This is a genomic window from Microbacterium sp. bgisy189 (assembly GCF_965345345.1).
Classification (GTDB): domain Bacteria; phylum Actinomycetota; class Actinomycetes; order Actinomycetales; family Microbacteriaceae; genus Microbacterium.
On record NZ_CBDRMZ010000001.1, the window covers coordinates 508,778 to 565,637 of the forward strand.

Annotated in this window: 54 protein-coding genes, 1 tRNA gene and 2 riboswitches (2 of these 57 cut by a window edge); of the genes, 29 read left to right on the plus strand and 26 right to left on the minus strand. The window is 69.0% G+C overall.

The genetic code is table 11. The features are described from left to right. The 6 genes from ACSF8R_RS02430 to ACSF8R_RS02455 form a co-directional block, all read left to right on the plus strand. On the plus strand, positions 1-287 hold the 3' end of the coding sequence (locus ACSF8R_RS02430) for an NAD(P)/FAD-dependent oxidoreductase (protein WP_434810384.1). Its footprint begins 1,186 nt before the window's first position; the window shows 287 of its 1,473 coding nt (coding positions 1,187-1,473); the start codon falls outside the window, past its left edge; the stop codon is at positions 285-287. Positions 288-312: 25 nt separating this feature from the next. Then, positions 313-385: transfer RNA gene (locus tag ACSF8R_RS02435), tRNA-Leu, on the plus strand. 26 nt (positions 386-411) lie between these two features. Next, positions 412-1,638, plus strand: coding sequence for an alanine racemase (locus tag ACSF8R_RS02440; RefSeq protein ID WP_434810240.1), 1,227 nt, complete (start codon positions 412-414; stop codon positions 1,636-1,638). Continuing rightward, a complete protein-coding gene (locus ACSF8R_RS02445) occupies positions 1,635-2,948 on the plus strand; it encodes a D-arabinono-1,4-lactone oxidase (RefSeq protein WP_434810241.1) in 1,314 nt (437 codons plus the stop codon). Before ACSF8R_RS02440 ends, ACSF8R_RS02445 begins: the two co-directional genes overlap by 4 nt. 77 nt (positions 2,949-3,025) lie before the next feature. Further along, positions 3,026-3,592 (plus strand): LemA family protein, encoded by a 567-nt coding sequence (locus ACSF8R_RS02450; RefSeq protein ID WP_434810242.1) that lies wholly within the window; start codon positions 3,026-3,028, stop codon positions 3,590-3,592. Between the two features lie 35 nt (positions 3,593-3,627). Next, complete coding sequence (locus ACSF8R_RS02455) at positions 3,628-4,713, plus strand: DNA glycosylase AlkZ-like family protein (RefSeq protein WP_434810243.1); 1,086 nt, start codon at positions 3,628-3,630, stop codon at positions 4,711-4,713. 1 nt (position 4,714) lies between these two features. Here the strand turns inward: ACSF8R_RS02455 and ACSF8R_RS02460 are convergent, their stop codons facing one another. After that, positions 4,715-5,947, minus strand: coding sequence for a winged helix-turn-helix domain-containing protein (locus ACSF8R_RS02460; RefSeq protein WP_434810244.1), 1,233 nt, complete (start codon positions 5,945-5,947; stop codon positions 4,715-4,717). A 70-nt stretch (positions 5,948-6,017) separates the two neighbouring features. Between ACSF8R_RS02460 and ACSF8R_RS02465 the strand changes: the two genes are divergently transcribed. Together ACSF8R_RS02465 and ilvA are read left to right on the plus strand one after the other, a co-directional pair. Further along, positions 6,018-7,205 (plus strand): AI-2E family transporter, encoded by a 1,188-nt coding sequence (locus tag ACSF8R_RS02465; RefSeq protein WP_434810245.1) that lies wholly within the window; start codon positions 6,018-6,020, stop codon positions 7,203-7,205. Further along, positions 7,202-8,428: a threonine ammonia-lyase gene (ilvA, locus tag ACSF8R_RS02470; protein ID WP_434810246.1), complete on the plus strand. Its 1,227-nt coding sequence runs from the start codon at positions 7,202-7,204 to the stop codon at positions 8,426-8,428. Before ACSF8R_RS02465 ends, ilvA begins: the two co-directional genes overlap by 4 nt. Positions 8,429-8,435: 7 nt before the next feature. On the opposite strand, the gene greA is transcribed toward ilvA, so the two are convergent. Both greA and ACSF8R_RS02480 read right to left on the minus strand, forming a co-directional pair. Next, entirely contained in the window at positions 8,436-8,924 is a 489-nt protein-coding gene (gene greA, locus ACSF8R_RS02475; RefSeq protein WP_434810247.1) for a transcription elongation factor GreA, read from the minus strand. A gap of 77 nt (positions 8,925-9,001) precedes the next feature. Continuing rightward, positions 9,002-9,409, minus strand: a complete 408-nt coding sequence (locus tag ACSF8R_RS02480) for a DUF4307 domain-containing protein (protein WP_434810248.1) — start codon at positions 9,407-9,409, stop codon at positions 9,002-9,004. Positions 9,410-9,476: 67 nt separating this feature from the next. Here ACSF8R_RS02480 and ACSF8R_RS02485 point away from each other — a divergent pair, with 67 nt between their 5' ends. After that, positions 9,477-9,770, plus strand: coding sequence for a hypothetical protein (locus ACSF8R_RS02485; RefSeq protein ID WP_434810249.1), 294 nt, complete (start codon positions 9,477-9,479; stop codon positions 9,768-9,770). Here ACSF8R_RS02485 and trhA read toward each other — a convergent pair. Continuing rightward, entirely contained in the window at positions 9,742-10,446 is a 705-nt protein-coding gene (gene trhA, locus ACSF8R_RS02490) for a PAQR family membrane homeostasis protein TrhA (protein WP_434810385.1), read from the minus strand. The two genes, ACSF8R_RS02485 and trhA, sit on opposite strands and share 29 nt — an antisense overlap. Before the next feature lie 125 nt (positions 10,447-10,571). Here trhA and ACSF8R_RS02495 point away from each other — a divergent pair, with 125 nt between their 5' ends. The 3 genes from ACSF8R_RS02495 (at position 10,572) to ACSF8R_RS02505 (ending at position 14,060) form a co-directional block, all read left to right on the plus strand. After that, the gene (locus tag ACSF8R_RS02495) at positions 10,572-11,357 is read left to right on the plus strand and encodes an isoprenyl transferase (RefSeq protein ID WP_434810250.1); all 786 of its coding nucleotides are present in this window, start codon (positions 10,572-10,574) and stop codon (positions 11,355-11,357) included. Positions 11,358-11,395: 38 nt separating this feature from the next. Beyond that, on the plus strand, positions 11,396-12,538 hold the full coding sequence (locus ACSF8R_RS02500; RefSeq protein WP_434810251.1) for an aminotransferase class V-fold PLP-dependent enzyme: 1,143 nt from the start codon (positions 11,396-11,398) through the stop codon (positions 12,536-12,538). Between the two features lie 163 nt (positions 12,539-12,701). After that, positions 12,702-14,060 carry a PhoH family protein gene (locus tag ACSF8R_RS02505; protein WP_434810252.1) on the plus strand — a complete coding sequence of 453 codons (1,359 nt, stop codon included), beginning with the start codon at positions 12,702-12,704 and terminating at the stop codon, positions 14,058-14,060. A gap of 48 nt (positions 14,061-14,108) precedes the next feature. Here the strand turns inward: ACSF8R_RS02505 and ACSF8R_RS02510 are convergent, their stop codons facing one another. The 7 genes from ACSF8R_RS02510 to xseA are packed head-to-tail and all read right to left on the minus strand — an operon-like array spanning position 14,109 to position 20,008. After that, a complete protein-coding gene (locus ACSF8R_RS02510; protein WP_434810253.1) occupies positions 14,109-14,765 on the minus strand; it encodes a response regulator transcription factor in 657 nt (218 codons plus the stop codon). Beyond that, the gene (locus tag ACSF8R_RS02515; RefSeq protein WP_434810254.1) at positions 14,762-15,730 is read right to left on the minus strand and encodes a sensor histidine kinase; all 969 of its coding nucleotides are present in this window, start codon (positions 15,728-15,730) and stop codon (positions 14,762-14,764) included. Before ACSF8R_RS02515 ends, ACSF8R_RS02510 begins: the two co-directional genes overlap by 4 nt. Positions 15,731-15,740: 10 nt before the next feature. Next, positions 15,741-17,135: a class II fumarate hydratase gene (locus tag ACSF8R_RS02520; RefSeq protein WP_434810386.1), complete on the minus strand. Its 1,395-nt coding sequence runs from the start codon at positions 17,133-17,135 to the stop codon at positions 15,741-15,743. A 52-nt stretch (positions 17,136-17,187) separates the two neighbouring features. Continuing rightward, positions 17,188-17,841: a carbonic anhydrase gene (locus tag ACSF8R_RS02525; RefSeq protein ID WP_434810255.1), complete on the minus strand. Its 654-nt coding sequence runs from the start codon at positions 17,839-17,841 to the stop codon at positions 17,188-17,190. Beyond that, positions 17,838-18,461 (minus strand): DUF4245 family protein, encoded by a 624-nt coding sequence (locus tag ACSF8R_RS02530; RefSeq protein WP_434810256.1) that lies wholly within the window; start codon positions 18,459-18,461, stop codon positions 17,838-17,840. Before ACSF8R_RS02530 ends, ACSF8R_RS02525 begins: the two co-directional genes overlap by 4 nt. Beyond that, positions 18,461-18,697, minus strand: coding sequence for an exodeoxyribonuclease VII small subunit (locus ACSF8R_RS02535; protein ID WP_434810257.1), 237 nt, complete (start codon positions 18,695-18,697; stop codon positions 18,461-18,463). Before ACSF8R_RS02535 ends, ACSF8R_RS02530 begins: the two co-directional genes overlap by 1 nt. A gap of 9 nt (positions 18,698-18,706) precedes the next feature. Continuing rightward, positions 18,707-20,008, minus strand: coding sequence for an exodeoxyribonuclease VII large subunit (gene xseA / locus ACSF8R_RS02540; RefSeq protein WP_434810258.1), 1,302 nt, complete (start codon positions 20,006-20,008; stop codon positions 18,707-18,709). Positions 20,009-20,159: 151 nt separating this feature from the next. Between xseA and ACSF8R_RS02545 the strand changes: the two genes are divergently transcribed. Together ACSF8R_RS02545 and ACSF8R_RS02550 are read left to right on the plus strand one after the other, a co-directional pair. Beyond that, positions 20,160-21,128 (plus strand): 4-hydroxy-3-methylbut-2-enyl diphosphate reductase, encoded by a 969-nt coding sequence (locus tag ACSF8R_RS02545; protein WP_434810259.1) that lies wholly within the window; start codon positions 20,160-20,162, stop codon positions 21,126-21,128. Continuing rightward, positions 21,125-21,661, plus strand: coding sequence for a DUF6264 family protein (locus ACSF8R_RS02550; RefSeq protein ID WP_434810260.1), 537 nt, complete (start codon positions 21,125-21,127; stop codon positions 21,659-21,661). The genes ACSF8R_RS02545 and ACSF8R_RS02550 overlap by 4 nt, the downstream gene beginning before the upstream one ends. A gap of 207 nt (positions 21,662-21,868) precedes the next feature. Here the strand turns inward: ACSF8R_RS02550 and fbaA are convergent, their stop codons facing one another. Next, entirely contained in the window at positions 21,869-22,897 is a 1,029-nt protein-coding gene (fbaA, locus tag ACSF8R_RS02555) for a class II fructose-bisphosphate aldolase (protein WP_434810261.1), read from the minus strand. Between the two features lie 202 nt (positions 22,898-23,099). Between fbaA and glpX the strand changes: the two genes are divergently transcribed. Both glpX and ACSF8R_RS02565 read left to right on the plus strand, forming a co-directional pair. Further along, a complete protein-coding gene (gene glpX / locus ACSF8R_RS02560; protein ID WP_434810262.1) occupies positions 23,100-24,089 on the plus strand; it encodes a class II fructose-bisphosphatase in 990 nt (329 codons plus the stop codon). A gap of 115 nt (positions 24,090-24,204) precedes the next feature. Then, complete coding sequence (locus ACSF8R_RS02565) at positions 24,205-24,396, plus strand: UDP-N-acetylmuramyl pentapeptide phosphotransferase (RefSeq protein ID WP_434810263.1); 192 nt, start codon at positions 24,205-24,207, stop codon at positions 24,394-24,396. Here the strand turns inward: ACSF8R_RS02565 and rmuC are convergent. Both rmuC and ACSF8R_RS02575 read right to left on the minus strand, forming a co-directional pair. Beyond that, positions 24,371-25,702 (minus strand): DNA recombination protein RmuC, encoded by a 1,332-nt coding sequence (gene rmuC, locus ACSF8R_RS02570; protein ID WP_434810264.1) that lies wholly within the window; start codon positions 25,700-25,702, stop codon positions 24,371-24,373. The genes ACSF8R_RS02565 and rmuC overlap by 26 nt on opposite strands. A 40-nt stretch (positions 25,703-25,742) precedes the next feature. Next, the gene (locus ACSF8R_RS02575) at positions 25,743-26,354 is read right to left on the minus strand and encodes an exonuclease domain-containing protein (RefSeq protein ID WP_434810265.1); all 612 of its coding nucleotides are present in this window, start codon (positions 26,352-26,354) and stop codon (positions 25,743-25,745) included. Positions 26,355-26,413: 59 nt separating this feature from the next. On the opposite strand from ACSF8R_RS02575, the gene ACSF8R_RS02580 reads away from it, so the two are divergent. Further along, positions 26,414-27,163 (plus strand): class I SAM-dependent methyltransferase, encoded by a 750-nt coding sequence (locus ACSF8R_RS02580; RefSeq protein ID WP_434810266.1) that lies wholly within the window; start codon positions 26,414-26,416, stop codon positions 27,161-27,163. Here ACSF8R_RS02580 and ACSF8R_RS02585 read toward each other — a convergent pair. Then, positions 27,142-27,852 (minus strand): hypothetical protein, encoded by a 711-nt coding sequence (locus ACSF8R_RS02585; protein ID WP_434810267.1) that lies wholly within the window; start codon positions 27,850-27,852, stop codon positions 27,142-27,144. The genes ACSF8R_RS02580 and ACSF8R_RS02585 overlap by 22 nt on opposite strands. Before the next feature lie 97 nt (positions 27,853-27,949). Further along, the gene (adhP, locus tag ACSF8R_RS02590) at positions 27,950-28,960 is read right to left on the minus strand and encodes an alcohol dehydrogenase AdhP (protein ID WP_434810387.1); all 1,011 of its coding nucleotides are present in this window, start codon (positions 28,958-28,960) and stop codon (positions 27,950-27,952) included. A gap of 169 nt (positions 28,961-29,129) precedes the next feature. On the opposite strand from adhP, the gene ychF reads away from it, so the two are divergent. After that, positions 29,130-30,203 carry a redox-regulated ATPase YchF gene (gene ychF / locus ACSF8R_RS02595; RefSeq protein WP_434810268.1) on the plus strand — a complete coding sequence of 358 codons (1,074 nt, stop codon included), beginning with the start codon at positions 29,130-29,132 and terminating at the stop codon, positions 30,201-30,203. Between the two features lie 358 nt (positions 30,204-30,561). Further along, positions 30,562-30,936: a VOC family protein gene (locus tag ACSF8R_RS02600; RefSeq protein ID WP_434810269.1), complete on the plus strand. Its 375-nt coding sequence runs from the start codon at positions 30,562-30,564 to the stop codon at positions 30,934-30,936. Positions 30,937-30,950: 14 nt separating this feature from the next. On the opposite strand, the gene ACSF8R_RS02605 is transcribed toward ACSF8R_RS02600, so the two are convergent. After that, complete coding sequence (locus ACSF8R_RS02605; protein ID WP_434810270.1) at positions 30,951-31,478, minus strand: hypothetical protein; 528 nt, start codon at positions 31,476-31,478, stop codon at positions 30,951-30,953. Further along, positions 31,478-31,789 carry a hypothetical protein gene (locus ACSF8R_RS02610; protein WP_434810271.1) on the minus strand — a complete coding sequence of 104 codons (312 nt, stop codon included), beginning with the start codon at positions 31,787-31,789 and terminating at the stop codon, positions 31,478-31,480. Before ACSF8R_RS02610 ends, ACSF8R_RS02605 begins: the two co-directional genes overlap by 1 nt. Before the next feature lie 300 nt (positions 31,790-32,089). Between ACSF8R_RS02610 and ACSF8R_RS02615 the strand changes: the two genes are divergently transcribed. Continuing rightward, positions 32,090-33,484 (plus strand): CotH kinase family protein, encoded by a 1,395-nt coding sequence (locus tag ACSF8R_RS02615; RefSeq protein WP_434810272.1) that lies wholly within the window; start codon positions 32,090-32,092, stop codon positions 33,482-33,484. A 3-nt stretch (positions 33,485-33,487) separates the two neighbouring features. Here ACSF8R_RS02615 and ACSF8R_RS02620 read toward each other — a convergent pair whose 3' ends face one another. Then, positions 33,488-34,975: a DHA2 family efflux MFS transporter permease subunit gene (locus ACSF8R_RS02620; RefSeq protein WP_434810274.1), complete on the minus strand. Its 1,488-nt coding sequence runs from the start codon at positions 34,973-34,975 to the stop codon at positions 33,488-33,490. A 154-nt stretch (positions 34,976-35,129) separates the two neighbouring features. On the opposite strand from ACSF8R_RS02620, the gene ACSF8R_RS02625 reads away from it, so the two are divergent. Together ACSF8R_RS02625 and ACSF8R_RS02630 are read left to right on the plus strand one after the other, a co-directional pair. Further along, positions 35,130-37,088 (plus strand): ABC transporter ATP-binding protein, encoded by a 1,959-nt coding sequence (locus ACSF8R_RS02625; protein WP_434810275.1) that lies wholly within the window; start codon positions 35,130-35,132, stop codon positions 37,086-37,088. 78 nt (positions 37,089-37,166) lie between these two features. Further along, on the plus strand, positions 37,167-38,885 hold the full coding sequence (locus ACSF8R_RS02630) for a bifunctional metallophosphatase/5'-nucleotidase (RefSeq protein WP_434810276.1): 1,719 nt from the start codon (positions 37,167-37,169) through the stop codon (positions 38,883-38,885). A gap of 3 nt (positions 38,886-38,888) precedes the next feature. On the opposite strand, the gene ACSF8R_RS02635 is transcribed toward ACSF8R_RS02630, so the two are convergent. Genes ACSF8R_RS02635 through ACSF8R_RS02660 form a run of 6 tightly spaced genes read right to left on the minus strand, consistent with a single transcriptional unit; the run spans position 38,889 to position 45,568 of the window. Further along, the gene (locus ACSF8R_RS02635) at positions 38,889-39,851 is read right to left on the minus strand and encodes a glycosyltransferase family 2 protein (RefSeq protein ID WP_434810277.1); all 963 of its coding nucleotides are present in this window, start codon (positions 39,849-39,851) and stop codon (positions 38,889-38,891) included. Continuing rightward, positions 39,848-40,990 (minus strand): cysteine desulfurase family protein, encoded by a 1,143-nt coding sequence (locus ACSF8R_RS02640; protein WP_434810278.1) that lies wholly within the window; start codon positions 40,988-40,990, stop codon positions 39,848-39,850. The genes ACSF8R_RS02635 and ACSF8R_RS02640 overlap by 4 nt, the downstream gene beginning before the upstream one ends. Continuing rightward, positions 40,990-41,856 carry a carboxylating nicotinate-nucleotide diphosphorylase gene (gene nadC / locus ACSF8R_RS02645; protein WP_434810279.1) on the minus strand — a complete coding sequence of 289 codons (867 nt, stop codon included), beginning with the start codon at positions 41,854-41,856 and terminating at the stop codon, positions 40,990-40,992. The genes ACSF8R_RS02640 and nadC overlap by 1 nt, the downstream gene beginning before the upstream one ends. After that, complete coding sequence (nadB, locus tag ACSF8R_RS02650) at positions 41,853-43,475, minus strand: L-aspartate oxidase (protein ID WP_434810280.1); 1,623 nt, start codon at positions 43,473-43,475, stop codon at positions 41,853-41,855. The genes nadC and nadB overlap by 4 nt, the downstream gene beginning before the upstream one ends. Beyond that, complete coding sequence (gene nadA, locus ACSF8R_RS02655) at positions 43,472-44,797, minus strand: quinolinate synthase NadA (protein WP_434810281.1); 1,326 nt, start codon at positions 44,795-44,797, stop codon at positions 43,472-43,474. Before nadA ends, nadB begins: the two co-directional genes overlap by 4 nt. Positions 44,798-44,854: 57 nt before the next feature. Next, entirely contained in the window at positions 44,855-45,568 is a 714-nt protein-coding gene (locus ACSF8R_RS02660; RefSeq protein WP_434810282.1) for an NUDIX hydrolase, read from the minus strand. A 202-nt stretch (positions 45,569-45,770) separates the two neighbouring features. On the opposite strand from ACSF8R_RS02660, the gene ACSF8R_RS02665 reads away from it, so the two are divergent. The 4 genes from ACSF8R_RS02665 to gcvP all read left to right on the plus strand — a co-directional run bounded on the left by ACSF8R_RS02665 (position 45,771) and on the right by gcvP (position 51,627). After that, on the plus strand, positions 45,771-46,943 hold the full coding sequence (locus ACSF8R_RS02665) for a MarP family serine protease (RefSeq protein WP_434810283.1): 1,173 nt from the start codon (positions 45,771-45,773) through the stop codon (positions 46,941-46,943). A gap of 61 nt (positions 46,944-47,004) precedes the next feature. Continuing rightward, positions 47,005-47,100: riboswitch (glycine riboswitch) on the plus strand. Position 47,101: 1 nt separating this feature from the next. Further along, a riboswitch (glycine riboswitch) is annotated at positions 47,102-47,211 on the plus strand. A 50-nt stretch (positions 47,212-47,261) separates the two neighbouring features. After that, positions 47,262-48,368, plus strand: a complete 1,107-nt coding sequence (gcvT, locus tag ACSF8R_RS02670; RefSeq protein WP_434810284.1) for a glycine cleavage system aminomethyltransferase GcvT — start codon at positions 47,262-47,264, stop codon at positions 48,366-48,368. Continuing rightward, positions 48,365-48,745 (plus strand): glycine cleavage system protein GcvH, encoded by a 381-nt coding sequence (gene gcvH, locus ACSF8R_RS02675; RefSeq protein WP_434810285.1) that lies wholly within the window; start codon positions 48,365-48,367, stop codon positions 48,743-48,745. The genes gcvT and gcvH overlap by 4 nt, the downstream gene beginning before the upstream one ends. A 53-nt stretch (positions 48,746-48,798) precedes the next feature. Next, positions 48,799-51,627: an aminomethyl-transferring glycine dehydrogenase gene (gcvP, locus tag ACSF8R_RS02680; RefSeq protein WP_434810388.1), complete on the plus strand. Its 2,829-nt coding sequence runs from the start codon at positions 48,799-48,801 to the stop codon at positions 51,625-51,627. A gap of 357 nt (positions 51,628-51,984) precedes the next feature. Here gcvP and ACSF8R_RS02685 read toward each other — a convergent pair whose 3' ends face one another. After that, positions 51,985-52,794 (minus strand): CPBP family intramembrane glutamic endopeptidase, encoded by an 810-nt coding sequence (locus ACSF8R_RS02685; RefSeq protein WP_434810286.1) that lies wholly within the window; start codon positions 52,792-52,794, stop codon positions 51,985-51,987. A gap of 156 nt (positions 52,795-52,950) precedes the next feature. Between ACSF8R_RS02685 and ACSF8R_RS02690 the strand changes: the two genes are divergently transcribed. From ACSF8R_RS02690 to ACSF8R_RS02700, 3 genes are all read left to right on the plus strand, one after another. Beyond that, entirely contained in the window at positions 52,951-54,816 is a 1,866-nt protein-coding gene (locus tag ACSF8R_RS02690) for an ABC transporter family substrate-binding protein (RefSeq protein WP_434810288.1), read from the plus strand. A 200-nt stretch (positions 54,817-55,016) separates the two neighbouring features. Beyond that, complete coding sequence (locus tag ACSF8R_RS02695) at positions 55,017-56,552, plus strand: ABC transporter permease (protein ID WP_434810289.1); 1,536 nt, start codon at positions 55,017-55,019, stop codon at positions 56,550-56,552. A gap of 1 nt (position 56,553) precedes the next feature. Beyond that, positions 56,554-56,860 carry the 5' portion of an ABC transporter permease gene (locus ACSF8R_RS02700; protein ID WP_434810290.1) on the plus strand. 869 nt of this gene lie beyond the right edge of the window, so 307 of the gene's 1,176 nt are visible here — the first part of the coding sequence; it begins with the start codon at positions 56,554-56,556; the stop codon falls past the right edge of the window.

The following is a 56,860-nucleotide window of genomic DNA, read 5'->3' on the forward strand; positions in this document are numbered from 1 at the left end:
CGTCGTGGGAGCGCAAGTGGCGCGTCATCGGCGACTGGTGGCAGAACTTCTGGCTCGGCCGCGACAACGTGACCCTGCAGACGGTGCAGAACCCTCGATACGTGTTCGAAGAGTTCGCGGCCCGTCCGCGTCCGGCCGCCGGCGCGGCAGCCCCTGCGGCGAAGCCCGCCCCCGCGGCAGAGGCACCGAAGGATGCTGCGCCTGCAGCAGACAAGCCCGCCGCAGACAAGCCCGCAACCAAGAAGCCGGCGGCGAAGAAGGCAGCGAGCACGTCCAAGGCGGGCTGAGTCTGCCGGGCTAGGGTGGGCTCAGGCCCCCGTAGCCCAATGGCAGAGGCAGGCGACTTAAAATCGCTTCAGTCTGGGTTCGAGTCCCAGCGGGGGTACCGACACCCTGCGAAGGAGCGAACCGATGAGCCTCGACCTGCTGGCCGACGTTGCGGCTTCGCCGTCAGCCGATCTCGCGCAGCGATGGGCTGACCGCACCGCGGCCGTCTCCGGGTTGTCGGGGCCGGTCGCGACGATCGATGTCGATGCGCTGCGGTACAACGCGCCCGATCTGGTGGTCCGCTCCGGCGGCGTGCCGATCCGTGTGGCCAGCAAGTCGATCCGGGTGCGGCAGATTGTCGACGCGACACTCGCCCTCCCGGGGTATGCCGGCATCCTCGCCTTCACGCTGCCCGAGGCGCTGTGGCTCGCGGCCGACCACGACGACATCGTGCTCGGTTACCCCACGGTCGACCGGGCGGCGTTGGCGCAACTCGTCGGCGACGCCGATGCGTGCCGGCGGATCACGCTCATGGTCGACGACCCGGCGCAGCTGGATCTCATCGACGCCGTCGCTCGGCCCGGCTCGCGGCCAGAGGTGCGGGTCGCGATCGACGCCGATGCCTCGTGGCGTTCGCCCGTCCTCGGCCACGTCGGGGTGCGGCGATCGCCGCTGCACGACGCGGCGCAGGTCGCCCGATTCGCGCACACCATCGCCGACCGAGACGGCTTCAGGCTCGTCGGCCTCATGATGTACGAGGCGCAGATCGCGGGGCAGCCGGACGACACCGGCCCGGAGGCGCCGATCATCCGCTGGATGCAGCGGCGCAGTGCCGCCGAGCTCGTCGACCGGCGCGCGGCGATCGTCTCCGCCGTGCGCCAGAGTGCCGAGCTCGAGTTCGTCAACGGCGGGGGTACGGGATCGCTCGAATCGACGGCGGCCGACGAATCGGTCACCGAGACGACGGCGGGCAGCGGTCTGCTCGCCGGGCACCTGTTCGACCGATATCGGGCGTTCGATCCGGCGCCTGCCGCGGCCTTCGGACTCGAGGTCGTCCGCAAGCCCCTCGATGACATCGCAACGGTGCTGGGTGGCGGCTGGATCGCGTCGGGGCCTCCGCTCGCGTCCAGACAGCCGCTGCCGGTGTGGCCGATCGGCCTGTCGATGCTGCCCAGAGAGGGCGCCGGCGAGGTGCAGACCCCGCTGCAGGGCGCGTCGGCGCGCGGGCTGCGGGTGGGCGACCGGGTGTGGTTCCGGCATGCCAAGAGCGGTGAGCTCGCTGAGCGGGTCGACCGTTACCACCTCGTGCGTGGCGCCGAGGTGGTCGGTGAGAGTCGGACCTACCGGGGCGAAGGCAAGAGCTTCCTGTGACGCGACCGGGCGGCGAGTGGCAGAACTGGGGTCGCAGCGAACGAGTACGGCCGCAGCGCGTGGAGTTTCCGCCGACCGTCGCGGCCGTGCGACGGGCGGTGCGGGCTTCGGCGTCGCGTGGCATTCCGGTCAAGGCGATCGGCGCCGGGCACAGCTTCTCGGGCATCGCCGTCGCGCCGGGAACACTGCTGGACCTGTCCGACCTGTCCGGTCTGATCGACGTCGATCGGGAGCGCTCACGCGTCCGTCTGCTCGCCGGTACCCGTCTGCATCGCATCCCCGCGCTCCTTGCTCCCTATGGCCTCGCGATGGAGAATCTCGGCGATATCGACAGGCAGTCGATCTCGGGGGCGATCTCGACGGGCACCCACGGCACGGGCACGACGTTCGGCGGCATCGCGACGCAGATCGTCGGTGCGACGCTGGTCACGGCAGACGGCGAGCTGCTCACGGTCTCGGACGAGGAGCATCCTGAACTGCTGCCGGCGGTTGCGCTCGGCCTCGGGGCCCTCGGCGTGCTCGTCGACGTCACCGTCCAATGCGTGCCCGCGTTCACGTTGCACGCGATCGAGCGTCCCGAACCGCTCGCAGACGTCGTGTCCCATGTGGATGCGCGCATGGGCGGTGCCGATCACTTCGAGTTCTATTGGTTTCCGCACACCGACGTCGCCTTGACGAAGACGAACACACGCCGTTCAGCCGACACCCCGATCTCGCCGCAGCCGCCGCTCGCGAAGTGGGTCGATGACGTGTTCATCGGCGGCATCGCGCATCAGGCGGTGTGCTCGACCGGGAGAGCGATCCCCGCCCTCGTTCCCCGGATCAACCGACTCTCGGCGAAGGTGTGGGGCGACCGCACGTTCTCGAACGCATCGCACCGAGTCTTCGCCACAGCCCGCGGCGTCCGGTTCCGCGAGATGGAGTACGCGGTGCCGCTGTCCCGCCTCAGGGAGGCCTTCACCGCCGTGCAGCGCCTGATCGGCGAGCGAGGGTGGCGCATCGAGTTTCCCATCGAGGTGCGCGCGGCGGCAGCCGACGATCGCTGGATGTCGACCGCCCACGGTCGTGACACCGGGTACATCGCCGTGCACAGGTTCTGGCGGACCGATCCCTCCGAATACTTCGGCGCGGTCGAGGAGGCGCTGCTCGCGCACGACGGCCGCCCGCACTGGGGCAAGATGCACACGCTCGGGGCGGCGGCCCTGCAGGAGCGGTACCCGAGGTTCGACGAGTTCGTCGCGCTGCGCGACCGTCTCGACCCGTCGCGGGTCTTCCGCAACGCGTACCTCGACCGCGTCCTGGGTGGGTAACGGCTGGGAGTGGGCGTGCACCGGTGAGCGGTGTCCGGCTCGGCCGATAGCATGAAGGCAATACGAAGGGGAGTGCTATGGAGTGGCTGGTCCCGGTTCTGATCATCGTCGGTCTCGCGGTGATCGTCGGAATCTACCTGTGGGCGACGTACAACTCGCTCGTTTCGCTGAACGTGCGCGTCGATGAGGCATGGAGCGACATCACGGTGCAGCTCAAACGGCGTGCCGACCTGCTCCCCAACCTGATCGAGGCCGTCAAGGGCTACGCAGCGCACGAGAAGGCCGTCTTCGAGAACGTCACCCGTGCCCGCGCGGAGACCTTGTCCGCGTCGTCGCCGGGCGAGGCCGGAGTCGCCGAGGGACACATGCAGCAGGCGCTGAAGTCGCTGTTCGCCGTCGCTGAGGCCTACCCGCAGCTGCAGGCGAGCCAGAACTTCCTCCAGTTGCAGCACGCGGTCGTCGACACCGAAGACAAGATCCAGGCGTCGCGCCGGTTCTACAACGGCGGCGTTCGCGAACTGAACACGAAGATCAAGGTCTTCCCCAACAACCTGTTCGCGCGCAACCTCGGCTTCTCGGAGCGCGAGTTCTTCGAGGTCATCGACGGCGCAGCAATCGCCGAGCCCCCACGCATTCAATTCTGATGCGTGGCGGGGCGGCCTAGACGCAGCTCCCGATCGTGATCACGCTCAGTAAGCAGGAGGCGCGCCGCATCGCGGTGCGTGCCCAGCTGCTCGATGCGCACCGGCCGGACGGCATCGTCGAGACGGTGGCGGCGCTCAGCGCAGTGCAGATCGAACCGACGGCTGCGATCGCACCGAGCGCGCCGCTGATCCTCTGGAGCCGGATCGGCGGGCCGTTCGCGGCCGATGACCTGCGCCGCGCCGAAGAGGTCCAGCGCGACCTGTTCGAATGGGGCGGCTTCTATCGCGCAATGAGCGACCTGCCCCTGCTGCGGCACGAGATGGCCACGCGCCCGCGATACCGGGAGCCGCGCGAGTGGCTCGCGGCGAACGAGTCGTTCCGCCGTGACGTCCTCGATGCGCTCCGCGATCGGGGACCCCTCCATGCCGCCGAGATCGCAGACACGGCGCAGGTTTCGTGGCGCTCATCCGGCTGGACGAACAGTCGCAATGCGGGGCAGATGCTCGAGATCCTGGCGGCGATGGGGCAGGTCGCCATCGCCGACCGCGACCGGAAGGGGCGCCGCTTCGATCTCGCCGAGCGCGTGTACCCCGCCGATCTGCCCGACGTCGACGCCGAGACCGCGGCGTTCGAACGTGCCGACCGTCGGCTCGGCTCGCTCGGCATCGCGCGGGCCAAAGGGGTCGCGCAGCCGGGCGAGCCCGTCGATGTCGGCGAGATCGGTCTCGAGGCGACGGTCGAGGGCACACAGGGACGGTGGCGCGTCGATGCAGACACGCTGGCAGCGGTCGGCTCGTTCGCACCGCGCACCGCCCTGCTCTCGCCGTTCGACCGCCTGGTGTTCGATCGCGATCGACTGCTCGAGCTGTTCGATTTCGAGTACATCCTCGAGATGTACAAGCCGGCGGCCAAGCGCAGATGGGGCTTCTTCACCCTGCCGATCCTCCACGGCGATCGGTTCGTCGGAAAGCTCGACGCGAAGCGCGACGCGAAGGCCGGTGTGCTGCGCGTGCACGCCGTGCACGAAGATGTCCCGTTCGACGATGCGATGCAGGCTGACGTCGACGCGGAGATCTCAGCGCTGGGCGAGTGGCTCGGTGTCGAGGTCGCCGCAGGCTGACTCACACGCGGCGTTCGTGCCTCGGTGCTCCGAGCGCAGCGGCGAGGTCGTCCGCAGCGTCACCCCATCTGCCGACTGAGATCGACTCCAACCCTTGCCACGCGGCCGCGTCGCGAAGATGCGCGGCCAGCCGTCCGGGCGCATCGTCGAGCCTCGGCCCGGGTTCCCACCATGCGGACTGCACGAGCAGCGTGCGTGGGGAGCGGTCGGCCTTCAGATCGACGCGCCCGACGATGCGGTCGTCCATCAGGACCGGCAGTGAGTAATACCCGTACTGTCGCCTTGCCGCGGGCGTGTAGATCTCGATCCGGTAGTCGAGGTCGAACAGCCGCAGTGCCCGATCGCGGAACCAGACCACCGGGTCGAACGGGGTCAGGATCGTGGTGGCCGAGATGCGTCTGGGGCGCACCGCCTCGCGATGGCGCCACGCGGGCGCGGGCCGTCCCGCCACCGCCCAGCCATCGACGAGTACCGGTTCGAGTTCACCCGCGTCGACGAGGTCTCCGACGGCGCGCAGCATCGACTTGCGATCACGGATGCGCCAGTAGTCCGCGATGTCGGCGGCTGTGCCGACGCCGAGTGCGCGCGTCGCGCGGGACACCAGCGCACGCATCGCATCGTCTTCGGGCACCGGCGCTCGTTCGGCGTCGGTGAGCATCTGGTCTGCCAGGGCGTAGACGCGCTCGAACCCCCGCCGTCCCGCGATGGCGACCTCACCGAACATCCAGACGTGTTCGAGGGTGTTCTTCACGACGTCCCAGTCCCACCACGACCCCTTGGCGCGTCGTCGCAGGTCGTGGTCGAACTGCGCCGGACGCAGTGGCCCGCGCTCGGTCAGCTCCGCGCGCACCCACGCGGCGATGTCGGCGTGCCGGCCCAGAAACCCGTCGGGACCGCCGTAGCGTGCCCGCATCCGCCGCATCCTGAAGTCGAACAGACCCCAGTCCGCGCGCGGGATGAACGCGGCAACATGCGGGATGTACTCGACGTACGGCGAGCGCCGACGGAACAGCATCCGGTCGAGCAGCGCGGGGTCGTAGACGCCGAGACGTGAGAACAGGGGCACGTAATGCGACCGGGCGTACACGTTGACGGAATCGATCTGCAGCGTCTGCATCGTCGCCATCGCGACGCCGAGCTGTCGGGTGCCGGCCGAAGTCGGCGGCGTCTTCGCGAAGCCCTGCGCGGCCAGCGCGAGGTGGCGGGCGTCGGCCGAAGAGAGCGTGGTGGGCACGTCTTCACGGTAGCGGCGACCGCGGACACGCATGCCGATACGGGCACACCGCCGCGCCTAGACTGGCGAGGTGACAGGCTCCGACGAGACGCCGCGCGAGGGATTCTTCGGCGCGCTGCGTCGCCGCACGGTCTCGACCGACATCGGCGACGCCGTCCCGAAGGGCCTCCGCGTCGCGACCGCCTATTCGTGGCGACTGCTCGTCGTCGCGGCGGCCATCGGCGTCGGCATCTGGCTCGTCATCCAGCTCAAGCTGCTCATCATCCCGCTCCTGGTCGCGATCCTCGTCACGGCGCTCGTCTGGCCCGCGTTCACCTTCCTGCTGCGCCACCGAGTGCCGCGGTGGCTCGCCATCGTGATCTCGGTCATCGGCACCATCGCCGTCATCGCCGGCTTGCTGTGGCTCGCTGTCTGGCAGATCAGCCGGGAGTGGCCCAAAGTGCAGGCGAGCACCGTGACGGCGGTGAACGAGCTTCGGCAGTACCTCATCGACGGCCCGTTGCACCTCACGACGCAGCAGATCGATGACCTGCTCGCACAGGGGCTCTCCCTCCTGCAGCAGCAGGTCGAGCTGCTGTGGTCGGGTGCACTCGCCATCGGCAGCACCGTCGGTCACGTCGCGACGGGCACCCTGCTCGCGATCTTCATTCTGCTGTGCACGCTCGCCGACGGCGCCGGCATCTGGCGCTGGACGGTGCGACTGTTTCCGCAGCGCGCACGGCCCGCGGTCGACGGTGCGGGGCGCACGGGGTGGGTCACCGTCGTCAACTACGCCCGGACGCAACTGCTGGTCGCCACGATCGATGCCATCGGGATCGGACTCGGGGCGTTCCTGCTCGGCGTGCCCCTCGCGATCCCCGTCGGTGTGCTCGTGTTCCTGGGCGCGTTCATCCCCTTCGTCGGCGCCGTCGTCACCGGTGCCCTCGCCGTCTTCCTCGCCCTCGTCTACAACGGCCCGTGGATCGCGTTCTGGATGCTCATCGTCGTCCTCGGCGTGCAGCAGCTCGAAGGGCACGTGCTCCAGCCGCTGCTCATGGGCTCGGCGGTCAAGGTGCACCCGCTCGCGGTCGTGCTGGTCGTCGCCGGCGGCGCGATGATCGCCGGCATCCCCGGCGCACTGTTCGCGGTGCCGCTGGCCGCTTTCGTCAACGTCGTCTGGATCTACCTGTCCCGCAGAGGATGGGAGACCGGAGCGAGACCTCGACCCGAAGAGGTCATCTGGAGCACCGTTCCACGCAGCAGGAGGATCACCGCGTGAGCAATCCCACCCTGGCGGAGTTCGAGCAGGCCGCAGCCTTCCTCGCCGACGTCATCACGGCGACCCCGATCGACGAATCCGAGCACCTCACGGGTGTGCTCGGCCAACCGGTCTACCTGAAGCTCGAGAACATGCAACGCACCGGCTCGTTCAAGATCCGCGGTGCCGCCTACCGACTCTCGCAGCTCACGGCCGAGGAACGCGCCCGCGGTGTGGTCGCCGCATCCGCGGGTAACCACGCCCAGGGCGTGGCGCGCGCGGCCCACCAGCTCGGCATTCCCGCGACGATCTTCATGCCGCTCGGGGTGCCGGTGCCGAAGCTCCTCGCGACCCGCAGCTACGGCGCCGACGTCGTGCTGGAGGGCCCGACCGTCGAGACGCCGCTGCGGCTCGCCGCGGAGTTCGCGGAGCGCACCGGCGCCGTGCTCATCCACCCGTACGACCACCGCGACGTCATCATCGGGCAGGGCACCCTCGGACTCGAAGTGTTCGACGCCGTCCCCGACGTCGAGACGGTGCTCGTCGGGATCGGCGGCGGCGGACTCATCGCCGGCGTCGCGGCAGCCGTCAAGGCGCGGGCAGCGGCCGCCGGACGCGTCGTGCGCGTCATCGGTGTGCAGGCGGAGAACTCCGCGGCCTACCCGTCGTCGCTGCGGGCGGGCGAGCCCGTCACCGTTGAGACCACGCCGACGATCGCCGACGGCATCGCGGTCGCGCGCCCCGGTGATGTTCCGTTCGATGTGATCCGCGACCTCGTCGACGAGGTCGTCACCGTCACCGACGACGACATCGCGCGCGCGATCGTGGTGCTGCTCGAGCGGGCCAAGCAGGTCGTCGAGCCGGCCGGTGCCGTCGGCGTGGCGGCGATCCTGGCTGGCAAAGTGCACGCTTCAGGCCCGACCGTCACGGTGGTCTCCGGGGGCAACATCGATCCCCTGCTGCTGCAGCGCGTCGTCTCGCACGGTCTCGCGGCATCCGGGCGCTACATGACGCTGCAGATTCCGCTGCCCGATCGTCCGGGGCAGCTCGCGCGTGTCTCCGAACTGCTCGCGATCGCGGGCGCGAACGTCATCGAAGTGCTGCACACCCGGCACGGGCAAGGCCTGCAGATCAGCGAGGTGATCCTGCAGCTGAGCGTCGAGACGCGCGGCGAGGAGCACCGCGCGCGCACCATCGAGATCCTCGAAGAGGCCGGCTTCGCGCCGAGGGTGATGCCCGACTGAGTCGTGCTCAGCCGGTGTAGGTCTCGACCTTGACGACCTCGACGGCGATCTCACGCCCGTTGGGGGCCGTGTACGAGCCCTTGTCGCCCTCCTTGAGGCCGAGGATGGCAGCGCCCAGGGGAGAGGCTTCGCTGTAGACGTCGAGGTCGGTGCCCGACGCGATCTCGCGGTTGCCGAGCAGGAACACCTCTTCGTCGCCGGCGATGAGGGCCGTCACGACCGTGCCGGGCTCCACGATGCCGGTCGAGGTTGGGGCATCGCCGACCTTGGCGTGCTTGAGCAGGTGCTGAAGGGTGCGGATGCGCGCCTCCTGCTTGCCCTGCTCGTCCTTGGCGGCGTGGTAGCCGCCGTTCTCCTTGAGGTCGCCTTCTTCGCGCGCCGCCTCGATGCGCTTCGCGATCTCCTCGCGTCCCGTCGTCGACAGCTCCTCGAGCTCCGCGACGAGGCGGTCGTAAGCGTCCTGGGTGAGGAAGGTCACCTGTGCGTCGTTCGACACGTCGTCTCCTTCAAGCGTGATCGGTGCGTAAATCGAACGCCCCGGCACCAGGCCGGGGCGTGCAGTTCCCGGTCAGTTTAGGGGATCCAGCAGGAGGTGACCAAACCGGTCGTCGCCTCGGAGACGGTCGGGATGGTCTCCGAGAAGCGGCGGGTGTGGGCGTCGGTCGCGCCGTATTCGACGACGCGCCAGCCCACGACGCCGTGCTCCGCATCCTGCGCCTCGATCGCGCACGCGTAGGCGGTGCCCGGGTTCGCAACCACCTGGAACTCGACCGTCACCGCATGCTCGTCGAGATCGTGGAACCCAAGGGTGTCGTAGTCGACCGACCGCATGGCGTTGCTGACGGTCGACCAGGCCACCCAGCCCACCACGGCGGCGACGAGCACCGCGACGACCACCCACACGGCTCGGCGTGCACCGGAGACGGGGCCGCGCCCGTACCGGTCGGCGAGGCGCTCTGCGGTGGTCTGTGCGGTGCTCATCGGCATCCCCCGGGGAGATTAGGCTGGTGATACCAGGCTAGGCGTTCGGAAAGCGGGTCGAAGACACATGGGAACACTGATCGCGTTGGTGGCGGCCACCCCGACTCCGACGCCGACTCCCACGATCGATCCCGACCAGGTCACCCCCGGTGTCGCAGGCTTCATCGGCATCGCCGTGATCGCCGCCGCGGTCGTGTTCCTGCTGATCGACATGTTGCGTCGTGTGCGCCGCGCGGGCTACCGCATCGATGTGCGTGAGGAACTCGACGCGGAGGAGGCCGCACGCACGGAGGCTGACGGTGACGCCTCGGCGACGGGCGACGCGGGCGGCGTCAGCCCGGAATCCCCAGCGAAGGACTGAGCGGCGCGAGCCCGATCAGCAGGCACGCGGTCCAGTGGCACAGGAACGCGAGCACGGTGCACACGTGGAAGATCTCGTGGAAGCCGAAGTGCCCCGGCCACGGGTTCGGGCGCTTGAGCGCGTACACGATCGCGCCCCCCGTGTAGAGCAGGCCGCCGACGATCACGAGCACCATCATGGGGACACTCGCCTGCAGCAGGTCGACGAGGTACATCACCGCGGCCCAACCGAGCAGCAGGTACAGCGCGACGTACAGCCAGCGGGGCGCGTGGATCCAGAAGACGCGGAACAGGATGCCGAGAAGGGCTCCCGACCACACCAGGATCAGCAGCAGCAGTCCCTTGTCGGGCGTGAGCGCGAGCACCGCCAGCGGCGTGTACGTGCCGGCGATCAGCAGCAGGATGTTGGCGTGGTCGATGCGCTTGAGGATGACCTTCGTCTTCGGACCCCAGTCGAAACGGTGGTAGAGGGCGGAGTTGCCGAACAGGAGGAGCGAGGTCGCCATGAAGACGGCCGCAGCCCACTTGCCGGGCGTGCCCTCTGTCAACACGATCAGCACGATGCCCGCAGCGATCGCGATGGGGAACGTGGCCGCGTGGATCCAGCCGCGCCAGGTCGGTTTCAGCTCGACCTGCGAACTCGCGGCGGCAGCATCGATCAGCGGAAGTTGGGGCATCTCGACGCCGTCGGGCGTGTCGTGTCGTGTCACCCTCCGAGCCTACGCGCGAGCGTATGCCGGCGGATACATGCCAGCGCCGCGGCGGGTGCCCTGCGCGGGTGCAGCGCGATAGCGTAGGGCGGGTGAGCATCGAGCCATCCGGACGCGGCAAGGGCCTGCTGTACCGCCTGTACGGGTCGCGTCTGCGCCGATCGCTCACCCCCGAGACGGTGCCGCACCACGTCGCGATGATGATCGACGGCAATCGCAGGTGGGCACGGCAGGCGGGGTATGCGACCGTCTCCCACGGGCACCGTGCCGGGGCTGCGAAGATGCACGAATTCCTGCGCTGGTGCGACGACCTCGGCATCCGCGTCGTCTCGCTGTATCTGCTCTCGAACGACAACCTGCGCAAGCGCGATTCGGCCGAATTATCGGACCTGATCGAGATCATCGCAGAACTCGCCGATGAGCTCTCGCAGGAGCCCGGATGGCGCGTCCGGCACGTCGGTCGCGTCGAGGGACTTCCGGCCGATCTGGCGCGGGTCCTGGCACAGGCGGAGGAGCGCACCGCGGGCAACACGGGACTGCACGTGAATCTGGCGGTCGGCTACGGTGGCCGTGGCGAGATCGTCGATGCCGTCCGCAGCATCATCGCCAACCACGACAAGAGCGGCGGTTCGCTCGAGGAATTGGCCGCGAGTCTCACCCCCGAGCAGATCGGCGAGCATCTCTACACGGGTGGGCTGCCCGACCCCGACCTCGTGATCCGCACGTCGGGGGAGCAGCGGCTGAGCGACTTCCTGCTGTGGCAGTCCGCGCACAGCGAGTTCTACTTCGTCGAGGCGCTCGGCCCAGATCTCCGCGAGGTGGATTTCTTGCGTGCCATCCGCGACTTCGCGACGCGGGATCGCCGGTACGGCGGCTGACGTGCCGGTGCGAACACCCGCGTGCCAGAATCGAAATCGTGTCTGATCTCGAGACATACCTGGCATCGTTCGATGCCGAGCCCGGCTACCTGAACTGGGCGGCCTTCGGTCCGCTCTCACCCGCGGTGCGCGCGGAGGCCCATGCCGACGCCGAGCTGCTGGGCACGGGGCGGCGTTCGGGCATCGAGCTCGTCTCCGCACGGGCGGCCGAAGCGAGGGGGCTGCTCGCCGACCAGCTGGGTGTGGATGCCGACGATGTCACGCTGCAGCCGTCGACGTCGACGGGACTCCAGCACGCGTTCGCGGGGCTGGAGGGCACCGTGCTGCTCTCGCCGCGGGAGTTCCCCTCGGTGACGGTCGGCGCCCGCCGGGCACAGGACATGCGCGGGCGCCTTCGCGTGGCCCCGATCGACGCGCCCGACGGGTTCGTCACAGCGGATGCGGTGCGCGAGGCGCTCACCGACGACGTGACCGCCGTCGCCGTCAGCGCCGTCGACTATCGCACCGGGTACCTCGTCGACCTGCCCGCCCTGCGTGAGGTCGTCGGTGACCGACTGCTTATCGTGGACGCCGTCCAGGCGTTCGGTGTCGTCGACGCCGACTGGGCCGCAGCCGACGTCGTCTGCGGCAACGGCTACAAGTGGCTTCGCGCGGGCCGCGGGACCGGCTTCGCCTCGTTCTCAGCACGTGCGCGCGAGCGGATCGAGCCCGTCCTGTCGGGGTTCGCCGGCATGGACGGCGACCTCTCCGACACGGAGGTGCAGCCGCCGTTGCCCGGTGCAGCCGCCTATGTCGTCTCGCCGCCCGACCCACTCGCCGCCGCGAGGCTCGCGACTGCCGTCCGCGAGATCGCGGGCGTCGGCGTCGATGCGATCGCAGTCGAGCTGCGCCGGCGCGCTGACGACGTGTTCGCACTCGCTGACCGGTACGGCGTGCCCGTCCTCACCCCGCGTGACCGCCACGCCGGCATCGTCACGCTCGTGCCAGGCCCGCAGAACGCCGCACCGCTGGGCGCGGCCCTCGCGAACCACGGCGTGACCGCGACGGCCCGCGGTGGCACCATCCGCATCTCGTCGCACGCGGGGACCGGTGCAGACGCGTTGCGCCTCCTCGGCGACGCCCTCGCCGAGGTGTCGGCCGCGCGTGCGCACACCGCCGTGGTCGCCCCGACGGATCGTTAACCTGCCTGTCATCGAATCGCCGCGTGTCGGACGCGCGTCCGATCGCACCGGCACCGTACGGTCATCACATCGGGCAAGGAGCCCGTTCGAGTCGGCCATTCACGACTCGTGACCCTGGTCGACTCGTGACAGCCGGGTGATCCACCCGGGGCGGGAGTGGGTTGTGACCACACGAGCAGAGAACCAGCGCCGCGTCATCGAACGTGCAGGGGAGCGCGACCATCTCGACCAGGATCTGCGGACCTACGTGCTCGACACGTCGGTGCTGCTGAGCGATCCGCGAGCGTTCTTCCGCTTCGCCGAGCATTCGGTCGTCGTCCCGGTTGTCGTCGTCTCCGAACTCGAGGGCAAACGACACGACCCCGAGATCGGCTACTTCGCCCGCCAGGCGCTCCGTCACCTCGACGAGTTGCGCGTCGAGCACGGCCGCCTCGACTTCCCGGTGCCGGTCGGCGACGGTGGGACGCTCCGTGTCGAGCTCACGAACACCGATCCCACCGTGCTGCCGGCCGGCATGCGGCTGGGCGACAACGACACCCGCATCCTCGCCGTTGCGATGCACCTCAGCCAAGACGGCCAGGAAGTCACGGTCGTCTCGAAGGACCTGCCGATGCGCGTGAAGGCCGCCTCCCTCGGCATCCACGCGGAGGAGTACCTCGCCGAGCAGGCCGTCGATTCGGGGTGGACCGGCATCGCCGAACTCAACATCTCGGGCGACGAGGTCAGCGACCTCTATGAAAGCGAAGTCGCCATCAGCGAGGAGGTGCGCGGCCTTCCGGTGAACACCGGGCTGATCGTCCACTCCGAGCGCGGCTCGGCGCTCGGCCGCGTCACCGGCGACGGCACCTTCCGACTGGTCCGGGGTGACCGCGACGTGTTCGGCCTGCACGGTCGCTCGGCCGAGCAGCGCATCGCGATCGATCTGCTGCTCGACCCCGAGGTCGGCATCGTGTCCCTCGGCGGCCGCGCCGGCACGGGAAAGTCGGCGCTCGCATTGTGCGCGGGGCTGGAAGCCGTGCTGGAGCGTCAGGAGCAGAAGCGGATCATCGTGTTCCGGCCGCTGTTCGCCGTCGGCGGGCAGGAGCTCGGCTACCTGCCGGGAGACCAGTCCGAGAAGATGAACCCCTGGGGGCAGGCCGTCTTCGACACGCTCGGGTCGGTCGTCTCGGGCAATGTGCTCGAAGAGGTCACCGCGCGCGGCATGCTCGAAGTGCTGCCGCTCACCCACATCCGCGGCCGGTCACTGCACGACGCGTTCGTGATCGTGGATGAGGCGCAGTCGCTCGAGCGCAATGTGCTGCTGACCGTCCTCAGCCGCATCGGGCAGAACTCCCGCGTGGTGCTCACCCACGATGTCGGGCAACGCGACAACCTGCGTGTCGGCCGTCACGACGGCATCGCGTCGGTCATCGAGACGCTCAAGGGCCACGGCCTGTTCGGACACGTGACCCTGGTGCGCTCGGAGCGTTCGGCGATCGCGGCCCTCGTGACCGACCTGCTGGAGCAGGGCGAGCTCAGCTGACCTCACCTGACAGCGGCCCTCGGCGAACGCGCCGGGGGCCGCTTCACGTCACTCCCAGCGGTATCCCTCGCCGCGGACGGTCACGATGTGGTCCGAGCCGAGTTTGGCGCGCAAGTACCGCACGTAGACGTCGACGACGTTCGAGCCCGGGTCGAAGTCGAGCCCCCACACGCGGCTGAGCAGCACTTCGCGGGTCATGACTTCACCCGCGTGGCGCAGGAATTGCTCCGCCAGCGCGAACTCGCGTGCCGACAGATCGACCTCCTTGCCGGCGACTGTGGCGCGGCGGGCGAGGATGTCGAGTGTCACTTCGCCGCGACTGACCACCACCGGGGCTGCAGCGCTGCGCTCGCGCAGACGCGATCGCACCCGGGCCAGCAGTTCGGCGACCGCGAACGGCTTCGGCATGTAGTCGCTCGCCCCCGCATCCAGGCCTTCGATCGTGTCGTCGGTGCCGCTGCGTGCGGTCAGCATGATGACGGGCACACTGCTGCCGGCGGTCCGCAGGTTGCGCAGCACCTCGAAGCCGTCCATCCCCGGCAGTCCCACGTCGAGGATGATGAGGTCGACGTCCTCACCGAGCGCGATGGCGAGCGCATCGGTGCCGTCCTCGGCCACGAGGGTGTCGTAGCCTTCGCCACGCAGGCCGCGGGTGACGAGCGAGACGATATGGGGTTCGTCATCGACGACGAGGATGCGTGTCATTCCGTGGACTCCCGCTGGAGAAGGACATCGCCCGCCCGCACCGGTGCGGGCAGTGCCGCCTCGGTGCCGATGGGGATCTCAAGGGTGAAGGTGGCTCCGCCACCGGGGGTGTCGGCGATGGCGCAGTGGCCGCCGTGTGCCTTGGCGATCGCATCGACGATCGCCAAACCCAATCCTGACCCGCCGACGGTGCGTTTGCCACCACCGCGATCGAATCGTCGGAAGATGCGGTGCCGCATCGCCGGGGGAATGCCCGGCCCGTGGTCGCGAACCCACAGTTGCGCACCGCTCGCATGCAGAGCGCTGCCGATGCGGATCGTCGTCCCCTCGGGGGTGTACTTCGCGGCGTTGTCGGCGAGTGCGAGCCACGCCTGCAGCAGTCGGTCTCGATCGCCGCGCACGGCGCCCTCGGCTGTCTGCTCGACGGCCCAGGAGTGGCCGGGGATGACGGTGACCATCTCGGACAGGCGCTGGGTCAGCGCCGCAAGGTCCACCGTGCCGAACGAGAAGCGGTCGGTCTCGACGGCCGCGAGCAGGTCGATGTCGCCGATGAGACGTGTCATGCGGTCCAGTTCGGCGATGCCGATCGCACGGATGGCCGCCACGTCGTCGCTGTCGGCGGCATCCATCACCTCGAGGTGGCCGCGCACGATCGTGATGGGGGTCTTCAATTCGTGCCGCACATCGTCGAGCAGCCGACGCTGCGCCGCGAACGAACTGTCCGCGTGGTCGACGCCGGGGGAGGGCTGCGCCGGATGCTGGAGCACAGCCCACCCGACGACGCCGACGATCGCAACCGTCACCACGCCGCCCACGGCACAGATGGCGAGCGCGACCCACGTCGGCCCGCCTGCGGTGATCACGATCAGCAGGATCGCGGTCGCCAACGCCACCCATGCGGCCGTGACGGCGACCAGCAGCCCCAGCCCTGGGGTGCGGCGCCATCCAGACGTCAGTCGGCTCACCCTCCGATTATCAACCCGGGTGGGTCATCGACAGCAGATCGAGCTTCTCGTCGAGCTGCTGCTCGGTCAGTTCGCCGCGCTCGACGTAACCCAGATCGATGACCGCCTCGCGCACCGTGATGCCCTTGGTGACCGAGTGCTTGGCGATCTTCGCGGCCGCCTCGTAGCCGATCAGCTTGTTGAGGGGCGTGACGATCGACGGCGACATGCCCGCGTACGCGGCGGCGCGCTCGACGTTCGCTTCGAGCCCGTCGACGGTCTTGTCGGCCAGCACGCGCATCGCGTTCGAGAGCAGTCGGATCGACTCGAGCAGCGCCGTTCCCATGACCGGGATCGCGACGTTGAGTTCGAACGAGCCCGAAGCGCCGGCCCACGCGACCGTGGCGTCGTTTCCGATGACGCGGGCGCACACCATGAGCGTCGCCTCGGGGACGACCGGATTGACCTTGCCGGGCATGATCGACGAGCCGGGCTGCAGGTCGGGGATGTGCAGCTCCCCGAGACCGGTGTTGGGGCCTGAGCCCATCCAGCGGATGTCGTTGTTGATCTTCGTGAGCGACACCGCGATCGTCCGCAGCGCCCCTGAGGTCTCGACCAGGCCGTCGCGGTTGGCCTGCGCTTCGAAGTGGTCCTTCGCCTCGGTGACGGGGAGTTCGGTCTCGCCGGCGAGCAGCTCGATGACCTTCTGCGGAAACCCGAGCGGCGTGTTGATGCCGGTGCCGACGGCCGTGCCGCCCAGGGGCACCTCGGCCACACGGGGGAGCACCGCCTGCACGCGCTCGATGCCCAGGCGCATCTGGCGGGCGTAACCGCCGAACTCCTGGCCGAGCGTGACGGGCGTCGCGTCCATCAGGTGCGTGCGGCCCGACTTCACGGTCGACTTCCACAGCTCGGCCTTGGCCTCGAGGGCGACCGAGAGGTGGTCGAGGGCGGGGATCAGGTCGTCGATCAGCGCCTGCGTGACCGCGATGTGCACCGAGGTCGGGAACACGTCGTTGGAGGACTGCGACGCGTTGACGTGGTCGTTCGGGTGCACCGGTGCACCGAGGATGCGGGTCGCGAGGGTCGCGAGCACCTCGTTCATGTTCATGTTCGACGAGGTGCCGGAGCCGGTCTGGTAGGTGTCGACCGGGAAGTGCTCGTCGAGACCGCCGGCGATGACCTCGTCGGCCGCAGCCGCGATCGCGTCGGCGATGGCGGGGTCGAGTGTGCCGAGCTCCTTGTTCGCGAGCGCCGCGGCCTTCTTGATGCGCGCCAGCGCGGCGATCTGCGTCGACTCGAGCCCCGATCCCGAGATCGGGAAGTTCTCCACCGCACGCTGGGTCTGGGCGGCGTACAGGGCATCCTTCGGAACGCGCACCTCGCCCATCGTGTCGTGTTCGATGCGGTACTCGATGTCGGTCATGGCGGTCACGTCCTCGTTTCCTGGGGGTGCGGTGTCTTGCGGTTCGTGGTGATCAGGCGGGGTCGCCCGCGTCGCCCACGATGACGTGGGGGACCGCGGTGCCTTCGCCCAAGCGGTAGTTGGCGCCGACGATAGCCAGGCGCCCCTCGGCGACGGCGTCGCTGATGAGTTCGGACGCGTGCAGCAACTGGCCGATCGTGTCACGCAGGTGCTCGCGCCCGACCTCTTCGGCGTCGATCGTCGCGGGGGTGACGCCCTCGTCGGCGTGTGCGGCGATGACGCGCTTGACCGCGGGCACGATCGGTGCGATCAGGCGCCAAATGTTCGCGGGGAGGGGTGCGGCGTCGATCGCCGTGGAGTCGATCGCCGCGCGCACGGCGCCGCAGGCGTCGTGACCGAGCACGACGATGAGGGGCACCTGCAAGACGGCGACCGCATACTCGAGGCTGCCCACGACCGAGTCCGAGACGACCTGACCGGCATTGCGTACGACGAACAGGTCGCCGAGACCCTCGTCGAAGATGATCTCCGCAGCCAGGCGGGAGTCGGCGCAGCCGAACAGGGCGGCGCGCGGCGTCTGACCGCCGGCGAGTTCGTGACGACGCTCGACGTCCTGTCGCGGGTGGCGGGGCGTCCCCTCGACGAACCGGGCGTTGCCCGCTCGCATCTCGGTCCAGACGGTGCGCGGGGTCGCGGTGGCGGTCATTGCTGTGCTCCTCGAAGGGTCAGGATGTCATCGGCGACGGCTTCGGCGGCGATCGCCGCAGTCTTCGCCGACGTCGAGCCGTAGATCAGAACGGTGTCGGTGCCGGCTGCCGTCGCCAGCGCGTACGTGATGTTGCCGGTGCCACCGGCGCCTTGGTCGTATTCGTCCCACACCACTCCGGCGATCTCGACGGAGCCGCTCGGTGCCCGACCGTCGAGCGTCGTGGTCACCCACGTCTCGTCGGCGTCGAACCGCTGCGCGACGCGCACGAATCCGGATGACGGCGCGTAGACGATCCGCCACGTGCCGTCGACGATCTCGGCCGAGTTCGGGCGCCAACCCTCGGGTGTGGCCGGGGCGATGACGGGACGCCCCAGCGACTCCGATGCCACCTGCGCCGACGCGGCGACGTCTGCGGGGGCCGGCTCCGCCAGCTCGCCGCGGGGCACCGCGAAGACGATGACCGCGACGATCGCCACCGTGGCGAGCAGAGCGGCGATGAGGCTGCGGAACGTCTGGCTGGAGCGGTAGGCGGCGCTGGATGCCGCTTTGCGGGCAGCGGTCTCGTCGGGCGTCTCGGGGCGACCGAGTTCGGCGACGATGCGCGGCGCGGAGGCCATCACGCCTCCTTCGCGTCGTCCGTGGGCCGCGCGGCGTCCAGACGGCGCTTGGCGCCCAGCAGCCATTCTTCACAACGGGCCGCGAGGGCCTCGCCGCGTGTCCACAGCTCCAAGGAGTGCTCGAGTGTGGGGGCGCCCTGTTCGAGCTCGGCGACCACCCGAACCAACTCGTCGCGCGCCTGTTCGAACGAGAGGGAGGCGACGTCGACCGCGGTGTCTTCACGGGGCGTGGTCATGCATCCATCCTACGGCTGTGCATCGGGGTGCTCGGACTCGGCCACCTCGCCGTCGGAGCGCGCGGCGAACGATCCGCGCGCGACGGTCACGACGACCGCCGCGCCCGGTTCGGCCTGCGCGGCATCGCGGATGATGACACCGCCGTCCAGGTGCGCGATGGCGTAGCCGCGGTCGAGCGTGGCCCCGGGCGAGAGTGCGCGCAGCGATGCCTGCAGCGACGCAATGTCGCGATGCGCACCATCGAGCCGCCTCGAGGTCTGGTCGCGACCGCGACTGACGAGCGTCCACAGCTCGTGTGCGCGGGGGGTGAGCAGCGACTCCGGGTCGCGCAGGACAGGACGCGAGCGCAGCTGTTCGAGTTGGGTGATGTCGTGACTGAGGCGCTGCGTGAGGCGGGTGCGTGCGCGCGAGCGCAGCTGGGCGACGAGCGCCCGCTGCTCCGAGACGTCGGGGACGACCTTCTTCGCGGCATCCGTCGGCGTCGATGCGCGCAGATCGGCGACGTCGTCGAGGATCGGGTGGTCGTTCTCATGCCCGATGGCGGAGACGATCGGGGTCGTTGCCGCAGCGACCGCGCGCAGCAGCCGCTCGTCGCTGAAGCCGAGGAGCGTCTGCGGGTCGCCGCCGCCGCGGGCGATGACGATGACGTCGACGTCGGGGTCGGCATCCAGCGTCTTCAGCGCCGCGATCGTCTCCGGCACGCACCGCTCGCCCTGAACGGCCGCGTGGATGGTTCGGAATCGGACGTGCGGCCACCGCAACTCGGCGTTGCGGTGCACATCCTTCTCGGCGTCGCTGCGCTCACCGGTGATGAGGCCGATCATGTGGGGGAGGAACGGGATCGGCCGCTTGCGTGACGGGTCGAACAGACCCTCCGCCCGCAGCGTGGCCCGCAGGCGCTCGAGGGCTTCGAGCTGATCGCCCAGACCGGTGTGCCGCATCGCCGAGACGGTGAAGCTGAAATCGCCGGTCTTGATGAAGTAGTCCGGCTTCACGCAGGCGACGACTCTTGCGCCCACGCCGAGCGTCGAACGCAGATCGGCCGGCAGGCGCTGGAGCGTCGACGACCACAGGCGGAACGACAGAGCCGCATCGGTACGGGTGTCCTTGAGTCTGCCGAACACGTTGCCGCCGCGCAGATTCCAGCTCGTGATCTCGCCGTCGACCCACACCGCGCCCCATTTCTGGACGAAGTCGCGGATCGTCTCGTTCAGCCGCGAGATCGACGTCGGCGCCTGCGGGGACGAGTCGCGCGGGTGCACCGAATCCGGCGGTGCGGCGTCGCCCGGCTCGGCCTGGAACGAGGTCATGTGGTCCCTTCGGGTGTGCGGGCGAGCGGCGGTGGTCGTGTGCGGCCCGCTCTCAGCGCGGCGTCCCTAGAATCGGAGCGTGAGCTCTTCCGCCGTGCGACTGCCCGTTCCCCGTGTTCCCGGTGTGCGCGGGCGGCTTCAGGATAACCCGGTGTCCGGACACAAGCGGGTGCTGCTGGCGTCGCCCCGCGGCTACTGCGCCGGTGTCGACCGCGCCGTCATCGCCGTCGAGAAGGCGCTCGAGCGCTTCGGCGCGCCCGTCTACGTGCGCAAGCAGATCGTCCACAACATCCACGTGGTCACCGAACTCGAAGCACAGGGGGCGATCTTCGTCGAAGAGGTCGACGAAGTCCCCGAGGGTGCGCACGTCGTCTTCAGCGCCCACGGTGTCTCTCCCGCGGTCGTCTCGGCGGCATCCGATCGGGGTCTGCAAGCGATCGACGCCACGTGCCCGTTGGTGACCAAGGTGCACCGTGAGGCCGTCCGGTTCGCCCGCGACGACTTCGAGATCTTGCTGATCGGTCACGACGGTCACGAAGAGGTCGAAGGCACCGCGGGCGAGGCGCCCGACCACGTCACCGTGGTCAACTCGCCCGAAGAGGCAGACCGCGTCGAGGTGCGCGACCCGTCGAAGGTCGTCTGGCTGTCGCAGACCACGCTCTCGGTCGACGAGACCATGGAGACGGTTCGTCGTCTTCGCGAGCGCTTCCCGCAAATGGCCGATCCGCCGTCCGATGACATCTGCTACGCCACGCAGAACCGTCAGGTCGCGATCAAGAAGGTCGCGAAGGATGCGGATCTGGTGATCGTCGTCGGTTCGGCCAACTCGTCCAACAGTGTGCGACTGGTCGAAGTCGCGCTCGAATACGGCGCGAAGGCCGCGTATCGCGTCGACTACGCGCACGAGATCGAGCAGGCGTGGCTCGACGGTGTCGAGACCGTCGGCGTCACCAGCGGCGCGTCGGTTCCCGAGGTGCTGGTCACCGAGGTGCTCGATGAACTGTCGGGAGCGGGCTACCGCGACGTCGAGCAGGTTCGCACGGCCGAGGAGGACCTCATGTTCTCGCTGCCCAAAGAGCTGCGCGACGATCGTGCGCGAGGTGGTCGGGTGCGCACATGAGCACCCCCGGCGAACAGCCGCGCCCGCAGTACGGCGAATACGCGACACCCGAGGAGCAGCGCGCCCGCATCGAGCAGTCCGGCGCGACGCCGCCACCGGTGCCCGAGCAGCCGTACGTGCCGCATCCGCCGACGGCGCCGGCGACGACCGCCGCCGCGCAGCCGACCCGTCGCGCTGACCGCATCATCACCTTCGCGTTGCTCGCCTACGGACTGTTCACGGTCGTGAGCGCCATTCCGCAGCTGCTCGATTTCACGTCGTTCGCGCAGACGTGGATGGAGGTGGCCGGTGTCGACGCCGAATTCACCAATCACAGCGGCGGTGTGCTGTGGGGCCGCATCGGTGCGATCGTGTTCGCCGTCGGATGGCTCCTGACCGCCATCGCCTCATGGGCATCGCTGTCGCGCCGGCGAGTGTCGTGGTGGATTCCGTTGGTGGGTGCGATCGTGACGTTCATCATCGTGAGCGTGTGTCTCGCGGTGCCGCTGCTCGGTGACCCCGCCGTGGCCGAGCACTTCGCCATCGCGGGCTGAGATCGCCCGCCCGCCGGAGCATTGGCGCATGCCGAAGCTCCTCGCCGTCTGCGCTGTCACGATCCTGCGACCGGATGCGGGAACTGTGGGTGTGACCGCGATCGACAAGGCCGCTCGGGCCGCACCTGCGGCGGCCGAGAAACCACGAACGGCACGAGACCACCCGCGACGGGTGACTTCTCGTGCCGTTCGTGATGTCTGGATGCGTCAGCTCTGCGACTTGCCGTGCGAGCCGAGCTGCTGGGTGGCGGCGACGACGCGAGCGGCCATCGCCGACTCTGCGACCTTGCCCCAGGCGCGCGGGTCATAGGCCTTCTTGTTGCCCACCTCGCCGTCGACCTTGAGGACGCCGTCATAGTTGGCGAACATGAAGCCGGCGACCGAGCGGGTGAAGGCGTACTGGGTGTCGGTGTCGATGTTCATCTTGATGACACCGTTGGCGACCGCAAGCGCGATCTCTTCGTCGGTCGAGCCGCTGCCGCCGTGGAAGACGAGGTCGAGGGGCTTGGGGCCTGCACCGAACTTCGCGGCGATGCCCTCCTGGATCTCACCGAGGAGCTCGGGCTTGAGCTTGACGTTTCCGGGCTTGTAGACGCCGTGCACGTTGCCGAAGGTGAGGGCGGCGATCCAGCGACCCTGGTCGCCGAGGCCGAGCGCCTCGACCGCTTGGGCGACGTCACCGGTGGTGGTGTAGAGGGCGTCGTTGCTGCCCTCGTGCTTCACGCCGTCTTCTTCGCCGCCGACGACACCGATCTCGACTTCCAGGATGGCGTTGATGTTCTTCAGGCGGGGGAGCAGCTCCTGCGCGATCTCGATGTTCTCGGCCAGCGGCACGGCCGAACCGTCCCACATGTGCGACTGGAAGATCGGTTCGCCACCGGCGGCGACGACCTCTTCGCTGGCCGCGATGAGCGGCAGCACGAAGTCCTCGAGCGCGGGCTTGGGGCAGTGGTCGGTGTGCAGGGCGACTGTGATCGGGTAGTTCTTGGCGACCTCGTGGACATACTTCGCGAATGCGAGGGCGCCGGTGGAGCGTGCCTTCACCGTGTGCCCCGCAAAGTAGTCGGCGCCGCCCGTGGTGACCTGCAGGATGCCGTCGGAGCCGGCCTCGGTCAGGCCCTGGAGGACGGCGTTGATGGTCTGCGAGCTCGACACGTTGATCGCGGGGTAGGCGAATCCGCCCGCCTTCGCGCGATCGAGCATGTCGGCGTACTGATCTGGGGTGGCGACGGGCATGTGGGCTCCTCAGGATTGCGCGGTCGGTCCACGGGTACTCTAGCGAACCGCTCCGTCCCATCGCCCCCTGTGACGGTGTCGACGGCCTGGAACAGGAGTATTGCCGCGCCTCCTGCCGTGCCGTTAAGAATCGTGATTCCTTCGCCTGCGTGTGGCCGAAAGTCGCCGCGCAGAACCCGGCTCGCGGCGTAGGCTGACGTTCATGGTGAGCCTGACCGCCGACATGAGTCCGCTGCATCCCGACCGCAACCTCGCTCTCGAGCTGGTCCGAGCCACGGAGGCCGCCGCGATCCGGTCGGTGCCGTTCATCGGTCGCGGCAAGAAGGAGCTTGCCGACGGCGCCGCCGTCGACGCGATGCGGGCGTTTCTCACGACGGTCAACTTCGACGGTGTGATCGTGATCGGCGAGGGCGAGAAGGACAACGCCCCCATGCTCTTCAACGGCGAGAAGGTCGGCACCGGCCGCGGCCCGCAGTGCGACATCGCGGTGGACCCGATCGACGGCACGACGCTCACCGCCGAGGGTCGCAACAACGCACTGTCGGTGCTCGCCGTCGCTGACCGCGGTGCCATGCTCGACGCCTCGAGCGTGTTCTATATGGACAAGCTCGTCACGGGGCCGGCCGGTGTCGGGGTCGTCGACATCCGTCTGCCGATCGGTGAGAACATCCGCCGTCTCGCGAAGGCGCTCGACAAGCCCGTCGACGAGCTCGTCGTCTCGGTGTTGAACCGTCCGCGCCACGCCCAGCTGATCGATGAGATCCGCGAGGCGGGTGCCGGCACGCGACTGATGAGCGACGGCGACGTCGCAGGTGGCATCAATGCGGCCCGGCACAATGCACGCACCGACATGTGCGTCGGAATCGGCGGCAGCCCCGAGGGGATCGTCACCGCCTGCGCCATCAAGGCGCTCGGCGGTCACATCCAGGGACGCCTGTGGCCACGCGACGACGATGAGAAGCAGCGCGGCGTCGATGCGGGACTCCAGCTCGACGACTTCGTGTACGAGGCCGACGATCTGGTCAAGGGCAAGAACACCATCTTCGTCGCGACCGGCGTCACCAACGGCGAGCTCGTCGGCGGGGTGCGTCGGTCGGGGGACCATCTCTACACGGAGTCGGTCGTGCTGCGCGGTGCGTCCGGCACGCTGCGTCGCATCTCGTCGGAGCACCTCACCTCGAAGTGGCTGTGACCATTTCGAGACCGTGACGCGCGTTCGCGTGCAGGCGAAGCGCAGGAGCCCTCTGGCACAATGGGAGCCGTTGTCAGCGGCGACACCGTCATCCACGCGAAAAACGGGGGTTCCATTGTCTACAGCGTCTGAGCGACCCGTCACGGGTCAGATCGCGGTCCCTGTCGACCCCGCCCGGCGACCCGACGTGTTGCTGCGACGCCGCGCCCCTGAAGGTCACCGTGTCAGCGCGTGGTGGCTCATCGGCGCGTTCGTGGGCGTCTCGCTGGCCGTCGTCGGCCTCATGAACTTCTTCCCCGGCGGCTGATCTCGGCGTCCGCGTCGTTCCCGGCGCCGCCGTGCGCGTCATGGCCCAGCCGATCTCGCACACCCCCGAGATCTGCGCTCATCTCCGGCGTAAGCAGTTCGGGAGCAGTGAGCCCTCGTGGAGCGTCTTCGATCTGCCCTGGTCCCGTCGTGGCCGACAGCTTGGTGTCATCGATGCCGGGAAACCGGCGCGCCGTGACGAGCACGCGCGATTCGAGCGAGCCCGCGAACCGGTTGTAGCTCGCGACCGTGCGCTCGATGGCACGTCGCAGATCGTCCGCGTGACCGGCGAGCGACCCGAGCCGCTGGTAAAGCTCGTTGCCGAGCGCGAACAGCGTGCGAGCCTCGTCTGACACGTCTTGCTGGGTCCATGTGTATGCGACCGTCTTGAGCACCGCCCAAAGGTTCACGGGCGAAGCGAGTGCGACGCGGCGAGAGAAGGCGTAGTCGAGCAGCGCCGGGTCTTCTTCGAGCGCGGCGGCCAGCAGTGACTCGCTCGGGATGAAGCAGACGACGAACTCGGGGCTGCTGGCAAGGCCCGCCCAGTAGGTCTTCTTGGCCAGCGTGTCGACGTGGGCGCGAACCGCCTTCACGTGACGGTCGAGCAGTGTCTTTCGACGCGCTGCCTCGGCGCCCTGCGCCGTGACCGGGATCGCGCTCGCCTCGAGGTACGCGTCGAGCGGCACCTTCGCGTCGATCGCGAGAGCCTTGTCGCCCGGCAGCCGCACGACCATGTCGGGACGCCCGGCGCCGGCATCCGAAGAGATCGTGGCCTGGGTGTCGAAATCGACGTACCGGGTGAGGCCCGCGGATTCGACGATCCGCCGCAGCTGCGTCTCGCCCCACACGCCGCGTGCCGACGTGGACCGCAACGCACCTGCCAGGGATTCGGTGGTCGCGCGCAGCGCCTCGTCGGATTCCTGCGCGCGCCGGAGCTGTTCGGCGAGTGAACCGAACTGTGCGTGCCGCTCGCGTTCGAGCGCATCGACCTTGGTCTGCATCGACTGCAGGGACTCTTGCACGGGCGCCAACGCGCGCAGCACGAGCTGTTCGCGACGATCGCGCTCCTCGCGTGCGGCCTGATCACTGCGCGCGTGCTGCGCAGCCTCGCGCTGCGCGTGCAGCGCCTGCGCGAGCTGGCGCTCGAGGGAGACGGCGGCGGCCTCGGCGGCTGCGGCCCTGCTCGACAGGTCTTCACGCGTGCGCAGGGCCCTGGCGGCCTCACGGGCGGTTCCCGTGAACCACCCGGCGAGCGCGCCGGCGACGAGGCAAGCGACGACGATGACGGCGACGATCAGGGCATCCATGCATCCAGCATGACCCGCACCGCCGACATCGGTCGGAACGTCAGCCCGCGACGGCGGCGGCCGCGCGCTCTGCGCCCTGTTCGGCCGTCGGCAATTGGGGGACGCGCAACCCGAGCAACATCGCGAGTTCGATGATGTCGCCGGCCCCGGCACGTGCCGCCGAGTCGATCATGATCTGCGCGCACGCAAGTGCGTCGGCCGTCGCGTCGTGGTGGGCGAAGTCGAGGTGACCGGCGGCCGCTGCCACCAGCGGCAGGCGATAGGAATCGAGGTCGTACGTCTTGCGTGCCACCTGCAGGCTGCAGACGTAGCGCGCTGCGGGCCAGGCGTCCCCGGTGACCTCGCACGCGCGGCGCAAGACCGCCATGTCGAACCCTGCGTTGTGCGCGACGAGCACGTCGTCGCCGATGAAGTCCGACAGGTCGGTGAGTTGGCCGGTCCAGGTCTTCGCATCGGTCACGTCCTCGGGGCGGATGCCGTGGATGCCGATGTTCAGCTCGAAGAAACGGTCGTGGCCGGGCGGTGGCTGAATGAGCCATCCCTGCGATGCGACGACGCGGCCGTCTCGGACGCGAGCCAACCCGACGGCGCACGCCGACGCGCTCGAGGAATTCGCCGTCTCGAAGTCGATCGCGGTGAAGTCCAGGGCCACGCTCTCAGACTCTCCCGGCGGTTCCGGTGAGGCGCGGAGGCGCGCCGTAGGCTGGCGCCATGGCCACCCGGGATGAGATGTCGCAGTCGTTCGGGCGGGCGGCGGACGCCTACGAACAGGGGCGTCCCGCGTACCCGGCGGAATCGGTCGAGTGGATGCTCGCGCCGTCCCGGCGGGCCGAGCCTGCCGTGCGGGTCGCCGATGTCGGGGCGGGGACCGGAAAGCTCACGCGTACCCTCGTCGAGGCCGGAGCCGAAGTCGTCGCGATCGACCCGGATGCCGAGATGCTTCGTGCGCTGCGTGCGCACGTGCGCGGTGTGCCGACGTACGAGGGGACCGCGGAGCGGCTTCCGCTGCCCGACGAGTCGGTCGATGCCGTCGTGCTCGGACAGGCATGGCATTGGGTCGAGCCCGTCGCGGGATGCGCGGAGATCGGACGGGTGCTGCGGCCGGGTGGCGTGCTCGGACTCGTGTGGAACATCCGGGACGAATCGGTGCCGTGGGTGCGCAGGCTGACCGAGATCATGCGTGGGAGTCACGCCGAGCAGATGCTCGCCGCGGGGGATCCGCCGGTGGCGCCACCGTTCACCGCGACCGAGCGGCGTCAGTGGCGGTGGAGCCGCGAGATGACGCGCGCGGCGCTCACCTCGATGGTGTTCTCACGCAGCTACCTGATCACGGCAGACGAGGATGAACGCGCACGGGTCGACGCCGAGATCACCGACCTGTTCGACGAGGTGGGCGCGGTGGAAGACGCGACGATCGCTCTGCCCTACGTGACATCGGCTTACCGGTCTGTCGCAGGATGACCTTCGCCCACGGCGGGTGACACCGCGACCGCGACCGCGGTGACGGATGCCAGCGTCACGACGAGCAGTTCGCCGCCGTCTTCGGCGAACCCCGCCAGGTTGGACCGGGTCACGACGTGGACGAGGTCGACGACGACGGCGAAGACCGCGAGTGCGGCGAGCAGGGTCGCGAGGACGACCGTCGCGATCACGCCGTTTGCCGTACGCCGGCGCAGCCCGATCGCGAACGCGAGCAGAGAGCAGACCCCGACGACGAGCCAGAAGGCGAGTTCGCCGAGATGGCGGCCTTCGACGGGCCCGACTGCGAACGGCTCCAGCGCCGGCCCCAGTGCATGACCGGCGCGCTCGTGCCAGCGAAGTCGATTGTCGCCCGCGATGACGAGCAGGACGAGCATCCAGGCGATGAGCAGACCGTCGCGACGGCGCCAACCCGCCCACCCGACCGCCGCTGCGGCGATGAGTGTGAGCACGAGTTCCCACGCCTCAAGCAGGGACGAGTCGTCGAACGGGCTGAGCAGAGCCGGCAGTGGCGCGCCCACGGCGCCGATGTAGTGCAGGGTGTGCCAGGTGAACGCGATGGCGAACATGGCCGCGCTTACGGTGAGCACGGTGATCGCGTAGGGACGGGTGGGCGCGCGACACGCCCACCCGTACACCGTCCGCCAGCACTCCAGCAGCATCCCGCGCATCCGCACCCCCCCTCGTGCGCCGTCGCCGACGCATTCGGTTGACGCTACAGAAGTGCTCTAAGGCCCGTCTAAGACGGGGCTGAAGATCGGAACGCCGTCAGTACTTCATGACGATGCGGCCGTCGATCTTGCCGTGCTCCATTCGCTCGAAGATGTCGTTGATGTCGTCGATCGATGCCACGGCGACGGTGGGATGGATCTCACCGCGTGCGTAGAAGTCGAGGGCTTCGACCATGTCCTGCCGGGTGCCGACGATCGAGCCGCGGATCGTGATGGCGCGCAGCACGATGTCGAAGATGTCCGCGGGGAAGGCCCCGGGCGGGAGGCCGTTGAAGACGACGGTTGCGCCACGACGGGTCACCGCAAGGGCCTGCGCGAACGCCTTCGGGTGGACGGCGGTCACGAGCACGCCGTGGGCGCCCCCGATCGCCTCCTGAACTGCTGGACCCGGATCTTCGGTGGCGGCGTTGACGGTGACCTCGGCGCCGTGGGAGCGGGCGAGTTCGAGCTTGGCGTCGTCGACGTCGACTGCCGCCACCCGCATCCCCATGGCGCGCGCATATTGCACGGCGATGTGGCCGAGGCCGCCGATGCCGGAGATCACGACCCATTCGCCCGGGCGGGTGTCGGTCATCTTCAGGCCCTTGTAGACGGTGACGCCGGCGCACAGGATCGGGGCGACCTCGACGGGGTCGGCGCCGGCCGGGATGCGGGCGGCGAAGCGTTCGTCGACGAGCATGTACTCGCCGAAGCTGCCATCGACGGAGTAGCCGCCGTTCTGCTGCTCGGGACACAGGGTCTCCCAGCCGGTGCGGCAGTACTCGCACGTGCCGCACGCGGACCACAGCCACGCGTTGCCGACGAGGTCACCGACCGCGAGCGTGGTGACGTCATCGCCGAGCGCGACCACCTCGCCGTAGCCCTCGTGCCCCGGGATCAGGTCCGACTTCGGTGCGACCGGCCAGTCGCCACGCGCGGCGTGCAGGTCGGTGTGGCACACGCCGCTCGTGATGACCTTCACGAGCGCCTGGTGCGGTCCGGGTGTCGGAATGGGCACATCGGCGACGTGGAGGGGCTTGTCGTGGGCCGTCACGACGGCAGCGCGCATGGTGCCGGCGTGTTCGGTGCCGGTCTGTTCGGCGGTGGGGGAGTCGGCCAGGGGCAGGGTCGTCATCGACATCACTTCCTTGTGGTGGGTGTTCGTGCCTGTTCCGGCAGGCTATGAAGCGCTACGTTGCGGACGGTTGCGAGGGCGCCGACACGTAGACTGGATGCCCGTGGCACTCACCATCGGAATCGTCGGCCTCCCCAACGTCGGCAAGTCGACCCTCTTCAACGCACTGACCAAGAACCAGGTGCTCGCGGCGAACTATCCGTTCGCGACGATCGAGCCGAACGTCGGGGTCGTGAACCTTCCTGACCCGCGGTTGGACGCGCTCGCCGAGATCTTCCACTCCGAGCGGATCCTTCCCGCCGCGGTGTCGTTCGTCGACATCGCCGGCATCGTGCGCGGCGCGAGCGAAGGTGAGGGGCTCGGCAACAAGTTCCTCGCCAACATCCGTGAGGCCGACGCGATCGCCCAGGTGGTGCGCGGGTTCGCCGATGACGATGTCGTGCACGTCGACGGCGCCGTCAACCCGGCGTCCGACATGGAGACGATCAACGCGGAGCTGCAGCTCGCGGACCTCGAGACCCTCGAGAAGGCGATCACCCGGTACGAGAAGGAAGTACGCGGCAAGAAGCTCGACCCCTCGGTGCTCGCGGCGGCCCAGGCCGCGCAGGAGGTGCTGCAGCGCGGTGAGCTGCTGTCGGCGTCGGGGCTTGACCTCGCGCCGATCAAGGAGCTCGGGCTGCTGACGGCCAAGCCCTTCATCTTCGTCTTCAACGTCGACGAGGCAGTCCTCACCGACGCGGGGCGCAAGGCGGAGCTCGAAGCGCTCGTCGCGCCCGCGAAGGCCGTGTTCCTCGACGCGAAGATCGAGTCCGAGCTCATCGACCTCGATCCGGAGGATGCCGCTGAACTGCTGGCATCCACCGGCCAGGACGAGTCGGGTCTCGACCAGCTCGCCCGCATCGGCTTCGACACGCTCGGGCTGCAGACCTATCTGACGGCGGGGCCGAAGGAAGCACGTGCCTGGACGATCGGCAAGGGCTGGAAGGCGCCTCAGGCGGCGGGCGTCATCCACACTGACTTCGAGAAGGGCTTCATCAAGGCGGAGGTCATCTCGTTCGACGACCTCGTCGCGCTCGGCTCGGTCGCCGAGGCCCGCGCGAAGGGCAAGGCGCGCCTCGAGGGCAAGGACTACGTCATGCAGGACGGCGACGTCGTGGAGTTTCGCTTCAACGTGTGAGCTTGAGCGAGCGTGGCCGCTCTGGGAGAACTCGACGCCGACGTGGGATGTCGGATACACCACCACACCGGACATGTATGGGTTGTCGGAAGACCTGACGCGCGAAATGGCTGCGTGGAGCGCGCTGTGGGAGGCGAACTTCGATCCGTTCGATGACTGGAAGAGCGACGCTGCACGTGAACGGTGGCGCAAGGACGGCGCGGACATCGCAGCGCGCCTCCGCCCGAGGCGCTGCAGGAGTGGCGTGAGCGGCGAGAAGTCCTTCGCGCCGATGAGCGCGGAGAGGTCATCAACTAAGCGCGAGCCGGCATCCGGCGGAGTCGTTTCGACGTGGTCGGCGAGGGCGTATCGTGACCGCATGACGGTCACTTCCCTGTTTCCGATCCTCGCCACGCCTGATCTGCCTCGTCTTGTGGCGTTCTACGAGGCGGCGCTCTGCGGGAGTGTGACGTACCGGTTCCCACACGAAGACGGTGGTGACGCATACGTCAGCCTGTCACTCGGGGGTGCGCCGCTCGGGATCGGCCGCGATGCCGCCGCCACGAGCCCCGCGCCCGCCGACCGCATCGCGATCTGGTGCTACGTCGACGATGTCGATGCCACCCATGCGCAGGTCGTCGAAGCCGGTGGCGCTTCGCGGCAGGAGCCGAGCGACATGCCGTGGGGCGAGCGCGTCGCGCAGGTGCACGACCCCGACGGGAACCTGCTGCATCTTGCGTTGCAGCCGACGTGACCGTGGTCAGTCGCTCAGCCGGCGTCGATGAGGAGCGAGAGGGCTGCGCCGGCGGCGGCGCATGCGATGCCGGGAATGCCCAGGATCGTCGCCGCGAAGAGGAAGCGCCCGTTCATGCGGTTCAGTTCCCGCGCGATCTCGATGACTTGTATCTGCGCTTCCGCGATGCGGGGGTGTGCTTTGGTCGCCGGCAGCGCCAGCACGTCGGGAACCGAAATCGCCTGGAGCGACTTGATGTCGAACATGCCGGCCTTCACCGGCCGGGCGACGACGAGGGCCGCAGTTCCGGCGAGTGCGAACAGGATGACGGCGGCAGCGAGGAACCATGCCGCGACGCCCGGAATCTGATACCCCTCGAGTGAGGTGACGATGCCGGCCAGCCCGAGGAAGATCGCGATGAGCGCGCCACAGGCAGAGACGACGGCGGTGCTGCGTGTCTGCAGTGATTCCGCAGTCGCGTGCGCCTGCGCGAGCTGATCGTCGATCACCTTGAGGACGGCTGCAGCGGCGGTCGGCACCGGTTCTTCGCGTCGACGGAACATCACGGAGACCCCGGGTCGTGGACGGTCGCACGAACACCATCGAGCGTGGCGTCATACGCGACGCTCACGTGCACGCCGCCCGTGAGCGTTGCCGGGTTCGGCAACGCCCGGTAGTGCGCCACGATGCCCGAGTCAATGCTGTCGAGCTCATAGGCGATCGGCTCGGACGCGGATGCGGCGAGCCCGGGCAGCGCGTGGAGCCCCTTGACGACGATGATCGGAGGAAATTCGCCCTTACCCACCGAGGTCCCCGCGGCGCGAAGATCGAGATGCGTTACAGAGGACAGGTCGACGAGGTACTCGCGGTCCATGAGGGCTCCATTCCCCGTTGGCTGCGTGCTGTCGCCATGGTCTCGGCGTTCGGCGCCGTTGTCAACAGGCCTGCGCAGCCGCTCGCTCTCCGCCCGACGTACACTGGAGCCATGTCGACACAGAACCTCCCCACCCCGCAGCTGCAGCCCGTCGAGGACGAGAAGAACCTCCTCCAGGCCGAGGGCGCGTCCTGCTGCGGCGGCGGCTGCTGCAGCTGAGCGCTCCGTTCCGCGTGGACTGACAGCGGAACCAGCATTCGACCATAGGGTCCGCATAGCGGCATCCGGTGGAGTAGCGACATGGCCACTCCACGACTTCGACCTACCACGATCCTTCTGACGACCGCGCTCGCGTTCGGCACCGTCGGCTGCACTGCCGTCGGCGCGACGTCCTCGACGGGCGACAGCACCGCAGTCGGCGCCAGCGCTGAGAACGTCGCCGCGGTCTGGGACTCGAGCACCGTCCACTCGTTCTCGGTCACGTTCGACGAGGATGAATACGACGCGATGATCGCGACGTACCTCGAGTCCGAGGAGAAGGAGTGGATCACCGCGACCGTGGTGATCGACGGCGTGACGTACGAGAACGTCGGCCTGAAGCTCAAGGGCAACTCGTCGCTGCGAGGGCTCACGACCGACGCCGACGCCGATCTGAGTTCGACCAATCCCGAAACGTTGCCCTGGATCATCCGTCTCGACAAGAACGTCGACGGGCAGAGTCACGACGGCGCGACCGAGTTCGTCGTCCGGGCGAACAGTAGCGAGACGGCCCTCAACGAGGCCGTCGCACTCGACCTGCTCGAGGCCGCGGGCCTTGCCAGCGAAGAGGCGGTCACGGCGCGCTTCTCGGCGAACGGTTCCGAGGAGGTGCTGCGGCTCGTGATCGAGAACCCCGAAGACACTTGGATGGAGCGCGAACTCGGCTCGGGTCTGCTCTACAAGGCCGAAGCCGGTGGCGACTACAGCTACCGCGGCGAGGATGCCGAGTCCTACACCGACGTGTTCGATCAGGAGGCCGGGGACGACGACCTCACGCCGCTCATCGACTTCCTCCAGTGGCTGAACGAGTCCAGCGACGAGGAGTTCGCTGCAGACCTCGGCGACCACCTCGATGTGGAGGCGTTCGCGACCTACCTCGCCTTCCAGGATCTCGTCTCCAACATGGACGACATCGACGGGCCGGGCAACAACTCCTACCTCTATTACGACAGTGACACGGGGCTCATGACCGTCGTCAACTGGGACCTCAACCTGGCGTTCGGTCAGGCGAACGTCGGCGGTGGCGGCGGCGGCATGGGCGGTGGTGGCGGCATGCCCGAAGACGGCGAGCAGGCCGAGGGGATGCCGACCGACCGGCCCACTGACATCCCTGAGGGGATGGGCGACCCGGGGGAGATGCCCGAAGGCGGAGATATGCCCACCGACGGCGAGAGGCCCGAAGGTGGCAATGCCGGCGGCCGCGGCGGGTTCGGCGGCAGCAACATCCTGTCAGAACGCTTCCTCGCCGACGAGGACTTCCAGGCCCTGTATCAGGAGGCGCGGGAGACCCTGCAGGCCGAACTGTTCGACTCGGGCCTGGCCGACGACATCCTCGCCGCGTGGACGGAGACGCTCACCGACGAGGCCACCGACCTGGTCGACGCGGACACCATCGAGACGGAATCCGAGACACTGTCCGACGCGTTCCCGTCGTGACGATCAGTGTCCGGCGGGCGCGCCCTCGGCCGCTTCGGTCTTGCGCACGAAGAACGCGCTGACCAACAGCGGAACGGCCATGAACGTCGCGACCAGGAAGGCCGTCTGCGCACCCTGGGCGCCCGCGGCGGTCTCCGACGCACCGCCTGCCTCGGCGGCTGCCGTGACGGCCGTCATGGTCGTCACCAGGACCGCCACACCGGCGGCGCCGGCAACCTGCTGGATCGTCGAGAGGATCGCCGACCCGTACGAGTACAGGTGCGGAGTGAGCGAACCCATCGCCGAGGTCATCAGCGGTGTGAACGACATCGCGAGGCCGAGAGAGAGCACGGTCTGGGCGATGACGATCAGCCACAGCGACGTACCGTCGCCGAACGTCGAGAACAGCCATAGCACGCCGATCGCCAGCACCGTGCCGGGCACGAGCAGCAGTCGCGGTCCGCGGGCGTCGTAGATGCGGCCGATCACGGGCCCCGCGAGGCCCATCAGCAGCGCGCCGGGCAGGACGGCGAGGCCGGTGTCGAGCGACGAGATGCCGAGCACCGTCTGCATGTAGAGCGGCAGCAGCGTGATGACGCCGAAGAACGCGGCAGACAGCAGCGTCATGTGGGAGATGGCGAGCGTGAAGTTGCCCGACCGGAACACGCGAAGGTCGAGCAGTGCGTTGTCGGTGCGCTGCAGGATCATCTGCCGCCAGATGAGGCCCGCGAGGGCGATCACCGCGACCGTCAGCGAGACGATCATCACGAGCGGTGAGCTCGTGGATGCCGCGGCCTCATCGGCACCACCGTGGCCGCTGCCGATCTGACTGAGTCCGAACACGAGCCCGCCGAAGCCGAGCGCCGACAGGATGACAGACAGGACGTCGATCGGCGCGTGGGTGTTCTCGCCGATGTTGACCATCCACCGTGCGCCGACGAAGAGCGCGACCAGCGCGATCGGCAGCACGATGCCGAAGATCCAGCGCCATCCGAGCGTGTCCAGCAACAGCCCTGACATCGTGGGGCCGATGGCGGGTGCCAGGGCGATCACGAGTGAGACGCGGCCCATCATGCGCCCTCGGGATGCCGCCGGGACGAGCGTCATGATCGTCGTCATCAGCAGGGGCATCATGATCGCGGTGCCCGAGGCCTGCACGACTCGGGCGATGAGCAGCACGGGGAATCCGGGTGCGACGACCGCGACCGCGGTGCCGAGGCTGAACAGGCTCATCGCTGCGATGAACATCTGCCGTGTCGTGAAGCGCCGCAGCAGGAAGCCGGTCACGGGGATGACGACGCCCATTGTCAGCATGAATGCGGTCGTCAGCCACTGCGCGTCGACCGCCGTGATGTGGAGGTCCGTGATCAGGTGGGGGATCGCGACCCCCATCGTCGTCTCGTTGAGGATCGCGACGAACGCCGCGGCCAGCAGCAGCCAGATCACTCGCGTGCGGGAGGCACCGACCGAGTTCGGGGCGGTGGTCGTCGGATAGGTGTCGGTGGCGGACATGCGCGATCTCCTTCGAAGGATGAGCGGAGGCAAGCGCCGCCGAGAGCCGGGGCGACCGTCAAGGATAACCCGGCGGCGGTCGGGGGCATTCCCGCGACCGATGCCGATCTCGCGCCCGCCCGGGTGTCGGGCCTGCGTCGTAGAGTGATCAACGATGAGCATGGGCGGCGGCGGTCACCCCGGCGGCGGCGGCCGACCAGGGGGATTCCGAGGCGTCGACGAGCGTGCGCAGCGTCGGCAGAACGCCGCCGCCCCGCGCGTGGCGAACCTCGGGCGACGGGTCGTGGCGCTGTTCAAGCCGTACCGCGCCCGCATCGCTGTGACCGGCCTGCTCGTCGTCGTCGGCGCGGCACTCGCGGTGATTCCGCCGTTGCTCGTCCAACGGATCTTCGACGACGCGCTCTTCCCTGTCGACGGCTCTGCGCCCGACCTGGGGCTGCTGTCGTGGCTCGTCGCGGCGATGGTCGGACTCTTCCTCCTCGGCGCCGCCGTCGGCGTGGTGCAGACGTGGCTCACCTCGACCGTGGGCAACCGCGTCACCGGGGATCTGCGGGTGCGCATGTTCGAGCACCTGCAGGCGATGGAACTCGGATTCTTCACGCGCACCAAGACCGGCGTCATCCAATCCCGCCTGCAGAATGACGTCGGCGGTGTCGCCGGCGTGCTGACCAACACGGTCACCAGCATCCTCGGCAATACCGTCACGGTCGTCGCCGCGCTCGTGGCGATGGTGCTGATCGATTGGCGACTGACCCTCATCGCGGTCGTGCTCATGCCGGTGCTCGCGCTCGTCCAGCGCCGCGTGGGCCAGGTGCGCGCGCGCATCGCGGCGCAGACGCAGGAGTCGCTGTCGGAGTTGACCGCGATCACGCAAGAGACGCTGAGCGTGTCGGGCGTCCTCCTGTCGAAGTCGTTCAATCGGCAGCGCACCGAGTCTGACCGCTACCAGGCCGAGAATCGCAACCAGGTGCGCCTGCAGGTTCGGCGCGCGATGAGCGGCCAGGGGTTCTTCGCGGTCGTGCAGGTGCTCATGTCGAGCGTTCCAGCCATCATCTACCTCGTCGCGGGCTGGCTCATCACGGGGGATGCCGGATCACTGACGGCCGGCGCGGTCGTCGCGTTCACGACCGTGCAGGCGCGACTGCTGCAACCCCTGATGGGGCTCATGCGGGTTGCGCTCGACCTGCAGACCTCCGCCGCACTGTTCGCCCGCATCTTCGAATACCTCGACCTGCGCCCGGCGATCACCGACGCCCCTGACGCCATCGACGTGGCGGACGCGCCCGGGCCGCAAGGACGCATCGAGTTCCGCGACGTCGTGTTCCGCTACCCGGACGCCGCACCGGATGCGCAGCCGACACTCGACGGCGTCTCGTTCGTCGTCGAGCCGGGCCAGCACGTCGCCTTCGTGGGACCGTCTGGCGCGGGCAAGACGACGGTGCTGTACCTGGCGCCACGGTTGTACGAAGCCCAATCGGGCTCGGTGCGCTTCGCTGGTGTTGACGTGCGGGCGCTCAGAGCCGAGTCGATCATCGATCACGTCGGCATCGTCTCGCAGGAGACCTACCTGTTCCACGCGACCATCGCCGAGAACCTGCGCTACGCCAAGCCGGATGCCAGCGACGCCGAGCTCGAGGCAGCGTGCCGCGCCGCCAACATCCACCACGTCATCGCCGGGTTCGAGCACGGGTACGACACCGTCGTGGGGGAGCGCGGCTACCGCCTGTCGGGTGGTGAGAAGCAACGCGTCGCGATCGCGCGGGTGCTGCTGAAGGACCCGCCCGTCCTGCTGCTCGATGAAGCGACGAGTGCGCTCGACACCGTCTCCGAGCGCGTTGTGCAGGCAGCGCTCGACGAGGCGGCGAAGGGACGCACCACCCTCACGATCGCCCATCGGCTGTCCACGGTGATCGGCGCCGACGTCATCCACGTCGTCGAGGCCGGTCGCATCGTCGAATCCGGCACGCACGCGCAACTGCACGCAGCCGGTGGGCTCTATGCCGAACTCGCCGCGCAACAGGTCGCCGCGGCGCGCATCGACACCTTCACCCCACGCGACGAACCGTCCACGCGCACGGCGGGGGCCATTGACGAGCGTCCAGCAGACTCATAGCGTGAGGCGGGTCGACCTCGGCACACAGCAGTGCCGCTATCCGAGAGGTGAATGATGCGTCGAACCGTCCGGGCCGCCATGGCCCTGGGAGTCTCCCTGTCCGTTGCCGCACTGGCCCTCGCGGCCCCCGCGAGCGCCGCGCCGAAGAAGGACCCACCCGGTCAGCTCATCGATGTGCAGGTGTTGGCGTTCAACGACTTCCACGGACACGTGCAGCCGGGCGATGCCGGCACGGTCGACGGGCAGGACGCCGGCAGTGCGCCCTACCTCGCGGCGAAGCTGAACGAACTGCGGACCGGACACAAGTACTCCGTCACCGCCGCCGCGGGCGACCTCATCGGCGGTTCGCCGTTCTTCTCCGGCCTGTTCCATGACGAGCCTGCCGTCGAGTCGCTCAACGCCATGGGGCTCGACGTCTCGAGCGTCGGCAACCACGAGTTCGACGAGGGTGTGACAGAGCTCCTGCGCATGCAGAACGGCGGTTGCCACCCCGTCGACGGGTGCTACTTCGAAGACGAGCCGTTCGCCGGCGCAGACTTCCAGTGGCTGTCGGCGAACGTCGTCGACGAAGCCGGCGCGACCCCGTTGCCGGAGTACTGGATCAAGAAGTTCCAGAACGTGAAGGTCGGCTTCATCGGCATGACCCTCGAAGCCACCGACACGCTCGTGGCGGCATCCGGCGTTCGCGGGTACGAGTTCCTCGACGAGGTCGAAACGGCCAACGCGCTCGTTCCCGAACTGCAGGCTCAGGGCGTCGAGGCGATCGTCGTGCTGCTGCACGAAGGCGGCATCCCGAACCCGATCACCGTCGACGGCTGCGCGAACGTCTCCGGGCCCATCGTCGCGATCAACGCGGGCCTCGACCCCGCCGTCGACGCGCTCGTCACCGGACACACCCACATGCCCTACAACTGCACGCTGCCCGACCCCGACGGCGTCGACCGCATGGTCACGAGCGCGTACTCGTACGGCCGCGTCGTGAGCGAGGTGAACCTCGTGCTCGACAAGCGCACGAAGGACGTCCGCCGCGACCTGTCATCGGCGACGAACCACGCCGTGCTGCACAACGAGCTGACCCCGGATGCCGCACAGACGGCGATCGTCGAGAAGTGGGAGCCGCTCGCCGCCGAGATCGGCGACGTGCCGGTCGGCGAGATCACCGGCGACATCCTGCGCGGCGGCACGCCTTCCGGAGCAGACCGAGGCGTCGAGTCCTCCGCGGGCAACTTCGCCGCCGACGTGCAGCAGTGGTCGATGTCGGCAGCGGGTTCCGACCTCGCGTTCATGAACCCCGGTGGCCTGCGCTCCGACCTGCTGTACGGGCAGTCGTCGGCGGGGGAGGCACCCGGCGTCGTCACGTTCGGTGAAGCGCAGACCTTCCAGCCGTTCAACAACATCCTCTCCACGTTCCCGATGACGGGGTCGCAGATCGTGTCGGTGCTGGAGGAGCAGTGCCAGCCGGCCGGCTCGTCACGTCCGATCCTGCATCTGGGTGTCTCCGATGCGCTCACCTACGATCTCGCGACGACGGTCGAGACGATCGGCGGGGTCGCCACGTGCACCTCGGTGAGTGTCACGAACGTGCTGTTCGAGGGCGCGCCGATCGATCCCGGTGCGACGTACATGGTCACGGCGAACAACTTCCTCGCCGACGGCGGTGACAGCTTCACCACCTTCGCCGAGGTCGACCCCGCCGACCGCATCACGGGGGTAAGCGACCTGGAGGCGCTGGTGAACTACCTCGGCACCTACAGCCCCGTAACGCCGCCGGGAACCGACCGCGTCAACGAGCTGTAACGCTCACCAGAGCCGGGCGGCGGCGCGCAGCGCCGCCGTTCCGGCGTCCAGGGCGATCTGTTCGCGTTCGGCGCGCTCCAGCAGCGGACGCACGAACGCGCCGAGCGCGCGGCGATATGCGCCATCGGGGTGATCCTGCGCGATCCGCACCAGCGGTGGCACGTCCATGTCGAGCATGAGGCGCACGCGCGCCGCTGCCGCCGCACGCTGGTCGGCGGTATCGAGGATCGAGAGCCCGCCGCGCATGGCGTCGAGATAGTCGCCGAGGACGACGACTTCGTCCTTGTGCTGCGTGATCGACGAGCCGTCGGCCCGCTCGCGCCAGTGCACGACGACGTCGGGGATGACGTCGAAGGCGCGGGCGCGCGTGTACATCGTCTGCGCGACGAGCTGGTCTTCGTACAGCTTGTCGACCGGAAAGCGCAGCCCGTGGCGACGCCAGAACTCGATGCGGCTCACCTTCGACCACGCCACGATGTTGCCGGAGGCATCCGGATGCCGGTCGAGCGTCGTCGCACGGCGCTCCGGCGCGGTCGCGGCAGCCACCCACGGCTGCACGATGCCGGGCGCGTAGATGCCGGCCTCGTCGGCACGCAGCCGCACATACGCGCCGACGACGAAGTCGCTGCCTGATGCGGTGATCGTCGAGACGAGCCGTTCGAGCGCGTCCGGCGTGTACCGGTCGTCGGCGTCGAGGAAGGCGACCAGCGGCGTCTCGACGAGATCGAGCGCCGTGTTGCGTGCCGCGCCGAGCCCGCGCGGCCGATCGTTGTGCACGACGCGGAACCGCGGGTCGGTTTGCGCCGCGGCGTCGAAGATCGCACCGGTCGCATCCTCTGACCCGTCGTCGACGAGCACCGCCGACCAGTCTGTGAGGGTCTGTGCGCGCAGCGATGCGATCGCCTCATCCGCGTAGGCGGCGACGTCACGGCCGGGGACGATGACGGTGACAACGGGGAGGCTCACCCGGTCGATCGTACTGCCGTGACGGCGTCGGCGACCGCGCGCGCGAGCGGCGTCGCGTCGAAGGACGCGCCGTGTCCGAACGTGAATCGCACCGCGGTTTGCGCCACCTCGGCCGGGATGCCGAGGGCGACCAGCACGTGCGAGGCCTCATCGCTGCCGGCGGCGCACGCCGACCCGCTGGAGGATACGACGCCGCGCCGCTCGAGTTCGAGCAGGACAGCCTCGCCGGAGACGCCCGCGAAGGTGAAGCTCGCCGTGCCCGCGAGCCGCCGCGTGGCGTGACCGGTCAGGCGTGCTTCGGGCACGGCCGCGAGGGTCGCGGCGATGAACGCGTCGCGCAGGGCGACGGTGCGGGCGGTGTCGGCGGTGCGTTCCGCCTCCGCGAGTTCGAGTGCCACGGCGAGGCCGACGGCGCCGGCGACGTTCTCGGTGCCGCTGCGACGTTCGCGCTCCTGCCCGCCACCGTGGATGAGCGGTTCGAGCGGCACGCGGCCCCGGATGGCGAGCGCGCCGATGCCCTGCGGTGCGCCGACCTTGTGCCCGGCGATCGACAGCGCGTCGGCACCCGTACCCGCCAGCGGGAGCCACCCGGCGGCCTGCACGGCATCCAGGTGCAGCGGCACGCGTCGCGCGGCCGTGACGGCGGCGATGGCCGCGGCATCCTGTACCGTGCCGATCTCGTTGTTCGCGTACCCGATCGAGACGAGCGCCGTGTCGTCGCGGAGGGCCGCGGCCACGTCGTCGGGGGACACGACCCCGGTGGCATCGACCGGGAGGTACGACACCGCGACGCCGTAGACGCGATCCAGGTGGGCGCACGACGCCAGGACGGATTCGTGTTCGACGGGGGTCGTCACGATGTGTCCGGGGCGGCCGTGTCGCAGCAGATCGGCGACCGCGATGCCCTTGATCGCCAGGTTGTTCGCTTCGGTGCCACCCGAGGTGAACACGATGTCGCCGGGCCGCATACCGAAGACCGCCGCGACCCGCGAGCGTGCGTCCGCCAGGACCGCTGCGGCGTGCTCGCCGACCGTGTGATGGCTCGACGGGTTGCCGAACTGCGCGCCGAGCAGCGGCAGCATCGCCTCGCGCACCTCGGGGCGCACGGGGGTGGTCGCAGCGTGGTCGAGGTAGAGCATCAGCTGCTCGCGGGCAGTTCCACCCGCACGTCGAGTCCCAGGTCGAGCGCGCGCGCCGAATGCGTGAGGGCGCCGACCGAGATGACGTCCACGCCGGTCTCGGCGATGGCGCGCACGGTCTCGAGGGTCACACCGCCCGACGCTTCGACGGTCGCCCGCCCCGCGACCATGGCGACCCCGGTGCGCAGGTCGTCGAGCGAGAAGTTGTCGAGCATGATCGTGCCGATGCCGGCGGCGAGCACCGGTTCGATCTGTGCCAGGCGATCCACCTCGACCTCGATGTGCGTCGTGTGCGGCAGTCGCGTCTTCGCCTGCAGCAGCGCTTCGGTCACCGACAGTCCGCTCGCCGTGAGGACGGCGAGGTGATTGTCCTTTGCCATGACCGCGTCCGAGAGCGAGTGCCGGTGGTTGTGGCCGCCGCCGCTGCGAACGGCGTGCCGCTCGAGTACCCGCAGCCCGGGAGTCGTCTTTCGCGTGTCGGCAATGCGCACCCCGGTACCGGCGACCGCGTCGACGTAAGAGCCGGTGAGGGTCGCGATGCCCGACATGCGCTGCGCGAAGTTCAGCCCGATCCGTTCGGCCGTGAGGACCGCGCGCGCCGGGCCCGTGATCGTCGCGAGGGTCTGGCCCGCGCTGAATCGGTCGCCGTCCGCGACCTGCCACGCCACCGCGATCGTCGGATCGGTGAGGCGGAACGCGGCGTCGAAGACGGCACTCCCGCTGAAGATGCCCGGTTCGCGCGCGGCGAGCACTGCCGTCGCGACCGCGCCGGTGGGGATGAGCGCTTCGCTCGTGATGTCGCCCCAGGGCGCGTCCTCTTCGAGGGCGGCGGCGACGATCCGGTCGACGGCGGCGAGGGTCATCATGCGGGGACTCCTTCGGCGACGGGCGTCGCGCTCGGCCCGGTTTCGGGGCCGGCGTCGATGCGATGGTGGGCGCCGACCGAGATGGTACGGTCGCGGGCCGCGGCGACGAGGTGCGCCGCGACGCGCAGCAGGTTCTCGTCCTCGTGGTCGCGTTCGCTGACCGGATGCCGAGGTGCGGCGAGCCAGCTCGCGATCGTGGCCGCGGCGGTCTCCAGCCCCGCCGCATCGCGCTCAAGTCCCGCGTGCGTCCACATGAGCTGCTGCAGGGCGTCGCGCGAGAAGCTCGCGAACCCACACGCTTTCGCCGAACCCTCGTACTTCTGCGCGGCGAACTGTGTGGGTTCGCGCAGATCGTGTGGGTTCGCGGGGGCTGCGCCGCGCGGCAGGTCGCCCGCCGGCCACACGGTGGCGTCCGCGTCGGCGCTGATCACATCGCCCGCGCGGGCACCGAACACGGCGCCTTCGAGCAGCGAATTGGACGCGAGACGGTTGGCGCCGTGCACGCCGGTGCGGGCGGCTTCACCGACCGCGTAGAGCCCCGGCAGCGAGGTGCGGCCGTGCAGATCGGTGGAGATGCCGCCCATCAGGTAGTGGGCCGCGGGGGTGACGGGGATCGGGTCCTTCGCCCAGTCGAGCCCCCGCTCCCGCACAGCGGCATCGATCGTCGGGAAGCGCCGCGCGAGGTATGCGGCGCGCTCGCCGGCGTCGGTGCTGTGGAGCACGGTCGAGTCCAGGCGCACGGGGGCGCCCTGCTCGCGGGCACGCCTGGCGATCGCGCGGGCGACGACGTCGCGGGGCGCGAGTTCGCCGTCGGGATGCGTGTCGAAGACGAACTGGCGGTCCTCGTCGTCGATGAGCGTCGCGCCTTCGCCGCGCACCGCTTCGGAGACGAGGAACGCGTCACCCACGGCGATGATCGTCGGGTGGAACTGGACGAACTCCAGTTCGCAGACGGCGGCTCCTGCCCGCAGCGCCGCGGCGATCCCGTCGCCGGTGGCCACCGGGGGATTGGTGGTGTGGGCGTAGAGCTCGCCGACCCCGCCGGTCGCGAGCACGACGGCATCCGCTTCGACGGTGCGGCGCGTGCCGGCGTGCTCCGGCGTCTCGCCGACGATGAGGTCGACGCCGGTGACACGACCCGCGTCGGCGATGAGGTCGACGAGGAACGCGTGTTCGATCACCTCGACACGGCTCGCGCGCAGCCGCTCGACGAGCGCGTGCTCGATCTCGGTGCCGGTCGCGTCGCCCCCCGCGTGCAGGATGCGCGGGTAGGAGTGCGCCGCTTCGAGACCCTTCACGAATGCGCCGTCGGCGTCGGTGTCGAAGTCGACGCCGAGCGCGATCAGTTCGCGGATGCGGTCGGGCCCCTCGTCGACGAGGACCTGCACGGCCTCTGGATCGCAGAGCCCCGCCCCGGCGGTGAGCGTGTCGCGCACATGGTCGTCGGCGCGGTCGTCGGCGAACATGACGCCCGCGATCCCGCCCTGCGCGAAGCGCGTGTTCGCGTGATCGAGCACGTCCTTGGTCACGAGCGTGACCGTGCAACCGCGTTCGACGGCGTGCAGCGCAACCGTGAGGCCCGCGATGCCCGATCCGACGACGACGGCGTGGACGATCATGCCGCCGCCGGGGGCTTGGCGGCGAGCATCCGCTCCAGCGCGACGCGGGCGGGCTCGGCGACGGACGGCGGGACGACGATGCGGTTGACGACCTCGCCCGCAACGAGCGATTCGAGCACCCACGCGAGATAACCGGGGTGGATGCGGTACATCGTCGAGCACGGACACACGACCGGGTCGAGGCAGAAGATCTCGTGCTGCGGGTGCTGCGCCGCGAGACGCTGCACGAGGTTGATCTCGGTGCCGATCGCGAACGTGGTCGGTTCGGTCGTCGCCTCGATCGCCTTGCGGATGTAGTCGGTCGAGCCCGCCTCGTCGGCGGCGTCGACGACCGGCATCGGGCACTCGGGGTGCACGATCACGCGCACGCCGGGGTGCTCGGCGCGGGCCTGGTCGATCTGGTCGACCGTGAAGCGGCGGTGCACCGAGCAGAAGCCGTGCCACAGGATGACGCGCGAGCCCTCGATCTCGTCCTCGGTCGATCCGCCGAGCGGCTTGCGGGGGTTCCACATCGGCATCTGCTCCAGCGGCACCCCCATCGCCTTCGCCGTGTTGCGACCCAGGTGCTGATCAGGAAAGAACAGCACGCGGCGGCCGCGCGCGAACGCCCACTCGAGCACGGTGCGCGCGTTGGAGGAGGTGCAGACGATGCCGCCGTGGCGGCCGACGAAGCCCTTGATCGCCGCGGAAGAGTTCATGTACGTCACCGGGATGACGGGCAGGAGGTCATCGGCATCCGGCGTGTCCATGTCGCCGAAGACGTCGGCAAGCTGCTCCCAGCATTCCTCGACCTGGTCGATGTCGGCCATGTCGGCCATCGAGCAGCCCGCTGCGAGGTTGGGGAGGATGACCGCCTGGTCGTCGCCGGAAAGCAGATCGGCGGTCTCTGCCATGAAGTGCACCCCACAGAAGACGATCGCTTCGGCCTCGGGGTGCGCCTTGGCGGCCCCGGCGAGCTGGAACGAGTCGCCGACGTAGTCGGCGTGCTGCACCACCTCTTCGCGCTGGTAGAAGTGGCCGAGCACGACGACACGGTCACCGAGGGTGGCTTTGGCGGCGCGGATGCGGGCGTCGAGATCCTCTTCGCTCGCCTCGCGGTACTCGGTGGGCAACTCGCCCTGCCGCGGGGCGCCGGTGGGGATGACATCTCCCATCGACGATCCGGGCCCGTACCCGGGACGGGTGTCGAAGTTCCAGGGCCCGGCGGCCAGCTCGGTGTTGCAGGTCTCGTCGGTCGAGGCGCCCTGCACGATCGATTGGATCGCGTGGTCGACGCTGGGGTCGACGGGGCGGGGTTCGAGGGTCAGGTTCGTGACGGTCATGATGCGTCCTTTTCGGTCAGGAGCTTCCGGACAAGATGTGGGGGACAGCTGCGGACCTCAAGTGCGGGCGGCGGGCAGCGGGCCGCGTTCGGCCAGTTCGACGTCCTGGTTGTAGCGGTACAGCCGTGCCGGTCGGTGGCTGCCCGTGCGGAAGGTCTCGGTGGGGAGGAGCGTGTCGGAGTTCTCGACCTGGCGCCGGAAGTTGGCGGGATCGAGACGGCGCCCCAGGATCGCTTCGTACACCTCGCGCAGATCGGCGAGGGTGAACGCGTCGGGCAGCAGCCCGTGCGCGATGCGGCTGTAGCCGACCTTGTTGCGCAGGCGCCAGAGTGCGTAGTCGATGATGTGCGCGTGGTCGAAGGCGAGGTCGGGCAGGTCGTTCGCGTCGAACCACGCGACGTTCTCGTCATCGACGCGGTCACGGTGTGCGGTCGAAGCCTCCTCTTCGCGCACCAGCGCCCAGTACACGATCGAGACGACGCGGCTGGGGGAGCGATCGACATCGCCGAACGCGTAGAGCTGTTCGAGGTAGCTCGGCGCGAGCGACGTGGTCTCGGCGAGGGTGCGCGATGCAGCCGTCTCGAAGCCCTCGTCGACGCCCAGCCATCCACCCGGCAGGGCCCAGGCGCCTTCGTGCGGATCGCGCGTTCGGCGTACGAGCGGCAGCACGACGGTCGGTCGGTCCTGCCCCGGGTGATGCCGGAGGCTGAAGATGACCGTCGAGACGGCGACACGGATGTCGCCGGAGACCGGAGCGCTTGTTTGTGTCATGGTGACTTTAACCTCGATGCGATCTTAGAGTCAGATGCACCTGAAGGGCAAGTCGGTGACGACGCATCCGCTGCGTGTGACGGATGGCATGCTCCCAGCCGCGTCGCATACCGTTGACGGCATCGGCCCGACCCGTGAGCCGACTGACCGCCTGGCTGCCTGATTGCCCGAACGCCTGACTGCCTGAACCGAGAGGCCACCTGTGCTCATCGTCGACATCCTCGCGATCCTCGTGCTGATCGCGGGCCTGGCCATCGGCATCGCGCGCGGGCTGGTCGCCACAGCAGGCACGATCGTTGGCCTCGTCATCGGGGTGGTCGCCGCGGTCTGGGTCGTACCGCTCATCGCACCCGGCGTCGCCGATTGGCAATACCGCTCACTGGTCCTCACCGTGGCAGCACTCGCCGTCGTCGCCCTCGGGGTCGCCCTCGGTGCGGGTGTCGGACTCGCGCTGCGCCGCGGGGTCGAGAAGTCGAAGCTCGGCGTACTCGATCGCATCCTCGGCGGGGTCGTCGACACCGCGGTCGCCGGGTTCGTCCTGCTGCTCGTCGCCGGCGCGGTCACGGCCTCAGGGACGCCGATCCTCTCGCCCGCGATCGCCTCCTCGCGCGTCATCGGAACGCTCGACGCCTTCACCCCCGCGCCCGTCGATGCGGCACTGGCCGAGCTGCGCGGCTTCGTCATCGATGAGGGCATTCCGCGGGTCGAAGAACTGCTCGCCCCGCAGGTCGAGCCGACCGCGCCGCCCGTCTCGCTCGATGACCCCGAGCTGCAGGAGGCAGCGGCATCGGTCGCACGCATCAGTGGCACGGCCTACGCCTGCGGGCTTTCGGTGACCGGTTCGGGATTCGTCGCGGCCGAGGACCTCATCGTCACCAATGCCCACGTCGTCGCCGGCGTGGACACACCCGTCGTCGAACTGCCCGGCCGCCAAGCGCGCGAGGGGCGTGTCGTCTACTTCGACCCGGTCGACGACCTCGCCGTGATCGCAGTCGACGATCTCGGCGCGACGCCGCTGCCGATCGCTGAACCGGTGAGCGCCGGCACCCCGGTGGCGGTGCAGGGGTATCCACTCGGGGGACCGTTCACGAGCGGTGCCGCCTACGTCCTGTCGGTCGGCACCGCACCCGTTCCCGACATCTACGACTCGTCCTCTGCGCCGCGTGCGGTCTATGCGCTCGAGGCACTCGTGCGTCCGGGAAACTCCGGGGGCCCGCTGCTCACCGAGGACGGCGCGGTCACCGGCGTCGTGTTCGCCCGCGGCGAGGACGACGAGACCCGCGGCTATGCGATGACGACCGACGAACTCGACCCGGTCCTGGCCGGGGTCGCCTCGTCGGATGCCGCCGTGGGCAGCGGTCGCTGCAGCAACTAGTCGATCGCCCCGATTCGCCCACCGGCCCGCTATGCTGACCGGGTAACTGAAGACAGGCCGCATGACGTGTGCGGGAGAGCTCCGGACCGCGAGGCCCGGGCACCGAAGGAGCAAGCCTCCCCGCCAATCTCTCAGGTCCGCGTACCGCTCACGTCCGGCCGCTCTGGAAAACGACCCGGGGTGCTCCTGCATCGGTGGTCGTGCCGACGGTGAAAGCCCCGCCTTCCGAGGCTGGTGGCGAAACTCTCAGGCCAATGACAGAGGGGGAGTTCTCGGATGCCGTTCCCGGCATCCGCCCGCATCCATTCGGGAGAACTCATGACCCGCAGTACCCCGCTCCACGATCGGCACACAGCCCTGGGCGCCTCGTTCACGGACTTCGGCGGCTGGTCGATGCCGGTGCGCTACACCTCCGACCTCGCCGAGCACCACGCCGTGCGCACCGCTGCCGGCCTGTTCGACATCTCACACATGGCCGAGTTCGACGTCACCGGGCCGAGTGCTGCAACGTTCCTCGACGTCGCACTCGCCGGGAGGCTCTCTTCGATGAAGGTCGGCAGAGCGAAGTACTCGCTGCTGCTGACCGAGACCGGCGGTGTGCTCGACGACGTCATCGTGTATCGCCTCGCCGACGAGCACTTCCTGCTCATCTCCAACGCCGGAAACCGCGACCTCGTCGCGACGGCGCTCGCCGAGCGCGCCGCAGCGTTCACCGACGTCACCGTCGTCGATCGCACCGACGAGTTGTCGCTGCTGGCGGTGCAGGGCCCGAGCGCCCGCGCAGTGCTCGAGGCGACCGCAGGCATCTCGGCCGTCGAGCCCGCACTCGCAGATCTCGGGTACTACGCGTGGTCGGCGGCATCCTTCGACGGCGTCGAGCTCATGATCCTGCGCACCGGGTACACCGGCGAAGACGGGTTCGAGCTGCTGGTGCCCAATGCGCAGGCCAGTGCCCTGTGGGATGCCGTGCTCGCTGCGGGGGAGCCACACGGGCTCGTCCCCGCGGGCCTCGCCGCCCGTGACACGCTGCGCCTGGAAGCCGGGATGCCGCTGCACGGCCACGAACTGTCGGTCGACATCCGCCCCGCCCAGGCGGGCATGGGCCGCGTCGTCGCCGCCGACAAAGAGTCGTTCGTCGGCAAGGACGCGCTCGCCACAGCGGATGCCGAGGCTCCCGTACTCGTCGGTCTCGTCGCCGAGGGGCGTCGCGCCGGCCGTGCCGGTTACGCCGTGCTGGATGCCGAGGGCACCACGATCGGCGAGGTCACCTCCGGCGCCCTCAGCCCCACCCTCGGCCATCCCATCGCGATGGCCTTCGTCGCCCCGGCATCCGCCGCGGTCGGCACCGATCTCTTCATCGACGTGCGGGGAACCCGCATCCCCGCCACCGTGACCGCCCTGCCCTTCTACCGGAGGAACGCATGACCGACCTGACCAGCCTCAAGTACACCGCGGAGCACGAGTGGGTCGCCCTCGACGGCGATATCGCGACCGTCGGCATCACCGACTATGCCGCCGACAAGCTCGGCGACGTCGTGTTCGTCGAACTGCCCGCCGCCGGCACCTCGATCACCGCGAACGGCGTGTGCGGCGAGATCGAGTCGACCAAGTCGGTCGGCGAGCTCTATGCACCGCTGACCGGCGAGGTCGTCGAGATCAACGACGCCGTCGACGCCGACCCGTCGCTCGTGAACCAGGACGCCTTCGCCGCGTGGCTCATCAAGGTGCGGGTCGACCCGGCCGACGTCGAGGCACTCATGGACCGCGCCGCCTACGTCGAGCTCACCGGCGGCGAGGCGTGAGCGTTCCGTTCACCGCACGCCACATCGGCACTGACGACGCCGCCCAGCGGCACATGCTCGACGTGCTCGGGCATCCGTCGGTTGCGGCGCTCGTGGAGCGTGCCGTGCCGGCATCCATCCACGTCGCGCCGGTCGAAGACAGTGTCATCCCGCCCGCGGCGTCGGAGGCGGAGGCGCTCGCAGAGCTGCGCGCGCTCGCCTCGATGAACCGGCCCGCGCGCGCCATGATCGGCCTCGGCTACTACGACACGATCACCCCGTCGGTCATCGCGCGAAACGTGCTCGAGAACCCGTCCTGGTACACCGCGTACACGCCCTACCAGCCCGAGATCTCGCAAGGGCGCCTCGAAGCGCTCATCAACTTCCAGACGATGGTCACCGACCTCACCGGACTGCAGACCGCGAACGCGTCGATGCTCGACGAGTCCACCGCCGTCGTCGAGGGGATGCTGGTCGCACGCCGCGCCTCGAAGTCGCGCTCCGACGTCTTCCTCGTCGACGCCGACGCGATGCCGCAGACTCGCGCGCTGCTCGAGCACCGTGCCGCAGCCCTCGGCATCCGCATCGTCGAGACCGACTTCGCCTCGGTCGTTGAGCGAGCCGCAGGCGAGACCAGACGCGCCGAGGTCCTCGAGGCGTTCGGCGCGTTCATCCAGTACCCCGGCGCGACCGGCCGGGTCTGGGACCCGACCGACGCGATCGCGGCCGTGCACGAGGCCGGCGGACTGGTCGTGGTCGCCGCCGACCTGCTCGCGCTGACCCTGCTGCGCTCGCCCGGATCGCTCGGCGCCGATGTCGCGGTCGGCACGACGCAGCGCTTCGGCGTGCCGATGGGCTTCGGCGGCCCGCACGCCGGCTACATGGCCGTCCGCGCAGGACTCGAGCGCCAGCTGCCGGGCCGCCTGGTCGGTGTGTCGCAGGATGCCGAGGGGCACCCCGCGTACCGGTTGTCGCTGCAGACGCGCGAGCAGCACATCCGCCGTGAGAAGGCGACGTCGAACATCTGCACCGCGCAGGTGCTGCTGGCCGTCATGGCGTCGATGTACGCCATCTACCACGGACCCGACGGGCTGCGGTCGATCGCCGCCGAGGTCGCCGGCAAGGCGACGCTGCTGCGCGACTGGATCGTGGATGCCGGCGCCGACGTGCTCCACGGCGCGTTCTTCGACACGCTCGTCGTGGCGACACCGGGGCGTGCCGACCAGGTCGTCTACGCGGCGCGCGACCGGGGCTTCCAGGTCTGGTTCCGCGACTCCGACTCGGTCGGCATCTCGGTCGACGAGACCACGACGATCGCCGATCTGCATGTGCTCGCGCAGGTGTTCGGGGGACCGGAGCACCGGGTGTTCGGCATCCTGCCCGAGGCGACTGGCGTGCCCGCTGCGCTCGCGCGCGAGGACGAGTACCTCACGCATCCGGTGTTCAACACGCACCGGTCCGAGACGGCGATGATGCGCTACCTGAAGCAGCTCGCCGATCGCGACTACGCCCTCGACCGCGGCATGATCCCGCTCGGCTCGTGCACCATGAAGCTCAACGCGGCGACCGAGATGGCCGCCGTCTCGTGGCCCGAGTTCGCCCGCGTGCACCCGTTCGCGCCCGCAGACGACGTCGCCGGGTACCTCGTCATGATCGAGCAGCTCGAGTCGTGGCTCGCTGAGGTCACCGGGTACGACGCCGTGTCGCTGCAGCCGAACGCCGGTTCGCAGGGCGAGCTCGCCGGACTGCTCGCGATCCGCGGCTACCACCACTCCCGCGGCGACCTGACGCGCGACGTGTGCCTCATCCCGTCGTCCGCGCACGGCACGAACGCGGCATCCGCCGTGCTGGCCGGTATGAAGGTCGTCGTCGTCGCGTGCGACGAGGCCGGCAACGTCGACCTCGACGACCTGCGCGCGAAGATCGCGGCGAATGCCGAGACGCTCGCGGCGCTGATGATCACCTACCCGTCGACGCACGGCGTGTACGAGCACGATGTCGTCGACATCACCGCCGCGGTGCACGACGCCGGCGGCCAGGTGTATGTCGACGGCGCGAACCTCAACGCGCTACTGGGATTCGCCCGCTTCGGCGACCTCGGCGGCGACGTGTCGCACCTGAACCTGCACAAGACGTTCGCGATCCCGCACGGCGGCGGCGGGCCTGGTGTGGGCCCGGTGGCGGCCAAGGCACACCTCGCGCCGTTCCTGCCGTCGCATCCGCTGGCGCAGCGCGCCGAGCACGCGGGCGGGTTCGTCTTCGACGGCGGTCCGATCTCGGCGGCGCCGTACGGGTCGGCATCCATCCTGCCGATCTCGTGGGCGTACGTGCGGATGATGGGCGCCGAGGGCTTGCGCGACGCGACCGGCGCCGCGGTGCTCGCCGCGAACTACGTCGCGGCGCGTCTGGCAGGTGACTTCCCCGTGCTGTACGCGGGGGAGGGCGGGCTCGTCGCGCACGAGTGCATCCTCGACCTGCGGCCGCTGCGCGAGCAGACCGGCATCACCGTCGACGACGTCGCCAAGCGCCTCATCGACTACGGCTTCCATGCCCCGACGATGTCGTTCCCCGTCGCCGGCACGCTGATGGTCGAGCCCACCGAGTCGGAGGATCTCGGCGAGCTCGACCGCTTCGTCGACGCGATGGCCGCGATCAAGCGCGAGGCGTTGGCGGTGGCCGCAGGGGAGTGGCCCGCCGACGACAACCCGCTCGTGCACGCCCCGCACACCGCCGCATCCGCCGTCGCGACGGACTGGCAGCATCCCTACACCCGCGAGCAGGCCGTGTACCCCATCCCCGGCATCGTCCGCACGAAGTACTGGCCCCCCGTCCGCCGTATCGACAACGCCTACGGCGACCGCAACCTCGTCTGCGCCTGCCCGCCCGTCGAGGCCTTCGCCTGATCCAGCCTCAGATCCGCGAGAGTACATCGGCGCGCCGAGAGGATGGGTAGCCCCCGTCCTTTCGGACGTCAGACGCGGGACGTCGGCAGCGCCCCACAGGGTCGTCGGTGCAGGGCGCGTGCGCAGCGGCAGAACGGGCATCCCGTCACTGTGCTCGCTCACGACGCCATCGCACCCCCGGAACCTGCGTGTCTGGGGACAACCCACGTGGCGCGGCCCTTGTGCAGAAGGCGATCGGAGTGAGCCCGACGCGTCCAGCGAGCGAACAACCGCGCGCCGAGATAACGGGTGAACCCCACGCTCTCGGCGGCCAGATGTACTCTCGCGGGCCGGGGACGGGCGGCCGGAGCGCGAAAGTCAGGCGGGGAGGCCGAAGAGCGCCGGCCACCACGCGGCGGCGAGGGGGTAGCCGACGAAGGCGATGACGTCGATCAGGGCGTGGGCGATGACGAGTGGCATGACACGGCCCCAGCGGTGGTACACCCAGCCGAAGACGACACCCATCGCGATGTTGCCCACGATCGCGCCGAAGCCTTGGTATGCGTGGTACGCGCCGCGCAGTGCCGCGGTCGACAGGATGATCGTCCAGGTGCTCCACCCCAGGCGGCGCAGCCGGTCGAAGAGGTATCCGATGAAGATGACCTCCTCGGTGAGCCCCGCGCGCAGCGCTGCAAGCAGGAGGAGCGGAATCGTCCACCACGACGAATCGAGTGGTGAGGCATCCACCTGCACCGTGATGCCGAGTGCCCTGCCGCCGGCATACAGGGCGAGGCCGGGGATGCCGATGACCGCCACCAGCAGCACACCGGTCGCGGCATCTCGGCCGATCCGACCGAAGTCGAGACCGATGCGTGCGAACGCCGAGCGAGTCGGCTCCCACAGGAAGTAGATGGCCAGGGCCACCGGAACGAGCGCGAAGAATTGCGAGAGGAACTGGGACAGCACATCCCAGAACTGCTCCGCATCGGCGCCGGGGTTCAGTGAGGTCGACTGCGACCCGAGGGATTCCTCGCGGGTGAGCGCCTGGATCAGCGAGAGGACCGAGTAGAGCGCGGACCGGCCGACGGAGAGTGCGAGGACGAGCGCGATCTCCCACCACAACCGTGTGCGAAGCGCGCGTTGCGTGCGCGGGGAACTGCGCGAAAACTCGGGCTCTGTATCCGTCACGTTGTCAGAATGTCACAGGCATGTTGATTTCAGTAAAGGATCTGTAACGGTTTCGCGCGGCGCGTTTGCCAGGAGTGTGCGGTCTGCTTATGGTGTGGGTTATCCGCGCCCAGGGTTGCTTCAGGCTGGGCGCACAACCCTTGCACAGGAGGAAATGTGAAGATCGCGCGTCTTTCGGCGGGCGTGGCTGTTGTGGCCGTGGGAGCGCTTGCGCTCTCGGGCTGCGGCAACCCGTACCAGTCGGAGGTTCAGGAAGGCACCGAGCTCTTCGTTGCCTACAACGAAGGCTTCATGGCGTTCAACTCGAGCAGCTCGGCCGGTAACAACACCGCCAACTCGAACATCAAGTACATGACCGACATGGCGTCGTCGTGGGTCTACTACAACAACACCCCCGAACTCGTCCACAACGAGGAGTTCGGCACGCTGGAGAAGAGCAGCGACGACCCGCTGACCGTCGACTACGCGATCACCGCCGAAGCCGTCTGGTCCGACGGCGTGCCGATCGACGAGGCCGACATGCTCATGCACTGGGCTGCCATGTCGGGCAACGTCGAAGGCGGCTGGGCTCCCGCGTCCACGTCCGGCTGGAACCTGGTCACCGAGACCCCCGAGATCGGCGAGAAGGAGATCACGTTCGTCTACGACGAGCCCTACGTCGACTGGGAGCTCATCGGCCCCCTCGGCGTTTCGGCGCACGGCACCTACGCGCTGGCCTACCCGGAGGAGTACTCCGACGTGCAGGCCGCGTGGGACACCTACCAGGGCGAAGACAGCGACGAGAACTTCACGGCGTACCAGGATGCCGCGAAGGCCTTCGCAGAGGATGCCAAGGCAGCGGTCATCTCTGCCATCCAGGACGGCGACACCGAGGTGCTCACCGCGTTGGCGACCGCGTGGAACGACGACTACGTCTACACGTCGATGCCCGACAGCCCGGCCGCGTTCCTCACCGCCGGTCAGTACAACCTCGTCGACACCGTCGAGGACCAGTACACGACCATCGAGGCGAACCCGCTGTTCACGTGGGGTCCGTCGCCGAAGTACGAGCGGATCACGGTTCGCGCGATCGCGGACTCGACCACGGCGCTGCAGGCGCTGCAGTCGGGGGAGCTTGACATCTGGACGGGTCAGCCGACGGCCGACATCCTCCAGCTGGCCAACGACATCGACACCGCCGAGGTGCAGACCGGTGTCCAGGCTTCGCACGAGCACGTCGACCTGACCGTCAACAACGGTGGTCCGTTCGACCCCGCCACGTACGGCGGCGACGAGGAGAAGGCCCTCAAGGTTCGCCAGGCGTTCCTGAAGACCATTCCGCGTGACGAGATCGTCGAGAAGATCATCAAGCCGCTGAACCCCGAGGCCACCGTGCGCAACACGCACCTGGTCAGCGAGGCCGACGGCGAGCGCTACCCGATCCTTTCGGAGGCGAACGGCTCGGCTGACTACGCTGCGGTCGACATCGAGGGCGCCAAGGCGCTGCTCGCTGAGGCAGGCGTCACCGGCGAGGTCGAGGTCGGCTTCTGGTACCCCGAGGGCAACGTCCGTCGTGGCCAGGAGTTCGAGCTGATCGCCTCTTCGGCGGCGAAGGCCGGCTTCACGCTGGTCGACGAGAGCGAGCCGAACTGGGTCTTCACCGACCCGTCGCAGGAGCCGATCAACCCGCACGACGCGACGATCTTCGCGTGGTCGCAGACCTCGCTCGCTGTCGGTGGCTCGGACCAGATCTACGCCTGCTACGACGAGCCGATGGCCAAGGGCGGTAACTACAACGGCTACTGCAACCAGGAGGTCTCGGACGCGCTGAAGACGCTGAACGTCACGTCGGACGCGGACGAACAGACCGAGCTCCTGACCACCGCTGAGACGGGCATCTGGGCCGACGCAGTGTCGATCCCGATCTTCCAGCACCCGGGCCTGCTCGTCTCGAGCAACCGCGTGACGGAGGTCAAGGCCATGCCGCTGAGCCCCGACTACTTCTGGAACTTCTGGGAGTGGACGCCGGCTGACGGCGAATAAGCCGCGCTGATGTCGGCCGGGCGGGCGTGTCCCGCCCGGCCGACACCGCGACATGCAGGACTGTGGGTGCCGAGGAGACCCTTCGGCACCCACAGTCATGTCGGGGCTGACCACGAGCGGGCCCCGACCCGTACTATTCACTCACCGGACTTCCCGATCGGAACGGCCATGACCTCAGCGACACCCCCGGGAGGTAGCTCTTGCTGACCTTCATCCTTCGACGACTCGGCGCGATCCTCCTGGTTCTGTTGGTCGCCTCGTTCATCGTGTACAACCTGACCGCCATCGGATCGGACCCGTTGGCCGACTTGCGCGGCAGCACGTCGTCGGACCGGCAGGAGCGGATCGATCAGCGCATCGAACAGCTGAGCCTCAATCTGCCGCCGGTCGTGCGTTACTTCACCTGGCTCGGTGGCGCATCGAAATGCCTCATCTTCCAGTGCGATCTCGGCATCGCCTTCAGCCGAAGCGACCAACCCGTCACTGCCGCTGTCGCCAATGCCGCCAGCTCGACGATCCAGCTCGTCACCGCCGCGACCATCATCGCGATCATCGTCGGTATCACCATCGGCATCCTGACCGCCTTGCGCCAGTACAGCGGATTCGACTACACGGTCACCTTCCTGACCTTCATCGTCTACTCGCTCCCGATCTTCTGGATCGCCGTGCTGCTCAAGGAGTACGGCGCGATCCAGTTCAACCAGTTTCTCGCTGATCCGTACATATCGATCCCAGCGATGATCGTCTCCGGCTTGATCGCAGGCGTCATCTTCATGAGCGTGCTCGGGGGCGACGTGCGCAAGCGCCTCATCACGTTCGGCTCGGCGTTTGCCGCCGTCGTGCTCCTCCTCGCGTTCCTGCAGGTCACCGATTGGTTCTCACGCCCCACGGTCGGCATCATCGGCGTGATCATCACCGGGCTTGCGGCCGCTGTCGGCGTCACCGCGATCTCGACGGGCCTTGCCAACCGGCGCACCCTGTACGCGGCGCTGATCACCGTCGCCGTGTGGGCAGCGCTCTACCAGCCGATGCAGTACCTGTTCACGTTCGTGCCGCAGGGCTGGATGCTGCTGGGAATGTACGTGGTCTCGATCCTGCTCGGCGTCGGCGTCGGCCTGCTGATCGGCGGCGAGGGCAAGAAGGAGGCGGCGCGGACCGCCGCGATCGTGAGTTTCATCACCTTCTTCGTCATGGTCATCGACCGCACGATGCTCGTCTACCCCGACTATCTTCGCCGTATCCCGCAATCCGGCGCGATCGCGACAATCGGCTCGGAGACGCCGAACCTGCGTGGCGACATGTGGTTCCAGATCATGGACGGGTTCACCCACCTGATCCTGCCGACCATCGCGCTCTCGCTGGTCTCGATCGCGGCATACACCCGCTACGCCCGCTCGAGTCTGCTCGAGGTGATGAACCAGGATTACGTGCGCACCGCACGCGCCAAGGGCCTGAGCGAACGAACGGTCATCGTCCGCCACGCCATGCGCAACGCCCTCATCCCGATCGCGACGATCATCGCCTTCGACATCGGGGCGCTGATCGGCGGCGCCGTCATCACCGAGACCATCTTCGCCTGGCGCGGGATGGGATCACTGTTCGTGACCGGGCTCGAGCGAGGAGATGTGAACCTGGTGATGGGCTTCTTCGTCGTCACCGGCGTCCTCGCGGTCATCTTCAACCTGATCGCCGACCTCTTGTATTCCGCCCTCGACCCCCGGATTCGGGTGAGCTGACATGTCGACCACACCACTTTCCACCGACGCCCCCGAAGACCGCGGGTCGGAACAGTCGCTCGAGCAGAAGGCCATCGCCGGTCTCAGCCAGGGGCAGCTCGTCCGCCGCCGCTTCTTCCGTCACCGCGGCGCCATGATCGCCCTGATGGTCCTCTTCCTGACGATCGTGTTCGCCTTCAGTTCCGTCGGCACCGTCATCGGCAGCGGCGCGCTCAGCGCCACCTCCGAGGGCACCCTGCGCCTGTCGGGCTGGCGGATCCCCGGATGGTGGGACAAGGACTGGTACACCGCGTATCCAATCGTCAATG

Coding starts and splice junctions, on each gene's coding strand:
- nadC (WP_434810279.1), bottom strand. CDS start 41,856: ATGATGACCCTCGCCGCCGTCGACCGGATCGTCGCCGCCGCCCTCGAA.
- ACSF8R_RS02585 (WP_434810267.1), bottom strand. CDS start 27,852: ATGCGCGGGATGCTGCTGGAGTGCTGGCGGACGGTGTACGGGTGGGCG.
- ACSF8R_RS02520 (WP_434810386.1), bottom strand. CDS start 17,135: ATGACCGACATCGAGTACCGCATCGAACACGACACGATGGGCGAGGTG.
- ACSF8R_RS02615 (WP_434810272.1), top strand. CDS start 32,090: ATGGCCACTCCACGACTTCGACCTACCACGATCCTTCTGACGACCGCG.
- nadA (WP_434810281.1), bottom strand. CDS start 44,797: ATGACCGTCACGAACCTGACCCTCGAACCCCGCCCCGTCGACCCCAGC.
- ACSF8R_RS02535 (WP_434810257.1), bottom strand. CDS start 18,697: ATGACCACGCCCCGTGAAGACACCGCGGTCGACGTCGCCTCCCTCTCG.
- ACSF8R_RS02550 (WP_434810260.1), top strand. CDS start 21,125: ATGAGCACCCCCGGCGAACAGCCGCGCCCGCAGTACGGCGAATACGCG.
- ACSF8R_RS02660 (WP_434810282.1), bottom strand. CDS start 45,568: ATGACACAAACAAGCGCTCCGGTCTCCGGCGACATCCGTGTCGCCGTC.
- ACSF8R_RS02610 (WP_434810271.1), bottom strand. CDS start 31,789: ATGGACCGCGAGTACCTCGTCGACCTGTCCTCTGTAACGCATCTCGAT.
- ACSF8R_RS02485 (WP_434810249.1), top strand. CDS start 9,477: ATGGGAACACTGATCGCGTTGGTGGCGGCCACCCCGACTCCGACGCCG.
- ACSF8R_RS02510 (WP_434810253.1), bottom strand. CDS start 14,765: ATGACACGCATCCTCGTCGTCGATGACGAACCCCATATCGTCTCGCTC.
- ACSF8R_RS02600 (WP_434810269.1), top strand. CDS start 30,562: ATGACGGTCACTTCCCTGTTTCCGATCCTCGCCACGCCTGATCTGCCT.
- gcvH (WP_434810285.1), top strand. CDS start 48,365: ATGACCGACCTGACCAGCCTCAAGTACACCGCGGAGCACGAGTGGGTC.
- ACSF8R_RS02620 (WP_434810274.1), bottom strand. CDS start 34,975: ATGTCCGCCACCGACACCTATCCGACGACCACCGCCCCGAACTCGGTC.
- ACSF8R_RS02480 (WP_434810248.1), bottom strand. CDS start 9,409: ATGAGCACCGCACAGACCACCGCAGAGCGCCTCGCCGACCGGTACGGG.
- ACSF8R_RS02640 (WP_434810278.1), bottom strand. CDS start 40,990: ATGCTCTACCTCGACCACGCTGCGACCACCCCCGTGCGCCCCGAGGTG.
- rmuC (WP_434810264.1), bottom strand. CDS start 25,702: ATGGATGCCCTGATCGTCGCCGTCATCGTCGTCGCTTGCCTCGTCGCC.
- ACSF8R_RS02450 (WP_434810242.1), top strand. CDS start 3,026: ATGGAGTGGCTGGTCCCGGTTCTGATCATCGTCGGTCTCGCGGTGATC.
- nadB (WP_434810280.1), bottom strand. CDS start 43,475: ATGATCGTCCACGCCGTCGTCGTCGGATCGGGCATCGCGGGCCTCACG.
- ACSF8R_RS02525 (WP_434810255.1), bottom strand. CDS start 17,841: ATGACCGCCACCGCGACCCCGCGCACCGTCTGGACCGAGATGCGAGCG.
- ACSF8R_RS02605 (WP_434810270.1), bottom strand. CDS start 31,478: ATGTTCCGTCGACGCGAAGAACCGGTGCCGACCGCCGCTGCAGCCGTC.
- gcvP (WP_434810388.1), top strand. CDS start 48,799: ATGCTCGACGTGCTCGGGCATCCGTCGGTTGCGGCGCTCGTGGAGCGT.
- xseA (WP_434810258.1), bottom strand. CDS start 20,008: ATGACCTCGTTCCAGGCCGAGCCGGGCGACGCCGCACCGCCGGATTCG.
- adhP (WP_434810387.1), bottom strand. CDS start 28,960: ATGCGCGCTGCCGTCGTGACGGCCCACGACAAGCCCCTCCACGTCGCC.
- ACSF8R_RS02580 (WP_434810266.1), top strand. CDS start 26,414: ATGGCCACCCGGGATGAGATGTCGCAGTCGTTCGGGCGGGCGGCGGAC.
- glpX (WP_434810262.1), top strand. CDS start 23,100: ATGGTGAGCCTGACCGCCGACATGAGTCCGCTGCATCCCGACCGCAAC.
- ACSF8R_RS02625 (WP_434810275.1), top strand. CDS start 35,130: ATGAGCATGGGCGGCGGCGGTCACCCCGGCGGCGGCGGCCGACCAGGG.
- ACSF8R_RS02440 (WP_434810240.1), top strand. CDS start 412: ATGAGCCTCGACCTGCTGGCCGACGTTGCGGCTTCGCCGTCAGCCGAT.
- gcvT (WP_434810284.1), top strand. CDS start 47,262: ATGACCCGCAGTACCCCGCTCCACGATCGGCACACAGCCCTGGGCGCC.
- ACSF8R_RS02530 (WP_434810256.1), bottom strand. CDS start 18,461: ATGGCCTCCGCGCCGCGCATCGTCGCCGAACTCGGTCGCCCCGAGACG.
- fbaA (WP_434810261.1), bottom strand. CDS start 22,897: ATGCCCGTCGCCACCCCAGATCAGTACGCCGACATGCTCGATCGCGCG.
- ACSF8R_RS02630 (WP_434810276.1), top strand. CDS start 37,167: ATGGCCCTGGGAGTCTCCCTGTCCGTTGCCGCACTGGCCCTCGCGGCC.
- trhA (WP_434810385.1), bottom strand. CDS start 10,446: ATGCCCCAACTTCCGCTGATCGATGCTGCCGCCGCGAGTTCGCAGGTC.